The 57,671-nt window shown below is 37.1% G+C and carries 58 protein-coding genes, 1 other RNA gene and 1 riboswitch (1 of these 60 running past the window's edge); of the genes, 52 read left to right on the top strand and 7 right to left on the bottom strand.

The genetic code is table 11. From position 1 onward, the window contains the following. From glmM to IV81_RS01840, 3 genes are all read left to right on the top strand, one after another. A protein-coding gene (gene glmM / locus IV81_RS01850; RefSeq protein WP_057801714.1) for a phosphoglucosamine mutase crosses the window boundary here: on the top strand, positions 1-1,234 show its 3' portion. The gene continues 128 nt to the left of window position 1, outside the view; the window shows 1,234 of its 1,362 coding nt (coding positions 129-1,362); its start codon lies beyond the left edge, outside the window; it ends in the stop codon at positions 1,232-1,234. A gap of 243 nt (positions 1,235-1,477) precedes the next feature. Then, positions 1,478-3,295 carry a glutamine--fructose-6-phosphate transaminase (isomerizing) gene (glmS, locus tag IV81_RS01845; RefSeq protein WP_057801712.1) on the top strand — a complete coding sequence of 606 codons (1,818 nt, stop codon included), beginning with the start codon at positions 1,478-1,480 and terminating at the stop codon, positions 3,293-3,295. 226 nt (positions 3,296-3,521) lie between these two features. Then, on the top strand, positions 3,522-3,830 hold the full coding sequence (locus IV81_RS01840; protein WP_057801710.1) for a hypothetical protein: 309 nt from the start codon (positions 3,522-3,524) through the stop codon (positions 3,828-3,830). Between the two features lie 142 nt (positions 3,831-3,972). On the opposite strand, the gene IV81_RS01835 is transcribed toward IV81_RS01840, so the two are convergent. After that, the gene (locus IV81_RS01835) at positions 3,973-5,805 is read right to left on the bottom strand and encodes a heavy metal translocating P-type ATPase (protein WP_057801708.1); all 1,833 of its coding nucleotides are present in this window, start codon (positions 5,803-5,805) and stop codon (positions 3,973-3,975) included. A 135-nt stretch (positions 5,806-5,940) separates the two neighbouring features. Here IV81_RS01835 and IV81_RS01830 point away from each other — a divergent pair, with 135 nt between their 5' ends. Both IV81_RS01830 and IV81_RS01825 read left to right on the top strand, forming a co-directional pair. Continuing rightward, a complete protein-coding gene (locus tag IV81_RS01830) occupies positions 5,941-7,656 on the top strand; it encodes an oleate hydratase (protein WP_083484667.1) in 1,716 nt (571 codons plus the stop codon). Positions 7,657-7,726: 70 nt separating this feature from the next. Then, entirely contained in the window at positions 7,727-8,434 is a 708-nt protein-coding gene (locus tag IV81_RS01825; protein WP_057801705.1) for an EAL domain-containing protein, read from the top strand. A gap of 118 nt (positions 8,435-8,552) precedes the next feature. On the opposite strand, the gene IV81_RS01820 is transcribed toward IV81_RS01825, so the two are convergent. Further along, positions 8,553-9,089, bottom strand: coding sequence for a hypothetical protein (locus IV81_RS01820; protein WP_057801703.1), 537 nt, complete (start codon positions 9,087-9,089; stop codon positions 8,553-8,555). Between the two features lie 213 nt (positions 9,090-9,302). Between IV81_RS01820 and IV81_RS01815 the strand changes: the two genes are divergently transcribed. The 15 genes from IV81_RS01815 to IV81_RS01750 all read left to right on the top strand — a co-directional run bounded on the left by IV81_RS01815 (position 9,303) and on the right by IV81_RS01750 (position 25,363). Then, positions 9,303-9,698, top strand: a complete 396-nt coding sequence (locus IV81_RS01815; protein WP_057801701.1) for an iron-sulfur cluster biosynthesis family protein — start codon at positions 9,303-9,305, stop codon at positions 9,696-9,698. A gap of 323 nt (positions 9,699-10,021) precedes the next feature. After that, on the top strand, positions 10,022-10,624 hold the full coding sequence (locus IV81_RS01810) for an EAL domain-containing protein (RefSeq protein ID WP_057801699.1): 603 nt from the start codon (positions 10,022-10,024) through the stop codon (positions 10,622-10,624). A 98-nt stretch (positions 10,625-10,722) separates the two neighbouring features. Next, entirely contained in the window at positions 10,723-12,594 is a 1,872-nt protein-coding gene (locus IV81_RS01805; RefSeq protein ID WP_057801697.1) for a bifunctional diguanylate cyclase/phosphodiesterase, read from the top strand. Positions 12,595-12,626: 32 nt separating this feature from the next. Beyond that, on the top strand, positions 12,627-13,310 hold the full coding sequence (locus IV81_RS01800) for a YjjG family noncanonical pyrimidine nucleotidase (RefSeq protein ID WP_057801695.1): 684 nt from the start codon (positions 12,627-12,629) through the stop codon (positions 13,308-13,310). Between the two features lie 146 nt (positions 13,311-13,456). Then, positions 13,457-13,753, top strand: coding sequence for a TMEM175 family protein (locus IV81_RS09480; protein ID WP_236696810.1), 297 nt, complete (start codon positions 13,457-13,459; stop codon positions 13,751-13,753). Further along, a complete protein-coding gene (locus tag IV81_RS09475; RefSeq protein WP_236696809.1) occupies positions 13,708-14,049 on the top strand; it encodes a hypothetical protein in 342 nt (113 codons plus the stop codon). The genes IV81_RS09480 and IV81_RS09475 overlap by 46 nt, the downstream gene beginning before the upstream one ends. 427 nt (positions 14,050-14,476) lie before the next feature. Further along, positions 14,477-16,645, top strand: a complete 2,169-nt coding sequence (gene nrdD / locus IV81_RS01790; RefSeq protein ID WP_057801693.1) for an anaerobic ribonucleoside-triphosphate reductase — start codon at positions 14,477-14,479, stop codon at positions 16,643-16,645. Further along, complete coding sequence (gene nrdG, locus IV81_RS01785) at positions 16,638-17,216, top strand: anaerobic ribonucleoside-triphosphate reductase activating protein (RefSeq protein ID WP_057801692.1); 579 nt, start codon at positions 16,638-16,640, stop codon at positions 17,214-17,216. Before nrdD ends, nrdG begins: the two co-directional genes overlap by 8 nt. Before the next feature lie 11 nt (positions 17,217-17,227). After that, positions 17,228-17,962 carry a Fe-S cluster assembly ATPase SufC gene (sufC, locus tag IV81_RS01780; protein WP_057801690.1) on the top strand — a complete coding sequence of 245 codons (735 nt, stop codon included), beginning with the start codon at positions 17,228-17,230 and terminating at the stop codon, positions 17,960-17,962. Between the two features lie 17 nt (positions 17,963-17,979). Next, positions 17,980-19,011, top strand: a complete 1,032-nt coding sequence (locus IV81_RS01775; protein WP_057801688.1) for a SufD family Fe-S cluster assembly protein — start codon at positions 17,980-17,982, stop codon at positions 19,009-19,011. An 18-nt stretch (positions 19,012-19,029) separates the two neighbouring features. Next, positions 19,030-20,205: an aminotransferase class V-fold PLP-dependent enzyme gene (locus IV81_RS01770; protein WP_057801686.1), complete on the top strand. Its 1,176-nt coding sequence runs from the start codon at positions 19,030-19,032 to the stop codon at positions 20,203-20,205. After that, on the top strand, positions 20,202-20,630 hold the full coding sequence (gene sufU / locus IV81_RS01765) for a Fe-S cluster assembly sulfur transfer protein SufU (protein ID WP_057801685.1): 429 nt from the start codon (positions 20,202-20,204) through the stop codon (positions 20,628-20,630). Before IV81_RS01770 ends, sufU begins: the two co-directional genes overlap by 4 nt. Further along, positions 20,623-22,020 (top strand): Fe-S cluster assembly protein SufB, encoded by a 1,398-nt coding sequence (gene sufB, locus IV81_RS01760; RefSeq protein WP_057801683.1) that lies wholly within the window; start codon positions 20,623-20,625, stop codon positions 22,018-22,020. The genes sufU and sufB overlap by 8 nt, the downstream gene beginning before the upstream one ends. 148 nt (positions 22,021-22,168) lie before the next feature. Next, complete coding sequence (locus tag IV81_RS01755) at positions 22,169-23,032, top strand: 2-hydroxyacid dehydrogenase (RefSeq protein WP_269083929.1); 864 nt, start codon at positions 22,169-22,171, stop codon at positions 23,030-23,032. Between the two features lie 180 nt (positions 23,033-23,212). Continuing rightward, complete coding sequence (locus IV81_RS01750) at positions 23,213-25,363, top strand: DUF3329 domain-containing protein (protein ID WP_057801681.1); 2,151 nt, start codon at positions 23,213-23,215, stop codon at positions 25,361-25,363. An 88-nt stretch (positions 25,364-25,451) separates the two neighbouring features. Here the strand turns inward: IV81_RS01750 and IV81_RS01745 are convergent, their stop codons facing one another. Continuing rightward, complete coding sequence (locus IV81_RS01745; protein WP_057801680.1) at positions 25,452-26,264, bottom strand: LicD family protein; 813 nt, start codon at positions 26,262-26,264, stop codon at positions 25,452-25,454. Positions 26,265-26,387: 123 nt separating this feature from the next. On the opposite strand from IV81_RS01745, the gene IV81_RS09375 reads away from it, so the two are divergent. From IV81_RS09375 to arsC, 5 genes are all read left to right on the top strand, one after another. Further along, the gene (locus IV81_RS09375; RefSeq protein WP_164488200.1) at positions 26,388-26,537 is read left to right on the top strand and encodes a hypothetical protein; all 150 of its coding nucleotides are present in this window, start codon (positions 26,388-26,390) and stop codon (positions 26,535-26,537) included. A gap of 42 nt (positions 26,538-26,579) precedes the next feature. Beyond that, positions 26,580-26,948: a transfer-messenger RNA gene (ssrA, locus tag IV81_RS09195) on the top strand. Between the two features lie 398 nt (positions 26,949-27,346). After that, positions 27,347-28,768, top strand: a complete 1,422-nt coding sequence (locus tag IV81_RS01740) for an NAD-dependent succinate-semialdehyde dehydrogenase (protein WP_057801678.1) — start codon at positions 27,347-27,349, stop codon at positions 28,766-28,768. A gap of 252 nt (positions 28,769-29,020) precedes the next feature. Further along, positions 29,021-29,563 carry a Crp/Fnr family transcriptional regulator gene (locus IV81_RS01735; RefSeq protein ID WP_057801676.1) on the top strand — a complete coding sequence of 181 codons (543 nt, stop codon included), beginning with the start codon at positions 29,021-29,023 and terminating at the stop codon, positions 29,561-29,563. Positions 29,564-29,774: 211 nt separating this feature from the next. Continuing rightward, the gene (arsC, locus tag IV81_RS01730; protein ID WP_057801844.1) at positions 29,775-30,179 is read left to right on the top strand and encodes an arsenate reductase (thioredoxin); all 405 of its coding nucleotides are present in this window, start codon (positions 29,775-29,777) and stop codon (positions 30,177-30,179) included. A gap of 212 nt (positions 30,180-30,391) precedes the next feature. Here the strand turns inward: arsC and IV81_RS01725 are convergent, their stop codons facing one another. Together IV81_RS01725 and IV81_RS01720 are read right to left on the bottom strand one after the other, a co-directional pair. Further along, a complete protein-coding gene (locus IV81_RS01725; RefSeq protein WP_057801675.1) occupies positions 30,392-30,715 on the bottom strand; it encodes a putative quinol monooxygenase in 324 nt (107 codons plus the stop codon). 15 nt (positions 30,716-30,730) lie between these two features. After that, complete coding sequence (locus IV81_RS01720) at positions 30,731-31,099, bottom strand: nuclear transport factor 2 family protein (protein WP_057801673.1); 369 nt, start codon at positions 31,097-31,099, stop codon at positions 30,731-30,733. A 248-nt stretch (positions 31,100-31,347) separates the two neighbouring features. Here IV81_RS01720 and IV81_RS01715 point away from each other — a divergent pair, with 248 nt between their 5' ends. The 7 genes from IV81_RS01715 to ndk all read left to right on the top strand — a co-directional run bounded on the left by IV81_RS01715 (position 31,348) and on the right by ndk (position 36,555). Continuing rightward, positions 31,348-31,659 carry a rhodanese-like domain-containing protein gene (locus tag IV81_RS01715; protein ID WP_057801671.1) on the top strand — a complete coding sequence of 104 codons (312 nt, stop codon included), beginning with the start codon at positions 31,348-31,350 and terminating at the stop codon, positions 31,657-31,659. 1 nt (position 31,660) lies between these two features. Beyond that, positions 31,661-33,325, top strand: a complete 1,665-nt coding sequence (locus IV81_RS01710; protein WP_057801669.1) for an FAD-dependent oxidoreductase — start codon at positions 31,661-31,663, stop codon at positions 33,323-33,325. Next, positions 33,309-33,605 (top strand): rhodanese-like domain-containing protein, encoded by a 297-nt coding sequence (locus tag IV81_RS01705; RefSeq protein WP_057801667.1) that lies wholly within the window; start codon positions 33,309-33,311, stop codon positions 33,603-33,605. The genes IV81_RS01710 and IV81_RS01705 overlap by 17 nt, the downstream gene beginning before the upstream one ends. Further along, complete coding sequence (locus tag IV81_RS01700) at positions 33,606-33,863, top strand: metal-sensitive transcriptional regulator (RefSeq protein ID WP_057801665.1); 258 nt, start codon at positions 33,606-33,608, stop codon at positions 33,861-33,863. Between the two features lie 258 nt (positions 33,864-34,121). Continuing rightward, positions 34,122-34,604 carry a GNAT family N-acetyltransferase gene (locus tag IV81_RS01695; protein ID WP_236696813.1) on the top strand — a complete coding sequence of 161 codons (483 nt, stop codon included), beginning with the start codon at positions 34,122-34,124 and terminating at the stop codon, positions 34,602-34,604. Between the two features lie 135 nt (positions 34,605-34,739). Then, the gene (locus IV81_RS01690; protein ID WP_057801663.1) at positions 34,740-35,936 is read left to right on the top strand and encodes a chloride channel protein; all 1,197 of its coding nucleotides are present in this window, start codon (positions 34,740-34,742) and stop codon (positions 35,934-35,936) included. Positions 35,937-36,129: 193 nt separating this feature from the next. After that, the gene (gene ndk / locus IV81_RS01685) at positions 36,130-36,555 is read left to right on the top strand and encodes a nucleoside-diphosphate kinase (protein WP_057801661.1); all 426 of its coding nucleotides are present in this window, start codon (positions 36,130-36,132) and stop codon (positions 36,553-36,555) included. A gap of 4 nt (positions 36,556-36,559) precedes the next feature. Here ndk and IV81_RS01680 read toward each other — a convergent pair whose 3' ends face one another. Together IV81_RS01680 and IV81_RS01675 are read right to left on the bottom strand one after the other, a co-directional pair. After that, positions 36,560-37,282 (bottom strand): TatD family hydrolase, encoded by a 723-nt coding sequence (locus tag IV81_RS01680; RefSeq protein WP_057801660.1) that lies wholly within the window; start codon positions 37,280-37,282, stop codon positions 36,560-36,562. A gap of 129 nt (positions 37,283-37,411) precedes the next feature. After that, positions 37,412-37,627, bottom strand: a complete 216-nt coding sequence (locus tag IV81_RS01675; protein ID WP_057801658.1) for a CsbD family protein — start codon at positions 37,625-37,627, stop codon at positions 37,412-37,414. Positions 37,628-37,760: 133 nt separating this feature from the next. Continuing rightward, positions 37,761-37,866, top strand: a riboswitch (TPP riboswitch). Between the two features lie 73 nt (positions 37,867-37,939). On the opposite strand from IV81_RS01675, the gene thiM reads away from it, so the two are divergent. The 20 genes from thiM (at position 37,940) to IV81_RS01575 (ending at position 57,327) form a co-directional block, all read left to right on the top strand. After that, entirely contained in the window at positions 37,940-38,737 is a 798-nt protein-coding gene (gene thiM / locus IV81_RS01670; protein WP_057801656.1) for a hydroxyethylthiazole kinase, read from the top strand. Positions 38,738-38,741: 4 nt separating this feature from the next. Continuing rightward, positions 38,742-39,560, top strand: coding sequence for a bifunctional hydroxymethylpyrimidine kinase/phosphomethylpyrimidine kinase (thiD, locus tag IV81_RS01665; RefSeq protein WP_057801653.1), 819 nt, complete (start codon positions 38,742-38,744; stop codon positions 39,558-39,560). Then, positions 39,557-40,204 (top strand): thiamine phosphate synthase, encoded by a 648-nt coding sequence (gene thiE, locus IV81_RS01660; RefSeq protein WP_057801651.1) that lies wholly within the window; start codon positions 39,557-39,559, stop codon positions 40,202-40,204. Before thiD ends, thiE begins: the two co-directional genes overlap by 4 nt. 15 nt (positions 40,205-40,219) lie before the next feature. Next, positions 40,220-40,900 carry a thiaminase II gene (gene tenA, locus IV81_RS01655; RefSeq protein WP_057801649.1) on the top strand — a complete coding sequence of 227 codons (681 nt, stop codon included), beginning with the start codon at positions 40,220-40,222 and terminating at the stop codon, positions 40,898-40,900. A gap of 64 nt (positions 40,901-40,964) precedes the next feature. After that, complete coding sequence (locus IV81_RS01650) at positions 40,965-41,363, top strand: hypothetical protein (RefSeq protein ID WP_057801647.1); 399 nt, start codon at positions 40,965-40,967, stop codon at positions 41,361-41,363. A 123-nt stretch (positions 41,364-41,486) separates the two neighbouring features. After that, complete coding sequence (recQ, locus tag IV81_RS01645; protein WP_057801646.1) at positions 41,487-43,241, top strand: DNA helicase RecQ; 1,755 nt, start codon at positions 41,487-41,489, stop codon at positions 43,239-43,241. Between the two features lie 95 nt (positions 43,242-43,336). Beyond that, complete coding sequence (locus IV81_RS01640; protein ID WP_236696808.1) at positions 43,337-44,041, top strand: matrixin family metalloprotease; 705 nt, start codon at positions 43,337-43,339, stop codon at positions 44,039-44,041. Between the two features lie 175 nt (positions 44,042-44,216). Further along, a complete protein-coding gene (locus IV81_RS01635; protein ID WP_057801642.1) occupies positions 44,217-45,353 on the top strand; it encodes a serine hydrolase domain-containing protein in 1,137 nt (378 codons plus the stop codon). A 15-nt stretch (positions 45,354-45,368) separates the two neighbouring features. Continuing rightward, positions 45,369-46,151 carry a YveK family protein gene (locus tag IV81_RS01630; RefSeq protein ID WP_057801640.1) on the top strand — a complete coding sequence of 261 codons (783 nt, stop codon included), beginning with the start codon at positions 45,369-45,371 and terminating at the stop codon, positions 46,149-46,151. Positions 46,152-46,159: 8 nt separating this feature from the next. After that, positions 46,160-46,903, top strand: coding sequence for a CpsD/CapB family tyrosine-protein kinase (locus IV81_RS01625; RefSeq protein ID WP_057801639.1), 744 nt, complete (start codon positions 46,160-46,162; stop codon positions 46,901-46,903). After that, positions 46,903-47,691, top strand: a complete 789-nt coding sequence (locus IV81_RS01620; RefSeq protein ID WP_057801637.1) for a tyrosine-protein phosphatase — start codon at positions 46,903-46,905, stop codon at positions 47,689-47,691. The genes IV81_RS01625 and IV81_RS01620 overlap by 1 nt, the downstream gene beginning before the upstream one ends. A gap of 11 nt (positions 47,692-47,702) precedes the next feature. Next, on the top strand, positions 47,703-48,359 hold the full coding sequence (locus IV81_RS01615) for a sugar transferase (RefSeq protein ID WP_420848337.1): 657 nt from the start codon (positions 47,703-47,705) through the stop codon (positions 48,357-48,359). 22 nt (positions 48,360-48,381) lie between these two features. Continuing rightward, complete coding sequence (locus IV81_RS01610; RefSeq protein ID WP_236696812.1) at positions 48,382-49,491, top strand: glycosyltransferase; 1,110 nt, start codon at positions 48,382-48,384, stop codon at positions 49,489-49,491. Continuing rightward, on the top strand, positions 49,484-50,488 hold the full coding sequence (locus IV81_RS01605; RefSeq protein ID WP_162257317.1) for a glycosyltransferase family 2 protein: 1,005 nt from the start codon (positions 49,484-49,486) through the stop codon (positions 50,486-50,488). The genes IV81_RS01610 and IV81_RS01605 overlap by 8 nt, the downstream gene beginning before the upstream one ends. Before the next feature lie 8 nt (positions 50,489-50,496). Next, positions 50,497-51,507, top strand: coding sequence for a stealth family protein (locus IV81_RS01600; RefSeq protein ID WP_057801630.1), 1,011 nt, complete (start codon positions 50,497-50,499; stop codon positions 51,505-51,507). A 64-nt stretch (positions 51,508-51,571) separates the two neighbouring features. Further along, the gene (locus IV81_RS01595) at positions 51,572-52,573 is read left to right on the top strand and encodes a sugar transferase (RefSeq protein WP_057801627.1); all 1,002 of its coding nucleotides are present in this window, start codon (positions 51,572-51,574) and stop codon (positions 52,571-52,573) included. Between the two features lie 21 nt (positions 52,574-52,594). Further along, positions 52,595-53,746 (top strand): hypothetical protein, encoded by a 1,152-nt coding sequence (locus tag IV81_RS01590; RefSeq protein WP_057801625.1) that lies wholly within the window; start codon positions 52,595-52,597, stop codon positions 53,744-53,746. Beyond that, on the top strand, positions 53,731-54,852 hold the full coding sequence (gene glf, locus IV81_RS01585; RefSeq protein WP_057801623.1) for a UDP-galactopyranose mutase: 1,122 nt from the start codon (positions 53,731-53,733) through the stop codon (positions 54,850-54,852). Before IV81_RS01590 ends, glf begins: the two co-directional genes overlap by 16 nt. A 3-nt stretch (positions 54,853-54,855) precedes the next feature. Then, complete coding sequence (locus tag IV81_RS01580) at positions 54,856-56,271, top strand: oligosaccharide flippase family protein (RefSeq protein WP_057801622.1); 1,416 nt, start codon at positions 54,856-54,858, stop codon at positions 56,269-56,271. An 18-nt stretch (positions 56,272-56,289) separates the two neighbouring features. Beyond that, entirely contained in the window at positions 56,290-57,327 is a 1,038-nt protein-coding gene (locus IV81_RS01575; protein ID WP_057801620.1) for an acyltransferase family protein, read from the top strand. The last annotated feature ends 344 nt before the right edge of the window (positions 57,328-57,671 follow it).

The following is a 57,671-nucleotide window of genomic DNA, read 5'->3' as shown; positions in this document are numbered from 1 at the left end:
CCAACAACCCCGTGTTTTAGTTTCAAGAGATACGCGAATTTCAGGACAATTGCTTAAACACGCTTTAATTGCTGGACTGCTTTCAGTTGGAATTAAAGTAATGGATATGGGAGTAGTTACAACTCCGGGTGTGGCCTATTTGGTACGTAAACAAGATGCTGATGCGGGCGTTATGATTACTGCCTCACATAATCCAGTTCAGGATAATGGGATTAAATTTTTTGGTTCCGATGGTTATAAACTTTCCGATGAACTAGAAGCCGAAATCGAAGTACTACTGGATGCTGATAAGGATAATTTGCCACGACCATCGGCAGAAGGGTTAGGTTCCGTAACGGATTATCCCGAAGGCGGGCTCAGCTATACCGCATTCTTGGAACAAACGATTCCTGATGATCTCGAAGGATTGCATATTGCGGTGGACGCAGCTAATGGAGCAACGAGTAACTATGTTTCCCAGATTTTTGCTGATTTAAATACGGAATTCGATACAATGGCAACTAATCCAAATGGGTTAAACATCAATGCCGGAGTCGGCTCAACGCATCCAGAAGGACTTGCAGAGTTCGTTGTTGAAAAGGGCGCTGACATGGGCGTTGCCTTTGATGGCGATGGAGATCGCTGTATTGCGGTGGATGAGTTGGGTAATATCATCGATGGCGATAAGATTATGTACATCTGTGGAAAATTTTTGAGCGAACGGGGACGTTTGAAACAAGACACCGTTGTCACGACCGTTATGAGTAATTTAGGATTGTATAAGGCGTTAGAGGCTAATAATATGCACTCCGTGAAGACACAAGTTGGTGACCGTTATGTGGTTGAAGAAATGCTAAAGAGCGGCTATAACCTTGGTGGGGAACAATCTGGACATATTATTTTTCTTGACCATAACACGACTGGTGACGGAATGTTAACTGCAATTCAGCTAATGTATGTAGTGAAGCAGACAGGTAAGAAATTATCCGAATTGGCTGCCGAAGTAAAAACTTATCCACAAAAACTAGTTAATGTAAAAGTTCAAGACAAGAAATTAGCGCTTGAAAATCAAGCGATTAAAGACATTATTGAAAAGGTAGAAGACGAAATGGCCGGCGACGGTCGGGTACTTGTTCGTCCTTCTGGTACAGAGGATCTTTTGAGGATCATGGCTGAGGCTCCGACTGAAGAAATGGTTAATCAGTATGTTGATCGAATTGTGGCTGTAGTTCAAAGTGAAGTTGGAGTTGAATAGCATAACATCGATCTTTAGATGACCGCTCACATCTTAGAAATAAATTTTGAGTAATAGGATTATGACAAAACATTTTTTGTCATAATCCTATTTTTTTAGTTCTTCTATACCTATTTTATATTTTGATATATACCAATCATGAAATATTAGTGTTGACATCTTCTTAATTAGGTTATATATTAATCTTTGTTAATTATACCAATTTAAAATTAATAAATATATGAATTTAGAGGTGCGATTAAAATGTGTGGAATTGTAGGAGTTACAGGAAGAATGGATACGACTCAAGTTTTGGTCAGCGGACTGAAAAAGTTAGAGTATCGAGGATATGATTCGGCTGGAATCTATGTTAACGAGGGCAATGGCCGGGATCACTTGGTTAAAGCACAAGGAAAAATTAAAAACTTGGAAGAAAAAATTGATGGGGATGTCACAGGCATAACAGGAATTGGACACACTCGTTGGGCTACTCATGGAATTCCAAGTATCGAAAATGCACACCCACATTTTTCATCGGATGAACGTTTTTATTTAGTTCATAACGGCGTTATTCAAAATTTTGGATCTTTAAAAAAAGAATATTTATCTGATGTAAACTTTCAAAGTGATACGGATACGGAAGTGGTTGTTCAGCTAGTTGATTTATTTGCTAAACAAGGGATGGATACCATGACGGCCTTTAAAAAGGCAATTTCACTTTTAAAAGATTCATCATATGCGTTCGTTTTGATGGATCGTCAAATGCCTGAAACACTATTTGTTGCAAAGAATAAAAGTCCATTGCTGATTGGGGTTGGGGATGATTTTAATGTCGTTTGTAGCGATGCTTTGGCGATGATTAATGTAACCAATAAATTCATTGAATTGCGTGATGGCGAAGTCGTGGCGATTACACCAGATGCAATTGAAATCACCGATGAAAATAATCGGAGCATCCAGCGCGATCCGTTTGAGGTTGATATCGATCAATCGGATACAGATAAAGGAACCTATCCATATTACATGCTAAAGGAAATTGACGAGCAACCAGCAGTAATTAGACGAATTGAGTCGAAATACATTAGTCAGGAAGGAAACGTGCATTTTGATGAAAAGCTCCTTGAACAGGTAAGTAAAGCATCAAGAATTTACATTGTTGGTGCGGGTACCAGCTATCATGCAGGGTTGGTTGGTAAAAAGATATTTGAAAAAATGACGGGAATACCAACTGAAGTAGTATTAGCCTCTGAATTTGCCTATGATGATCCACTTATCGAAAAAGATGCTTTCTTTATCTTTTTGAGCCAGAGTGGAGAGACTGCGGACAGTCGTCAAGTATTAGTTCGAGTAAATGAGGAGTGGCAAAAGAACAGTTTAACAATTACAAATGTTGCCAATTCAACGCTTGCCCGTGAAGCCCAGTTTGCCGTTACCCTTGAGGCGGGGCCCGAAATTGCTGTGGCATCAACTAAAGCCTACGTGGCTCAAATTGCGCTTGAGACCCTGCTGGCAGTTGCCATTGGTCGCTACAATCAAAGGGACTCAGCACTCCATTTTGATGTTGCTGGCCAGTTAAGTCGGGTGGCAAATGCAATTCAAACCGTGGTTGATGAAAAATCACAGATTGAAAAAATTGCTGAAAGTAATCTAACTAATACTCGAAATGCGTTTTATATTGGTCGAGGATTAGACTACGATGTGGCTTTAGAAGCGGCTCTAAAACTAAAAGAAATTTCATACGTTCAAGCGGAAGGATTTGCTTCTGGCGAACTAAAGCACGGAACGATCGCACTAATTGAAAATGGAACACCGGTCCTAGGCCTCATTACGCAAACTAAGACGGCGGACCACACTAGAAGTAACTTGGAGGAAGTTATTTCTCGTGGAGCCAATGTGATCACAATTACGAGTGAAAAATTGCAACGAGACGGTGATAATATTATATTGCCGGAAGTTGATGAGATATTAACACCGCTGGTCAGCGTAGTTGCCACCCAGTTGCTCGCCTACTATACAACTCTGCAAAAAGGGTACAACGTTGATCAACCGCGTAATTTAGCTAAAAGCGTAACTGTTGAATAAAAATGAAAAGAATTTGATTTTTTCATTGACATGAGCATGTGTAAGCGCTATCATTGTCCTTGTAAGGTAGTAGCGCATCTCCTACCTATACAATCAATTCTCTTTCTCTCTTATGCTGGATCCGACTATTTAGGTCAGGATCCTTTTTTATTTGTATAACATCGCAGTCATGGCATCTAGACACTGACCAGGCTCCACTTTATACTAAGAAGATGGAGGCGGGAAAATGAAAAGTAACGAAACTTTTACACTAATTCAAGAAATAACCCGATTAGATGGAACTAAGTATATCGAAATCGGAAATATGATGATGAATGGCCGCGCGGAATTAGCGGCCGAACGGGGATATATTAAATCTGTTCGGATTATTCAATTGAATATTTCGCATTCACAACATGTGATTAATTATGAAAAATATATTGGTGAGCGGTACGAAATTCCTGATGAGTCAATGACGACTTGGGAGGAGTGGCAAAAAGACGATCGAATAATGAAGGAGTTTAATGCCATTTTGCACGAAAACCACATTAGTTAAAGGCGAAAATGCCGTAGTGGTGGAATCTTTGATGAATTAATGGGAGCAACATCTAGGATCAGTTGGTGGCGCACGCAATAATAAAAATTTGAAAAGTAAAAGGGCCTAACGAAAGTTGTTAGGCCCTTTTACAGTGCTTAGATTAAATTTGATTCAACTGTAAGGATTCTGTTTTTTTCAGTTGACGGTGAGCTCTTAGTGCCCAAAGAATGCTGACGGTGTCGACAACTTCTTGTAGCATCGCACCATAAATGGCGGGAATAATACCGCTGGATGCAATTAACATTAAAAAGGTACAAATGAAGATTCCGATTAAAACGGATTGCTTAGCGATTTTCATGGTATTTCTTGATATTGCCAATGCCTCCGGAATTTTAGCAATGTTATTTTTTAAAATAACAATATCGGCGGCCTCGCTTGCTGCATTTTCACCTTCAGCACCAAGGGCAATCCCCACGTCAGCAGTCGCTAGAGAAGGGGCGTCATTAACACCATCACCAACCATGACGACCGGTCGAAGATTTTTATCTTTAGAAATTTTTTGAATCAGTTCAATTTTCTGGGCTGGTAAACAGTCACCGTATTTTTGATCAATTCCAATTTGCGCACCAATCTCATCAACGGTTTTTTGACGATCACCACTAATCATCCACACGTTGCGGATTCCTTGTTGATGAAGTGAGCTAATTACTTTAGGTGATTCAGGCCGAATTCGGTCCTTAAACGTAATAATTCCTGCCGGAGCATCATTAACACTCAAGTAAATAGCCGTAGTGTCAATATTAGAATCCAATTGGGTATCCCAGTTGATAAACTTTTTTTGTCCAACTTTAATCGTTTTTTGATTAACAATTGCACTAATTCCCAACCCGGTTTCTTCTTGAATATTACTTGCGTCTAAGAGATCCGAATGATTTACTGATTGGACTAAGGAACGGGCTAGAATATGATTTGAAAACTGTTCTGCTGATGCCGCGTATTGTAAAATTTCTTTCTTGGAAAATGGTTCAACTGGAATGACTTCTTCAACGCTTAGATTTCCAGTTGTTAGTGTTCCGGTCTTGTCAAACGCAATTGATTTTGCTTCGGAAAACTTTTCAATGGTCGTTCCATTCTTAATAAGAACACCGTTTCGGTTTGCATTACTCATCCCAGAAACTAAGGCAATGGGTGCCGCTAATATCAGGGGACAAGGTGAAGCAACAACAAGCACCTGTGCAAATCGGACGGGATCTTTGGAGTAAAACCAAGCAATTCCAGCGATTACGTAGGCGATTAAGGTAAAGGGAACGGCATAGCGATCAGCTAAGCGAACAAATTTTGCCGGATGTGCTCGTGCCACCTTAACTAAGTTGACAATGGTTTGATATTGGCTATTGCTAGCAGTTTTTATAGCTCGGATAGTAATACTATTGCCACCATTTAATGAACCCGACAAAACAGTGTCATTAACTGATTTTTGAACAAGGACGGATTCACCAGTTAATGATGATTCATCAAATTCTGAAAATCCTTCTAAAATTTGGCCATCAACCGGAACAATTTCTCCCGGTTTTACGATTAAAACATCGTCAACTTGAACATCTTTCACGGATGTATCAATAATTTTAGATCCTTGCTTTAAATGTGCAGTAGACGGATTATTCTTTAATAATTCGGTTAACTCACGACTTGCGATGTTTGCAGCATAGTCTTCCAGTGAGTCACCACCGGTCAACATAATTAGAACAATCATCGCTGCCCAATATTCGCCAGTTGCCAATGTGGCAACAACGGCCGTAATAGCCAGCAGATCGACACCGTATTTACCGCTTTTGAGGGTTTTAACCATTTCAAGAAACATTGAAATAGTTAAAATTACCCCAATCGCAGTGATTACGATTTGAGCTCCGAGTGCTAAATGAAGGCCAAATTGTAGAAAAAGGGCAATACCTGAAACGACTAGAACGGTTAAAAGTTTATTCTTATGGTTCATAATTTCCTCCTACTTTAGAATCGTTATAATTATCATACCAAATTTTGTCTAATAATTAAACCAAGAAAATTTAAATGAAAACGGTCGCAACATCCGTGGAAAAGTGTTATTATATTTATAGATTTAAATGTATGAATGCTATGTATTTTAAATAAGAATGAGGAGGAGCATACTATGGAAAAAGCATATATGATTGGGACAGGAATTGCTAATCTTGCCGCAGGAATTTATTTGATTCGTGATGGCGGTTGGACCGGTGATCAAATTACGATGTTCGGTCTTGAAAAACACGGAGCTAACGATGGTGCACCCGTCTCCGACTACGAAAGTGAATATGGAAATCAACGTCTATCTGATAATCGAGGATTTCTGGCTAAAGGTGGTCGAATGTTAAATGAAGAAACATACGAAAATCTTTGGGATCTTTTCCGTAGTGTGCCTTCATTGGATAATCCGGGACAATCGGTTACCGATGATATCTTAAACTTTGATCATGCTCATCCGACACATGATGTTGCGCGTTTAATGGACAAGAAAAATGGAATTCGCAATAACGGTGGTGCGGATGATTATTATCATATGCAGTTTAACAATAAAGATCGTCTTTTACTATCAAAATTAATGATGATGCCTGAAAGTAAGGAAGAAAAACTTAATGACATTAGCATTGAAGAATGGTTTAAAGACAGTCCGCATATTTTTAAAACTAATTTTTGGTATATGTGGGAAACAACTTTTGCTTTCAAAAAGGAAAGTTCTGCCATGGAACTTCGGCGTTACATGAATCGAATGATTCTCGAATTTAGCAGAATTAACACGCTTGAAGGAGTTACCAGAACGCCGTATAATCAGTACGAAAGTCTTATCTTACCGATGCGCAAGTATTTGGAAGATCAGGGAGTTAAGTTTATCAATAATCGTAAAATTACTGCCTTTGAATTTAAAGATACAGCGCTTCGGGATGACATTATTGTGACTGGTCTTCAATACGAAGACGTTGATGGTAGCGATGAAAAGGGAACGATCCCGGTTAATGAAAATGACTTAGTATTTGATATCAATGGAGCAATTACCGATAGTTCATCCTTTGGTGATTTTAATACACCAATCAAAGAAAATATGGAATACGCTCCAAGTGCGGCATTGTGGAAGCAAGCAACTGAACATTTTTATAGTTTAGGTAATCCGGACAAATTCTTTAACGATCGAGCTCAAAGTGAGTGGATGAGCTTCACGGTAACAACTAATAATCATTTTCTAGTAAATGAAATTAGTCGAATCACACAACAAGAACCTGGTAATGCTTTGAATACTTGGGTTGATAGTAATAATTTATTATCAATTGTTGTGCATCATCAACCACATTTTCATGCACAAAAGGAAAATGAGACCGTATTTTGGGGATACTTTATGTTCCCACGTAAACATGGCGACTATGTTGATAAACCCGTGATCGAGATGACCGGAAAAGAGATTTTACAAGAACTTTTGGGTCATCTTGCGGAAGTTGATACTGCAACCGATAATATTCGAAATCATGAGTCTGAAATCATGGATAGCATTATTAACGTCATTCCAGTTTATATGCCATATGCGAGTGCCTTGTTCAACCGTCGTGCAGTGGGTGATCGCCCAGACGTTGTTCCTAAGAATTCTAAAAATTTGGCTTTTGTCAGTCAATTTGCTGAGATGCCATTTGATATGGTATTTACTGAACAGTATTCAATTCGAGCAGCTCAAAAGGCCGTTTATCACTTTATGGGAATTCCAGAAGATGAGATGACACCCGTCCATCACTATGAAAAGGATCCAAAAGTGATGTTAAGAGCTACTAAAACAATGTTTAGATAAATCAATGGAGAAAATTAAGCGTATGTAGATATTACTGATTAAAAATTTAAAAAGCATAGGAGGGATTATTTTGAATCTAAAAGAAAAGTTATTTTTCGTCGGACAAAAAATTATTAGTTCTGATAATTGCAATCAGATTGAATATGAACTATTGCTTCGGTATGGTGATCCCCAAAATGCACATTTTCCAGCTGAACTGTATGAACACTTTGTCGAAAGTGAAGAAGCATATCGAGAATATGCCGGATTTTTGAACGAAAGTATACCCAGTATTTTACATGCTAATCCTGGGGCACTTTTCTCTTTCAATATCGATCAACAGGAATTGGAATATCCAGAGCTTTTTGAATTTTTAGATAACTTATCCGAAACTCAGAGGCAGCGTTTGACAATCGAATTGACAGAAAATGCACCAATCGATCATGCTGGAAGCTACTATGCCAGCTATAACATCGAAGCGATAAAGAAAATCTCTGATATGGGATATAAGGTGGCATTTGATGATATCGGATCGGGAATCAATACGTTTGGAAATCTATGTTTATCAAGGGACTATATTTCAAGGGTAAAATGGTCCTATATTAATTTATCCAAGTATGTCAGCTGGGATCAAAGCAGTGGATTGATTAAATTTTTGAGCGAATTTGCTGACTCAAATCAATTTGACTTTGTGGTTGAAGGAATTGAAAATAAAAAAACGGCTGATGAGTTATGTGGATTAGGAATTAAGTTTTTTCAAGGATATTTGTATTCTAAGCCGGAAGTAATTGCCAGCTAGCAAAGATGAGTTTCGGAATTAGCAGTAAGAATAATTTAATCTAGGTGCACATGTAAAAACAAGTCGGAATGAAGTTTCATTGCGGCTTGTTTTTTTGAATCATTTTTTCTGAGGCGACCTATTTGATAATCAACGGGGATAAATATTGTTTATAGTAATTCTCATAAGTTTCCTTAGTGATGTTTGACGTGATTTCGCCAACATTAAATTCTTGAATTTTAGACTTGCTAAAGTTGGCTTTTTTAATGGCGGCTAACGAAAAAATTTCGGTATTATCGCCAACGGACAACTTAATGTTCTTGAGCGAATTTGGTAGTTTAGCATTCTTAACGGTGCGTAAGATATCCAGTGTGTAAGGGATATAATTACGAGTGAAGCTAAAAATATCAACTTTAGGAATTTTGATAACAATATTAGAATCGGTAAAACTTACCTGACAAGGCATCCGACCGTTAAAATTATCGGCAATTTGATTTTCAATGATGGTTGCTTTGTCGGAAGCACTTTCACCAGAGACGTCAGAGTTTGACTCAATCGTGGACTGACTATTATTAAAATTAGGGTAAGCTTGTAATCCAAGCGCGGCCAGAATGACCACGGTTAAATTGGATTTAGAAAAGACTTTTGGTCTTTTGAATTTTTTTGATTTTGACATAGTTCGATTCCATTTCATCTTGACAGACAGCAGTTCATAGTTTGAATGATAAATCCTAAAATTATATTACACATACAATTATATTAGATTTGATCGTATTTTACTATTATTTTACAAACATTTGTTTGCCAAATGATCGGGAATTAGTTTAAAATTTAATTGAGGTAGTTTAACCAAACGCTACGCTAAAATTATTAAAGGGGAGACGTTTAGATGCAATCAATAAAAATTACTAATGCAATGGTCGAATTGTTAAAGAAAAAGAAAATAAATGACAAAATTTTACTGTTGGTCACTGATGATGGTGGTGGAAAGTATTCTCTACAAGGTGGGGCATGTAGTATTGGATCTAAGTTTTCGATTGTTGTTGTCGATCAAATGGATGATGGATATCAGGTGAAAGTTGAAAATAATGCTGACCTAAATTTGTATACTTCGGAATATGACTTACATTTCTTGAATAAGGGTCTAACGATGGATTTTAAGAACTACTTGATTAGCCTAAAAGACGATACCGGAATGCTCGATGGAGCGGTTTTAATTGCTAACGGGCAAGAAATTTTAGATGCGTTTGAACAGGGAACGATTGCTAGCGGCGAAAGTTGTTAGACTAGACGGGGGATGCATTTTAAACTTGGTGAAAATGTAACTGGGCATTAAAAAGGTCAGTCTAGTGGAATTCTCTTGAGTATAAGAAAAATTAAAAATAGTTTTAAAAAATCCACTTTTGATTTTTTAAAACTATTTTTTTAATTCAAAGCGTGGACCGTGGATTTCAGAATATCCTTGTTAGTTGATTAACGATTATTTCTCAAAGCTTTATCAGTTCAAAGATCCATTAAAATATGATGGTGTAATAATTATTAATATTGAAGGCTTTATAAATAGTGTAAAATAGTTTTATAGTTTAATTCTGGAATTGGAGTGACTTTATGATCAGTTACGAGGGGACTGAGTATGCGTATTTTACTCAGCCAATTGTGGATATTAGCAAAAATAAAACAGTTGTACATGAATTATTATTAAGAATTTTTGATAAAAAAGAAGGTCGGTGGAAACTACCGGCCTCCTTTCAGGTGCCAGTTGGATTGCAAATCGATTTAGCAAACGAAGCGTTGGAGAATTTAAATTCGAAAAATATTAGTATTAATTTAACCCAGAAGCAATTTGAAGATGAGGTTGTTTGCGATAAAATTATTGATTTCTATCAGAAAAGTGCGGTTAATAATCTAACGATTGAAATGGTAAAAGTTTCGTCATATGCAATCTTTAAACGAATGCAAGAAAAGTACCACAAAGAAGGAATTATTCTGGGAGTTGACGATGTCGGATCGGATAACAAGCTTCAAGACGTCATGCCATTATTGGATGATGTTGATACTATTAAGTTTGCGTCACAAAATATCCGTCATTTAAGTCAAATTAAAGTGCTGAATCAATTGAATTATTGGTTTGAACAGGCCGAAAAAAGACACCTTCTATTCACGTTTGAAGGGGTAGAAGGCTTAAAAGATATTAGAATGGCAAAAAACTAGGAATCACAAGGTGTCAAGGTTACTTTTTTAGTAAACCTGTTTTACCTGCAGATCTTCCTGATAGTTTACGCTAAGTTTGAATTAGAAGGGATACAAAAATGGACACTTTGTATGCGAATGGTTCGAATCTGATTGGAACAACAATCATGAATTTGATCATTTCTTGTTTTTTTAGTACGGGATATATTGGCTATTTTCATCGACTATGGACGGAAGTTTTTAGTGGATTTGATGGTAGTCAAAAGCATCGTAGATGGCAAAGAATACAGTTAGTTGTTTTGGGGTGCGGAGTTGGACTTTATTTACATCTAACTACGATGTTTTATTTTACGGGATCAATTGCAATGGTTTTTCACGATATTGCACTTTTCTTGTTAATTGTTCCCTTTATGTATAAAGGAGGATTTAACTTACTTGAACGTTGCATACAAATTGCGGCATTCATTTATGTTTGGGTCGCCCATCATGAGGGTAATATGTCTGAACCACATGTGATAATTGCGTTAATTTTAACACTGGTAATCATTGGGCTAGGACAAGTTTATCACGATCAGGTTATTTATAACTGGAAATTTGGGATACCGTTTGTTTTCTTGTTATCCTTTCTTTTTTGGAAAACATTGCCACATGTTTCAATGAACATCGTGGTCACTAACACTGTGGCCTGGGAGGCAATTGTTATTTTTGTCTCAATGAATATTACGATTATGTTCTTTTGGTTAAGAAATTTTCGAAACAATCGACAAAATAAAAGAATGGAGCAAATGGCGGACTACGATGGACTTACGGGTGCCAAGTCGTTTACATATTTTCAAAGTGAATCTAAAAAGATTTTTGAAAATACCAAACGACAAAAAAGTGATTTGGCTTTAGTTGAATTGGATATCGACCGTTTTAAACAAATTAATGATTTTTATGGGCATTCTGCTGGGAATCAGGTCCTAACTGAAGTGACATCTACGATAAAAAATATTTTAGAGCGTCTGGGACAAAATGCTCAGCTATATCGAACAGGTGGCGAGGAATTTACCATTATTTTTCCGGACCAAACGATTGAACAAGCATTACCAAGTCTTCGAGAATGTTGGTCAATTATCCATAAGTCTGATTATTTTTATAAAGGTGAACCGATCGATGTATCAGTTTCAATGGGAGGTACCAGTTTGCATCAAAGTGATCAAAGCTTTGATGATCTCTATAATCGAGCGGATGAGTATCTTTATATGAGTAAGAGAAATGGGCGAAATCAAATTACAATCGAAGGGAAAGTCCGTTTTTGGGAGAATAAGCGTCAAAAATTACTGATGTTAGGTGCATTTTTTACGCAACCGGTGGTGGATATTGAAAGCAATCAAAGAAAAATTCAAACTGAGTTGTTATTTAAAGCCTACGACTACTGTAAGAGCAAGTGGACGGTTCCAAATGACATTCATGTTTCAATTGCGACACAATTACGATTAATTAATGATTTAATCGATAAAAAGCATCTGGGTTACGTCGGTTTAACAGTCAGTGCGACTAGCTTTTTAGAACAAAATACGTTAAATGAGTTAAAGAAATATTTAGAACATAATTCTGAAATTATCGGATTATCAATTGAAATTACAAACTTTGAAAACATTCATGATGAAGCGCAAATGAAGAGGATGAGTGATCTTTATCACCAAAACGGCATTAGAATTATCATTAGCGATGTTAGTGATCGAAAGTTAGATAATCAGTTGCAAAATATGCTTTCTTACGTCGATGGAATCCGTTATGCGATGCAGAATATTCGGGTACGTGAGACTAACGAAGAAGTGGTTAAAAATATTAAGGCATGGTCAAATATTGCAAAGGGATGCAATTTAGATTTTATTCTGGACGGAATTGAGACTAGTGAGGATGTTGAGTTCGCTAGAAAGCAAGTTAATGCACGATATTTGCAAGGCTATTATTTCGGCATTCCAGATCTTCCGGTTTTGACCTAGACGGCTAAATTTGATTAACGAAGGGAATATTGATGATTAAATATGCGATTTTTGATTTAGATGATACATTACTGGATTTTAAAAAAGGAGAACGTGAAGGACTCACAAAAATACTACGTAAATATGGAGTTCATGATATTGATCAGGGAATTAAGACTTATTTAAAGGTCAATAAAGTGGTTTGGAACAAAATTGAACAGGGCCAGCCTCGAGAAGAACTGTTACACAAACGTTTTACGGATACTTTTAATTTGCTAGGAATGAATATTGATGGAACTTTAGCTGAAAGAGAATATCGCACGGGACTTGACCAAAATTTTTATAAGATTGGTGGTGCAGAACGACTGCTGGCTAATTTAAAAAATGCTGGAGTACATTTGATGGTGGGAACAAATGGGATTAAGCAAACCCAAATCAGTCGACTGAAGGGCTCGAATCTTGATCAATATTTTGAGGACTTTTTCATTTCGGAAGACATTGGCTATACCAAACCTGACAAACGTTTCTTTACTCCAATTCAGCATAAATATTTGGATATGGACGGGAAAAATACCGTAATGATTGGTGACCGGATTCAGGCTGATGTTCTGGGAGCTAAACGAGCAGCACTAAGTAGTATTTGGTTTAACCCAAATCATTCGATTAATTCAGAAGATTATCAGCCAACCTATATCGCTCAAACATACGATCAAATTGAAAAAATTATCCTAAATTAAAATAATCAATCTAAAAGTTTTGACAATGGATTATTACTTGTTTGCCACTAGATTTATTGCTCATCGGCGAGGAAGTAAACCAAAATTGCCAGGACTTTTTTTCTTTATGATAAAATTTGTTTATTAAAGATAAGGGGATAATGTCAATGAATAAAAGTCGTGTAGAGGCGTTTACGGATGCCGTAGTTGCAATCATTATGACAATTATGATTTTAGAATTCAAGACTCCTGAGACGGATCGCTGGTCCGGAATTATTGCGGAGGTGCCGTATCTTTTTGCCTATATTGTTAGTTTTATTTTTATCGCAGTTGCTTGGTACAATCATCATTATATGTTTTCAATTGCGAAGAGAATTACCAAAAAATATATTGGGTCAATAACTTTTGGATTTTTACGATGTCGCTGTTACCAGTTTCAACTGCGTGGGCGGGGCGTTATTTAAATAGTCGAGCTCCTGAATATTTTTATTTAGTTGTATTTTTACTTTGGGGATTTGCATACCAATGGCTTAGCAAGGCGATTATTGATGAACATGCGACCAAAGATGCCAATCATGTCGCTGATCTAGTTCGCCGGATGGCTCCTTACCGGGTTATGCATAGCTGGATGTATCCAATAATGGTTATTTTTATCGGAATTGCAGTCCTTAGTGTACCAATTTTAGGGATTATTTCTTCGCTTATTTGGTTAATTATGATGGGAATTTTAACGACGAAGGATAGTGACCAATTATTTTGATTAAAATAGTACTTTAATTCTTTAATAAGCAACGAGTTGTCGAGTGATCGTCGATTCGTTGCTTTTTATTATGGCATTATTGGTTTTTACTATAAACACGCTTACTAAAAGTTATGGTAAGAATTAACAATCACTTTTAATAAGTAAGAAATAAAATAGGTGATTTTCAATTTTTAGTTAAATAGTTATTGACTTTACTTACTCGATGTATACAACATATATTAATTTTATTTTAAAAGCACATATATATTGTGTTTTCAACTCTTATTTTTTTAAAAAAAGGGGAGTATCCTAAAAGATATAGAAGTCACATATATGAATTTTTTTGCCATGATCGGATTAAACAGTCAATACATACCATTAAATTTATCCAATGGTTAATATTAATTTTTAATAGCGAGCTTTACTATGGAAAGGATGAAGATTGATGATCGAAAAAGGTTTTTTAAAAAAATTAGATTTAGCCACTTTTAGTGTCAAAAAAGTGATTAAGGCAGATGGTGAAACGACCAAATTTTATCCTTATAAAATTAAACTAGTGGTCGATAATATAATTTCTTCAGAAAATAAGCGAACGGAAGTTAAAAATAGGATTCTGAATAGCATTAACGAATCGAACCTCGAAATAACTGTGCAGCAGATTAGAACAATTTTTGAAGATGTTTTAAATGATCTTGGTGAATTTGAAGCATTAGCAAAATATCAAAAGTATCAAATGGATGATGTTAAAAGGTGGGAAAACGCAATTGATCCACAACGAAAGTTAAATCAACTTTTTAGTGGAAATGATACTGTTGTTCACGAAAATGCTAATAAAGATAGTAATATTTTTAGCACGAGACGTGATTTGACAGCCGGAATGGTTGGTAAATCGATTGGATTAACGATGATGCCTGAGACGGTTGCGAAGGGACATTTACGTGGTGATATCCATTTTCATGATTTGGATTATTCGCCATTAACTTCAATGACAAACTGTTGTTTGATTGATTTCAAAGGGATGCTTTCCAATGGATTTCAAATTGGAAATGCGGAAGTGGAGCCTCCTCGTTCAATTCAAACTGCTACAGCACAAATGTCGCAAATTATTGCAAATGTTGCTTCTAGTCAATACGGTGGTTGCTCTTCCGATCGAACAGATGAAGTGTTGGCACCATTTGCCGAATTAAATTATAAAAAGCATTTAGATGAGGCCCAAAAGTGGGTTTCTCCAGATCAACGAGAACAATTTGCCAAAGAAAAAACCAAAAAAGATATCTATGATGCGATGCAGGCGTTGGAATACGAAGTGAATACTTTGTTTTCATCTAACGGACAGACACCATTTACGACCGTGGGATTTGGATTAGGGACCACTTGGATTGAGCGTGAAATTCAAAAGGCAATTTTGAAAGTACGAATAAAGGGATTGGGAAAACAGCATCGAACCGCAATTTTCCCTAAGTTAGTTTTCACAATTAAACGTGGACTTAATCTAAATGTAGATGATCCTAACTATGATATCAAACAATTAGCCGTGGAATGTGCGACAAAGAGAATGTATCCGGATGTGTTGATGTATGACAAAATTATCGAACTGACGGGTAGTTTTAAGGCGCCGATGGGATGCCGTAGCTTTTTACAAGGATGGAAAAATCAAAATGGTGAAGAAGTTAACAGTGGGCGCATGAACTTGGGCGTGGTTACGTTAAATCTGCCACGTATTGCCATTGAATCCAAAGGAGATTTAAAAACTTTTTGGGAAATTATGCAAGACCGGACGGCTTTGGTTAAGAAAGCCTTGCTTTTTCGAATTGAGCGCTGTAAGGAAACGGATCCTCAAAACGCGCCAATTCTGTATAAAAATGGTGCGTTTGGTGAACGCCTAAAAGATGGAGACAACGTTGATCAATTGTTTAACAATCGACGAGCCACCATTTCACTTGGATACATTGGACTATATGAAGTTGGCACGGCATTTTTTGGACCAAATTGGGAACAGAATGCAGACGCACACGCATTCACGGTTTCAATTGTTAAATATTTGCATGACCAATGTTTGGAGTGGGAGAAAGAATCTGGCTATCATTTTAGCGTATATTCAACGCCGGCCGAGTCGCTAACGGATACTTTCTGCGAAGATGATCTGGCTAAATTTGGTTCAATCAAGGATATTACTGATAAAGAATATTACACAAATAGTTTTCATTATGACGTGCGGAAAAATCCAACGCCTTTTGAAAAGTTAACCTTTGAAGAAGAATATCCTAAATATGCGGCGGGGGGATTTATTCATTATTGTGAATACCCTAATTTAAAACAAAATCCAGCGGCGCTTGAAGCAGTTTGGACGTGGGCTTATGACCATGTTGGCTATTTAGGAACAAATGCCTCAATTGACCATTGTTACGAATGTGGATTTGACGGAGATTTCAAGCCAACCTTCCGCGGATTTGAATGTCCGCAATGTGGAAATCGAGATTCCAAAACATGTGATGTAGTTAAAAGAACTTGTGGATATTTGGGTAATCCGATGATCCGTCCAATGGTTCATGGACGACACAAGGAAATCTCTTCTAGGGTTAAAAATATGAAATTGGGTGATCTAAATGAATAGGGTTAGGAAACCACGCAATCCTGAACCACGGGAATGGTTAGCTCGCGATCGAAGTTTAGATTATATTGCAGATTACAAACCATTTAATATGGTCGACGGTGAGGGGATTCGATGCAGTTTGTATGTTTCAGGGTGTCTATTTAACTGCCCCGGATGTTACAACAAGGTAGCACAAAACTTTCATTACGGTAAACCTTATTCGGCTGAACTAGAAGATCAAATAATCAAGGATATGTCGAATAGTTATGTTCAAGGATTGACGCTGCTTGGTGGAGAACCGTTTCTCAATACCAAAGTATGTCTAAAATTAGTTCGTAGAATTCGAGCAGAGTTTGGTCATGAAAAGGATCTTTGGTCGTGGACAGGATATACATGGGACGAATTAATGCAAGAGTCGTACGATAAATTACAGTTATTAAGTTATTTAGATATTTTAGTTGATGGAAGATTCCTCGAAGAACAGAAGGATTTAACGCTACAGTTTCGGGGGAGCGCAAATCAGCGAATTATTGACGTGCCTAAATCGTTAGAAAATAACAAGGTAGTTATTTGGGATAAGTTGATTCGTTAAGGGGAAGAGATATGGCAAAATTAGTAATAAAAAACTTAAGGGTTGCTGTTGCTGGCGACCTTATTTTAAATGGCGTCGATTTGGAGATCAATGATGGAGAAATCCACGCGCTGATGGGACCGAATGGAACTGGAAAATCCACCTTGTCAGAAACGATTATGGGGAATCCGCGATATCAAATTTGTGATGGACAAATTATTTTAAATGATATGGACATTACGGAATTAATGGTTGATGAGCGCGCCCGAGCTGGTATATTTTTAGCAATGCAATATCCAACTGAGGTTGCCGGGATTTCAAATGCTGATTTTATCCACGCTGCCTTAAATGCTCAAAACGATGGTAAATCAGTCCCGGTTTTGCCGTTTTTAAAAGAGTTAGAAGAGAAAATGTCTTTTTTAGAAATTGCAGAAGATTATGCCGATCGAGGACTCAATGCTGATTTTTCAGGCGGGGAGAAGAAACGTAATGAAATTTTACAAATGATGATGTTGAAACCCAAATTGGCAATTTTGGATGAAATCGATTCGGGCCTTGATATTGATGCATTAAAAATTGTGGCGAAGGGAATCAATGCGATGCGTGGTCGTAATTTTAGTTGCTTAATGGTCACCCATTATCAACGACTACTTAATTATGTGATTCCCGATGTCGTTCATGTCATGATGGACGGAAAAATTATTAAAACGGGCGGAGCCGAATTGGCCAAGCAATTGGAAAAAACAGGTTATGGAAATCTAAATTAAATGGCGGAAGGATAAAAATGGTAAAAAAATGGAATAACAGTCAAGTTCAGTTTCCAAGTTATCTGGGTTTTAATTATGACAGTGAAAAATTTGTCTGGCAATTTTCACAAAGTAACCAATCTTGGTCCTGGAAAATCAACGAGCAAATGGTTGATAAAATTAATGCAGCAGGCGGATATGTTCGTGAGCTTGAAGGCGAGATGGGAGATAAGGGTAAACCGTTCAAGACGAACGGATGGACACAAAACCATTTTCGAACAGAACTGATGGGACTAGAAATTTTAATTCCTGATAATACCGAGATTGATGAACAATTAGAAATTAATATTGATCTGTGCGCAACAAAACCGATTGCTCTGACAATTCTAATTCATCTGGGAGAAAACAGTCACTTAAATTTTAAAAATAAAATTCACTTTAATGGAAAATTTTCGAATTTAAGTTTATGCGTCAATGGCGCTCTTGCAACGGGAAGCGGATTGGATTATACGTTGGTAGAAGACAGCCCTAACTTGGTGAAGCAGACTTTGATTGGCGATATTCAATGCCAACGGGATGCGCACTGCAATTTGAATTTATTTCCTGAAGTTCATGGAGATTTACTAGGTGATCTGCGAATTTATCTGGCAAAAACCGGAAGCGGTGGTGAAATCAACTTTGGTTGCTACGGACAACCGAACGATTGGGTTGGGGTTCAAGGAATGATTGAACATGATGCACCGGATACGTTCAGCCGGATCAATATGCGAAGCGTTTTGTACAAAAATTCAAAAGTAAACTTTACGAGTATTGGGAAAATTAATCACGGTGCTCACGGTGCAAATGCTGACCAAGAAAGTAGAATAATGACAATTGAGGAAGCAAAAGGGAGCGTTAATCCCGCCCTGATTATTGACGAAAATGATGTTAAAGCAGGGCATGCCGCAAGTGTTAGTCAGTACGACGAAGATGAGTTATATTACTTACTCAGTCGAGGGTTGTCGACGGTGGTTGCTAAGCAGATTCTAATTGATAATTTTATGAATCCGATATTAAAAAAGATGAATTAAATTTTGGGAGGAAAATCGGTGACAAAATATAAAAAAATTGCATATTTAGACAACGCCGCAACAACCCCTGTTCCCAAAAGTGTGATCGAAACCATTAATAACTATTATGGATGCCGAAAAGTCAGCGTTCATCGTGGAATGTACGATTTAGCTGGGGAAGTAACCAGAGATTATGAACATGTTCGTGAACAGGTGGCCCAGTGGATCGGCGCTTCCAAAAGTACTGAAGTGATTTTTACTAGCGGAACAACTGACGGACTTAATTTGGTTGCGAATAGTTATGGGACAACTAATTTAACTGATCAAGATCAAATTATTGTGAGTATTTTTGAACATCACTCTAATTTTGTTCCGTGGCAACAAATTGCCAAGAAAACGGGTGCAACGTTAAAAGTGGTTGGAACGACACCCGATGGGCAGCTTGATTTAAATGAATTAGAGCACTTAATAAGTTCTAAAACTAAAATAGTCGCATTATCCATGATGTCGAACGTATTGGGAAATTTAGTCCCAGTTAAAGAAGTAGCCGATCTGATTCACCGTCAAAATGGTATTTTAGTTGTTGATGCTGCGCAATCCGTCGCCCATGTTCCGATTAATGTGCAAAGTTTGGGTGCCGACTTTTTAGCGTTCTCAGCTCATAAGATGTTCGGACCCACAGGAGTGGGAGTTTTGTTTGGTAAAGAACAACTGCTAAAAGGAATGCCACCGATTCAGTATGGTGGAGAGATGGTTGATCAAGTTGATTTAAAACATACGAGTTTTCAAAATGCCCCGATAAAGTTTGAGGCAGGAACCCCTAATATTGCGGGCGTTTTGGGATTGGGTACCGCGATTGATTATATCCAAGATGTTGGGTATCAAACGATTGAGCAACGTGAACAAGTTTTAATGGATCGACTTTTATCAGGATTAAGGGCAATTAAGTCAGTTAAAATCTATGGACCGCAAGTTGACAATCAACATTTTGGCGTTGTGAGCTTCAACGTTGGTGACTATCATGCGCATGATGTAGCAACCATTTTAAATAGTGAAGGTGTTGCCGTTCGCGCAGGACATTTGTGTGCGGAGCCATTGATGAATCAACTGGGAGTCAGCAGCGTGGTTAGAGCAAGCGTTACGTTTGAAACCACATTAAGTGAAATTAAATGTTTGATTGATGCAGTTAGGAAGGTGGAGGATATTTTGAAATGAATAATGTACAACAGCTGTACCAGAAGATAATTCTTGAGCATGCCAACCACCCAAATGGGTTTGGAGTGCTGGAAAGCTATACCCACCAGGTTGAACTCCGCAATGTGGAATGTGGCGACAGTTTTCAAGTTTTCGCATTGGTTGAAGAACGGCAAATTAAAAAAATTAGCTTCGTTGGTGAAGGTTGTATTATTAGCAAGGCGTCGGCTAGCATGATGATTGATTCAATTCACGGGACTAAAATTGAAAATATCCAAAAGCAAGTCGAAAATTTTCAAAATATGATTTTAAATAAACCGTTTGACGAAAATAGTTTGGGAGATTTAGTCGCCTTCAAAAGCCTAAATCAATTTCCAACTCGAGTGCGCTGCGGAATGCTGCCATGGCACGCTTTAATCCAAATTCTGGAGGAAATCAATGAATAATCAAACGAAGGATAGTTTAAGTGATGAACGTGGAGGGGTTGACGATATTACGCCCGTTTTTTCGACTGGCGTTGGGATTGATGTGGCAACCATTATCCAAATATCAAAGTCAAAAGATGAACCGGAGTGGATGCTTAAATTACGATTAAAAGCCTACCAAGTTTATCTAGAAAAAGAGATGCCCGACTACGGCCCAGATTTATCGGGAATTGATTTAAGCCAGATTAAATACTTTCAAAGGGCCACGGATCGGATTGCCCGAACTTGGGAAGAGGTACCTGACGAAATTAAAACTACTTTTGAAAGGATTGGTGTTCCAGAGGCCGAACGACAATATTTGGCGGGCTCCGCGGCGCAATATGAATCCGAAGCGGTGTATAGTAATTTGAAACGTGATTTAGAGGATCAAGGAATTATTTTCATGGACACTGATTCGGCCTTAAAGAAGCACCCAGAGTTGGTAAAAGAATATTTTGGTACGCTAGTAACGATGGAGGACAACAAATTTGCCGCACTGAATACCGCCGTTTGGTCAGGTGGAACATTTTTGTATGTTCCTAAAAATGTGCATGCTGATGTTCCAATTCAAAGCTACTTTAGAATTAACGCCGGTCGAACGGGGCAGTTTGAACGAACTTTGATTATTGTGGAAGAAGGGGCTAGTGTTAATTACGTTGAGGGATGTACAGCACCGAATTATTCGGAGGATAGTTTGCACGCGGCGGTTGTTGAGGTCTTTGTTAAAAAAGATGGTTATTGTCGTTACACAACAATTCAAAATTGGTCAACTAATGTGTATAGTCTAGAAACGAAGCGCGCTCAGGCCGCTAAAAATGCAACAATGGAATGGGTAGATGGGAATTTAGGATCGAAAGTTACAATGAAATATCCTAGCATTTATTTGGTTGGAGAAGGTGCGACCGGATCAATGCTATCAATTGCTGCGGCTGGTGCGAACATGCATCAGGATACAGGTGCTAAGATGATTCATATGGCACCGAGAACACACAGTACAATCGTTTCAAAGTCAATTTGTCATAACGGCGGGAGAGCCGATTACCGTGGTTTGATCAAGTACACAAAAGAAGCGGTTAAAGCAAAATCGCACATTGAATGTGACACCATTTTAATGGACAATAATAGCGCCAGCGATACTTTTCCGATTAACGATATTGAGACTAGTGATGGAACCATCGAACATGAAGCACATGTTTCCAAAATCTCAGAAGGTCAGTTGTACTATTTAAAAAGTCGTGGCTTAGATGAAAGTACGGCTTCGCAATTGATTATTATGGGATTTTTGGAGCCATTCACGAAACAGTTACCAATGGAGTATGCCGTTGAATTAGATCGTCTGATTAAATTTCAGATGGAAGGCAGCATTGGATAGGCGCTTTTCACATGAATCCGTTCTTAATATGGTAAGGTAAGCTTAAACATGTGGAGGTGGAATTATGAGTAAAATTGTTGTTTTAAATGCAGGATTGATTAATTATGACCAAAAAATTGATTTTTCAAATTTAGGTGATGACGTCTAAATTTATGAAAGCACTGACGAAGACCAAATTTTGGAACGAGTGAACGACGCAACGGTGGTCGTCACAAAGGAAATGAAAGTTAGTGGTGCTGTTATCCGGAAGTTTCCAGAAAGTGTGAAGATGATTTGTGAAGCGGGAACTGGATATAATAACATTGACGCCGAGGCGGTGAAGGAAAAGGGAATCATTTTAACCAACATTCCGGAATACAGTACCAAACGGGTGGCCGATACAGCGATCATGTTAATGCTGGGGTTGGCAAGCTCATTACAGCAACAGATTCGGATGATTTCTGACGGGAACCATGATAATTTTAGTAAACACCTCATGGTTAGTCATGAAGAAATTAATGGTAAAACTCTCGGAGTCTTCGGATTTGGGCATATTGGGAAAGAGGTTATTAAGGTTGCGCAGGCTTTGGGGATGAAGATACTGGTTTCAACCCGCACGGCTCGAACCGATTTTGACGGTATTCATTTTACTACCAAAACGGATGTACTTAAAAATAGTGACTTTATCTCGTTGAATTTACCACTGACACCAGAAACAAAACACTTAATCAATGCCGAAACGTTATCTTTAATGAAACCCACTGCATATTTAATTAATACTGCCCGTGGTGGTTTGGTGGATGAAAGTGCATTAATTGAAGCACTTCAAGAAAGAAAGATTGCAGGTGCCGGCTTGGATGTCCAAGAAAAGGAACCGTTAGCCGATGATAGTCCGTTATTTACTTTAGATAACGTAATCGTGACACCTCACATCGGATGGCGCGGATTGGAAACAAGACAGCGACTGGTCAACATGATCGGTGAAAATATCCAAGCGTTTATGGCTGGAAAACCAATTAATCGAGTAATTTAAAAGTTAAAATCATCTGAATAATTTTACCAAAATGGAAAGCGGGGGTTACTTGCTTCCATTTTTTTATTTAAACCCGCCTTTTATACAAAATCAACTCTGATATAATTGTTAGTATTTGATAAATGGGAAAGAGTAGAGTTTGTCAGAAAACTTTTTAAAAGTTTTAAGGGGATCAATTGGATGAAGAAAAAGTCTTTAAACGTGTTTAAAATTGCTAGTACTACATTGGCTAGCTTGTTAGTTTTGGGCATCGTGTTTATTTATATTTTAAATATCAACAAATTTGCGGGGCTAACGGGTGATGATTTCTTGTATCACTTTGTCTATACCGGAGAATGGCCGGCAAAGAATGGGGCACGAACTTATCAGAATTTGTGGGATTGGGTACAAGCAATCTATATTCATATGACGCAGTGGAACGCGCGGCTAACGTCTATTATTTTTGAAATTGCTGCGATGCAGATCCCCAAAAGCTTGTTTAATATTATTAATGCAATCGTGTATTTAATTCTTGGGCTTGAAATTAATATATTAGCGAGCGGTAAAAAATTTATTTTTCAACCAATTAAATTGCTAATTACGTACTTACTAATGTGGTTCTTTTTATCAGGGTTTGGAAGCACAGTATTATGGGTCAGTGGCGCTGCAAACTATCTTTGGCCAACGACAATAATTCTGGCGTTCTTTATTCCATATCGATTTAATTATCGCATAAAGGTATATTATTCGATTGCAGCATGGATTGCGTTAATTTTCGGCATCCTAGTGGGTATGTCAAATGAAGTTGGCGGTGCTACTGCAATCGTTATTGTTGGAATGTTTACCTTTTTCGACCGTTCAAGTGGTGATTTTAATGATCTTTGGTGGAAAATAATCGGAGTTTTATCGAATGCAATAGCGTTCGTTGTCATGTTGAAATTATCTTCAAAATCCGCCGAAACTCAGAATTATGGTGTGCACGATCGTTTTGCTGTTCATGTTGTAAAAGTGGTCGAAGGTACGTGGACTTATTCTGGACCGTTATTGATTATGACACTTTTTTTAGCGGTTGGATTGATCATCGTTCAGAGAAAATTTTGGAAGAGAATTTTTTCTGAGGTTGCTCGTTCTGAACTAGAAAGAACAATGTTGAGTGGGATGATCTTTTTGCTTGGTGGACTAGCGGGCGTGGGAGCCATGATTTTTTCGCCGGTCTTATTTCCGCGCTTGTGGTTTGCGGTAAACGTGTTGCTGATCATTGCACTAGTAAATTTTTTTGGAGCTTACGAAATGTATTCCGAAAAAAGTCTTTTGTCCCGAATAATTTTAATGGGATCGGCTTTAGGTCTACTATATTTAATGATTCCAAGTTATCAGACGCATATGAATAATTTGAAGAAATCGTATAACGTTTTCTATACGCACGAAAAACTAACTGCGCAAGCTCGAAAGAATGGAGAAAAAACCGTCTATCTTCCTGGAATGCCGGTTACGACGGATTTATATAATCCGTACAATGGGACGCCCTACATTATGCCAGGAAATTCTAAAAAGCTTTGGTCGAATGTCTGGATGGCGGAATTTTGGCACGTGGATCGAATTATTTTGGATAATGACGTTGCATTTCAAAATAGTGGACAGAAGGATTTTAATTTAATTACTAGTGTTAATACGTTCTATCAAAAACATTTCCGACCAATGGAATCTAATTCTAAATTAAACCAGACTGATGCTTCTGGAATTTCAGTTAAGGATGGTCGGGTGCAGGACATCGTGACAAATCGAATTGACAATGGGAATCTTCCGGCTGATAAACCGTGGTTACGAAATGCGTTAATCCGATATGTTAACGCTGAGAATGGACAAGTGGTTGGAACGGAAAAAATAACTTCGCCAATTAACGAAGAATACGACATTTCAAACGCCTCGTTCGCCGGATATCAGACGCTAAAGAAGAATCCACAAAAATATATTTTTTCAGAAAGCAAGAATCAGTTAATTGATATTAAAGTTAAACCTAAAAGCAAACGGGTCACCATTTATTTTAATCAGTCCACTAAAGGGGAAAAGAAGATAACGCTCGTTGAAACAAGAGATGTTGATGCTAAGGTTGGACAAGTTGTGACAGTTGGAGCGCCAGTTGGGTTTAAGTTTTTAAGAAATGATACAACTCAAACGTTCACGATTCGTGACCAAAGTAATGAACAGTCCTTTAATGTAATAAAACTACCGCTGATCGAAAGAATTCAGTCCGAAATTTGGATATATTATGCGATAGCAATAATTATGGTGCTGATTGTATTGGATTTAGGAATTGCTTTTTTTAAGAAAAGTCGTAAAAATATTAAATAAGAGTTAAACAGTAAAAAAGGCCGTGACGGGAATATGTCATGGCCTTTACTTGTTCAGTTGATGATCCTCATTTAGATTATTAATACAGTTAGTTGATTACTTTTCCATTAATAATAACGATGTCAATGTGCTTAGAGATTCGATCTTTCTCAGGTGGAAGTTGCATATAATCCCCGTACATCCGCGTTAAGATTCGATCATAATGTTTAGGGATGGAAACTTCTAGATTTTCAAAACGATGCGTAGTTAACTCGGTTAATTCAGCTTGGCTTAGAACTTCTTTATCGTACGCATATTGGGAGGCGTAGTTTTTATAGTGATGGAAAGGTTCATTATCATATAAGCGCATGATTTTTTCACGACGTTCTTTTAACTTTGCGACGCTCAAGAAGAGGTCCAATGATTTTTCACGAGCGTCTCTTCGAAATGGAGTTTTGATAACGTTATAACCAAGACGAAGTAAAATTGCCGTGTCATTGATTTTGAACCGATTGTATACGGCCGACCGAATTTCAGGTTGTCTAGGAACTAGGTCAAATGGAAAAATATCGATAAAAATTCCTTTTCGGGCATCATTAACATTGTTTTTTTCTTCAATATAGGTATTTGTGTCGAGAATTTTCATGTAACTAAAGGCAAAGTTTGGATCGGTATCCGCCGTTTGCATGAAATAATGTGAGCGTTGAAACTCTAGTGGGGCAATTCTGGCAAACTTATCATAGTTTTCACGCGTCATGCCTAAATCGACGTCGTCATCCCATGGGATAAATCCGTTATGGCGGATGGCACCCAGTAATGTTCCGCCAATGAGCATATACTTAATTTGATGCCGATTGCAAATGTCGATAATCACCTTCAGAGTTTCTAGTTCAATTCGGTGTAGTTCATCAATTTGACTCATGATTTTCCCCCTTGTTTGATACTTAAATTGTGACATTTAAGGAATAGTTAAGCAATAGGCAAAATGGTTTGACTTTTCTCTATCATGTATTATGATATTGCATAAATAGGGGAGGAAATTCACATGAAAAAAACGAAAAATGCATTATTAAGCTATCTTTTAAAGAATCTCCAAAACTCTGAGTTAGTTGATAGGCTTTTAAATAATTTACAGGGCCAAAATCAACTTGCTTATCAGCCAATTCCAATTGAAAATCGTAAAAATCGCCGTTAATTGAGCGTCCTATGGTATACTAAATATTGTAGGATTTATTTTGGGGTCGTTATGGATTCGACAGGTATGGGTCGAACTATGACTGCATTTCGTAGGTTGCGGCTACGTAAAAACGCTCAGTTTGTTATAACTGCAAAAAATAATAACAATTCTTACGCTTTAGCTGCTTAATAGTAGCTTAACGTAGATCCGCCTAGTCTCGTCCATGGGCTAGTTACGGGTCCTAAATGAAGTGGACTTGCGCTCAAATATTGGCCTGGATATTTGAGAAGAGGATTCACAGACTAGCGCTTTAATGAAGCTCCGACATACGGCGTCTTAATCCGCGAATTTTAAGTAGTATGAATATGAATGTAGACGTTATAGTGGCGACATGCTTGGACGCGGGTTCGACTCCCGCCGACTCCATATAGTAGCAAAAGCCTGTTATGATTAGTGCTGAAAGCACTGATATAACAGGATTTTTATTTTTCATAAAATCGATACAAACTGATTTTTTAGTTAAAAGGGCATTCAAAAAAGCAAAGTTTTAGAATCCAAACAATGCAATATAAATTAATAACGATACATACCGTTCATATATTAATTTATACTCAGAAGTTAAAATATAAAATTAACTTTTGAGAATATGACTCACTTCAGCAAAAAAATTAAAAAATATAATCACCAGAAGCATGCCACAACCTAATTCTTACTTTTTTGTGCATTACTTACAAAAAAGTACGGTCTTTTTTTATGACGCGATAGGTCTATTATATTCAGTAAGCGCTTAATAAGTGTTTCAAACCAATTTTAGGGGGAAATTAAACATGGCCTATCAAACTATTAATCCATATACAAACAAGTTGGTAAAGACTTATCCAGATGCAACTACTGAAGAAGTTGAGACTGCAATCTCCACTGGAAACGCTCTTTATAATAAATGGCGTGCCGAATCAGTTAACAGTCGCGCAGCCACATTGCACAAAATTGCTGATTTACTACGTGAAAACGAAGATGAATTAGCTCGAATTGCAACTACGGACATGGGGAAATTGTATGCAGAATCTAAAGACGAAGTTGAATTATCGGCAAGCATTGCTGATTATTACGCTGATCATGGTTCGGAAATGCTGAAGCCAACACCAATTAGTAGCCGTAATACCGGCGACGCTGAGATTTTCCATCAATCAACGGGTGTTCTAATGCTGGTTGAGCCTTGGAACTTTCCATACTATCAAATTATGCGAGTCTTTGCTCCTAATTTTATGGTTGGAAATCCAATGTTATTGAAGCATGCTTCCAATACACCTGGTTCTGCAGCAGCTTTTGAAAAAATTGTACGTGATGCTGGTGCTCCTGATGGTTCATTAACAAACCTATTTGTCAGCTATGACCAGGTTGCCAGCATTATTGCTGATTCACGTGTCCAAGGTGTGGCCCTAACTGGTTCTAAACGTGGCGGTCAGTCAGTGGCCGAAATTGCTGGCAAGAACTTAAAGAAGAATTCAATGGAATTAGGTGGTTCTGACGCGTTCATTGTTTTATCAGATGCTGATATTGATACGGCCGTTGATCTAGCATGGCGGGTCCGTATCTACAACGCCGGTCAGGTCTGCACGTCTGCCAAACGGTTTATTGTCGCTGATAATTTATACGATGAATTCTTGAAGAAATTAAAGGCTAACTTTGAAAAATTAGTTCCCGGTGATCCAATGGATCCTAAGACTACCATTGCCCCAATGAATTCAAAGCGTGCAAAAGAAAAGTTACAAGGCCAAATTGATAAAGCTGTAACAGGTGGTGCTAAAATTTATTACGGTAACGAGCCAATCGATTTACCTGGTCAATTTTTACAACCAACCATTTTAACGGATATTGATAAAGATAATCCTGAATTTTACGATGAAATGTTTGGACCAGTCGCTCAGGTCTTTAAAGTGTCGTCAGATGAAGAAGCAATTGAATTAGCTAATGATTCCGAATTAGGTTTGGGTGGAATTGTCGTTTCAGAGGACGTACAACATGGGAAGCACATTGCGGAACAAATTGAAACTGGTATGGTTTTTGTTAACTCGTTCTTGGTAAGTTTGCCAGAATTGCCATTTGGTGGCGTTAAAGGTTCTGGTTATGGACGCGAGATGAGTCAATTAGGATTAACTGCCTTTACAAATGACAAGTTAATCGTTACCGCTCAAGCACCAGACTGGAATAATTCAGCCGGCGGTCTTGCCGTTTTTAAAAAAGACTAACGAAAACGGGCACGAGTCCTTACACATTATGACTTATACTCCAGAAGCTAAAGTAATAAATTAACTTTTGAGGTATTAGATCAAGGAAACCTCCTTTTTTAATAATAGCCGAAAGAAGAGCAATCGAAAAATGGAAAAGAGATTCAACGTTTTAGTGGGGAACGCGATTTTGACGATGTTTGTGATTTCTTGGATGATTCATTAAAATAAGATTCAAGAGTGATAATGGATGATTGATAGTGGGGGTAGCAAATGAGAAATGAAGATTTTGTAGAGAACTTATTCAAGTATCCGCCTGTATCAGCGCATCAAAAAACTATTAAATATCCCAAAAATACAACAATTAAAATGGGCAGGGATAAAATTAATAATATCGGAATCGTTGACAGAGGTTGCTTGAAGGCTGTTAATTATTCTAAAAATGGTGAAGCAATTTGTAGCACTATTTTTATGGAGAAGGGTGTGGTTCTCGAATATTTATATTTGGCAGGTAGTACTCTTTGCACCTATAATCTAGTTTCGTTGTCTGATGTGACAATTTGCTGGATCCCAATCGAAATCTTTTCCACCGCTATCAATGAAAACCTCCAATTATCAAAACTCTATATTGATCACCTGATTCAACGTGGCTTAGAAAACCAACGTTTGATTACGTGTTTAAGTTATAAAACAATCCGCGAGCGAATTGCATACTGGATTCTTAGTAAAGATAACTTAGAAGTTAATCAAGAAAAAATTCCAAACGAATTGTATTTTCCAATTTCTCCACGTTTCAAGAGCATCTTTAAGTCATGAATTGCATAAAATGCAAGAAGAAGATTATTTTAAAGTTAAGCGGAAAAGATTCATTGCAATTAACAAAGAAAAAATGTTAGAGGAAATTTAAGAATACAATTCATCTTAAGAACTAATTATGAAAGATAATTGTATTTGTAAAATGTTAGTTGTTAGGATTTAGGTTTTATAATAAAAAGGAACGTTGATCGAAACGATACTGGAGGATGTAATAATGCAAGTATACTTTTTGTGTACCGGAAACTCATGTAGAAGTCAGATAGCAGAAGGATTGGCTCAAAAATATTTTCCCGACTGGAAAATTGCTAGCGCAGGCGTTGAAGCACATGGATTGAATCAGTACGCGGTCAAAGTTATGGCCGAAAAGGGAATCGATATTTCTAAAAATAAGTCAAAATTAATTGATTTGGATTATTTGAACACGTGTGATCTGGTGGTTACACTATGTGGGGATGCAAGGGATCGCTGTCCAGTAACTCCTAACCATGTAAAAAGGGAACACTGGGGATTTATCGATCCGGCTTTAATTCAAGGCACAGAGGAAGATAAGTTAAGAGCATTCAGAGCCGTGAGAGATGGCATAGAAGAAGCCATTACCAAAATGGAAGTTGAATGATCGTTAACTTACAAATTAGAACACGTTATTTTAATTCGTAATGTCCATGCTAGTTTCGAATCTAAACTTAAATCTGGATTTCCAAAATTTAATTTAATCTAACTGAAGCCATTTTGCTGATTAGTCCCGCTAATAGTTGGGATTACGAGCAAAATGGCTTTTATTTGTTATTGAATATTTAAATGAAATAGTAGAGTCAGACATCGTAACAATTAGCGTCGTAAAAATTGGTCATCAGTTGAGGAGTGATCGTCAGTGTATCTTTCAACTCGCATGTGTAAGTCGTATTTTTCCCTCAAACTAGCAATTTGAACCATCATTTTAGAAGCGTGATGTTTGTCGAGGGCGGCTTGATTAGTCCAGCTGTCGATTAATAAAATAGTTTCAGGATCCTCTAATGGAATAAAGTAATCATACTTTAAGTTTCCTGGTTCTGCTTGAATCTTTTTAACGATTCCTTGATTAATCATTTCATTTGCAAATGCTCTGGCGGCCCCGTTCTCACCTGTGTAATATAAATTAACCGTAAAACTCATGAAAAAACCTCCGTTTCATTTATATGGTCGATAATGTTTGTATTTGCTTTCGAATTCCTTAATTTCTGCAATTTTTCCGTTTTTAAATGTGATTAATGAAATGCCGTCGAATTTAAAAGATTTGTCACGATCGACGCAGGCAAATGTCCATTCAACGGTATAAATGTTATCATCATGATAAATATTTTTGATAAGCCATTGGGTGACAGTTTGATGCTTGAATTTATGATTCATCCACTGTTTAAGCTCGTTAATTCCGTAGTACTCTGCCCCGTAGCATTCAACGTAATGGGCAGTAGAAGTGAAAATATCATCGATATCCACCCGATTTTTGGTTAACCACATGTTAAAGTAATGCTCAATTATCATTCTTGATTTATCCATCGTACCTCCTAAATTTTTAGAACGAATTAGTACTCCACCTAAATGATAACGCTTTATCTTGAATATAAATAGACGTAAAAATATCTTTACCCTAAGTGAATATTTTATATCATTATTTTTAAATACACATAAGGGTATTATAAAGACTACTAAATAAAGGTTGTTTTCTAATTATTAGAATAAAAAATAATTTTCAATTGACAATTTATCAGTAATTAAGTTTAATATACCCATGGAGGTATTTTTGGATGAACTTATTATTTTGGAATAATAACAGTGTGAAAATCGATGAAGTAACAAAACGTAAAGAAAAGACGGAATTAATTGATGTGAGGACGCCTAATGAATTTAGAAGCGGCCACATTGGTTACGCTAAGAATGTGCCGTTAAACAAGATAGCACGATTTACGACCAATAAAGAGCATGAAATCTACGTGATTTGTCAATCGGGGATGCGTAGCAAACAGGCAGCTAAAATTTTACGGTCCAACGGCTATGATGCAAAAAGTGTTCGCGGTGGAATGAATCGTTGGAATGGACCAGTCCGGAAAGGAAAATAAAATGAGTAAATTTGTTATTATCGGTGGGGTCGCCGGCGGAATGTCAGCAGCGACTAGATTACGACGATTGATGGAAGATGCTGAAATCATTGTCTTTGAAAAGGGACCCTACGTGTCGTTTGCGAATTGTGGTCTTCCATATCATCTGTCTGGAGTCATACCAGAAAGAGAAGCATTGATGGTTCAAACTCCAGAAGCATTGTGGGAACGTTTTCGAATTAATGTGAAGGCAAATCATGAAGTTATTAAAATTCATCCGTTAGAAAAAATGGTTGAAGTTAGTCACAATGGTAAGATTTTTCAGGAAAGCTATGATGAGTTGGTTCTCGCAACTGGAGCAAGTGCAATTTTTCCTCCCATACCTGGGATCGAACAAGCTCAAAATATACATACATTAAAGAATATTCCAGATATGGATGCGATTTTAAGCCGACTAAATCAAAATATTAAAAACGTTGCGGTTGTTGGTGCCGGATTTATTGGGATTGAAGTAGTTGAGAATTTAAGGCAGCGTGGTATTCATGTTACTTTGATTGAAAAAGCACCGCATGTTTTACCTAATTTAGATGCTGAAATGTCAGCATTTGTGCAAGAAGAGCTTCAAAAACATGCGGTTGATCTTCATTTGTCTAAAGCTGTAGTTGAAATCCAAAATAACGGCGATTTACTTGTTTTGGATGATGGAACCCAAGTGCCGACTGATTTAACAATCTTATCGGTTGGAATCCGACCTAATAGTCAGCTAGCCGAACAGGTCGGGATTCGATTGGAATTGAAAAATGGAATTGTCGTTAACGAAAATTATGCGACAAGTGAGAAGCATATCTATGCCGTTGGCGATGTGGCGGTTACTAAGCAACAAATTTCAAACGATGATGCGTTAATTTCACTCGCTTCTCCGGCAAACCGCCAGGGACGTCAGGTGGCAGATGTACTCGCTGGGCTAAAGCGGATGAATCGCGGAAGCATCGGAACTGCGATTGTCAAAGTGTTTAATATAAATGCTGCATCAACGGGGTTAAATGAACGGATGGCTCGGATGAAGTATGAAAATGTCGGGGTTGTTCATGTTAGTGGAACTGATCATGCGACCTATTATCCTGATAGCGAACAAATGTGGATTAAGTTAATTTTTGATAAAAAGACTGGAAAAATTTATGGTGCTCAAGCCGTTGGGAGAAGCGGAGTTGATAAACGAATTGATGTATTAGCAACCGCAATTAAAGGAAATTTGACGGTATTTGATTTACCAGAGTTAGAATTAACATACGCACCACCGTTTGGAACGGCAAAGGATGTTGTGAACATGGTTGGTTACGTGGCGATGAATGTTGTTGAAGGGATCAGTGAAAATATTCAATGGCACGAACTAGCAGTTGAACTGGGTCGAGGTAAGCAATTGCTGGATTTGCGAAATGAACAAGAAGTTAGAAATGATGGTCAAATTAAGGGAGCCATTAATATTCCTTTGAATCAATTGCGAGATCGGATTGGTACACTAGATTCCAAACAAGAATACATCGTTTATTGTCGCAGTGGACTACGAAGCTATATTGGTGAACGCATTCTAAAACAAAATGGCTTTGAAGTAGAAAATTTAGATGGGGCATTTGATTTATATAAAACGATAATGAAAGAGGAAGTTGAACATGTTGAAAAATATTAATATGGATGAGTTTACGAAAAAGATTCAAAAAGAAGATTTAAATTTAATTGACGTTCGAGAAGTTTTTGAATATCAGATGGGACATATTGCATCCGCCAAAAATCTTCCGTTAAGTAATTTACAAGACGAAGTTCAAACTTTAGATCAGAATCAAACCTATTATGTAATTTGCCGGTCTGGAGCGCGTTCAGCTAATGCCGGTGCCTATTTGGATCAACTTGGATTTGATATAATTAACGTTCAAGGTGGAATGAACGCCTGGCGAGGAGAGATTGTATAAATGAATTGCGAACAACAAATTTTAAATCGTTTAAGACGAACGGAAGGGCAAATCCGTGGGATTCAAAAAATGATCGCAGAAGGAAAGGAATGCTCAGAAATTATTCCTCAGCTAAATGCGGTTAAATCTAGTGTCGATCGAATTAAGGGAATTATGGTTGCTGAGAATTTAAAAGATTGTCTGGAGAATCCGGCAAATAATAAGGAAATTCAGGATGATAAGATTGCTCAAGCAATTGAAATGATCATAAAGAAATAAACTTCTGGTAATACTTTAGAAGGCAAAGTACGAAATTCAAAATCGAATTTGACTTTGTCTTTTTTGATTGCACAGTATCAAGGCGATGATACAAGTCAACAAAGGATTTTTTTAGGGTGATTTTAGACACGGCACGCACTTGAAAATTTGTTAAGATTGGAAGTAAGAATATGTCGATAGCAGAATTTTAGAAAATATTTAATGGAGAATTTTAAGCGTATGCAAGTTAGAACGGTTAAGCCAGAGGACTATAGTTAAATTGATGAGTTGATTCGGGCGGCCTTTACCAATACAGAACACGGATATGGTCAAGAGTCTGAACTGGTTAATAAAATCCGAACAAGTGACGAATATGTTGATGGATTGGAACTGGTTGTGACTCAGGATAAAGCAATTTTAGGATATGGGCTATTAAGTGAAGTTCATATCAAAAATGAAGACCAGTCTTTTACAGGATTAGTTTTGGCACCGCTTGCTGTTCGGGTCGGATTTCAAAAGAAGGGCGTTGGAAGACTATTAATAAAAGAATTGGAAAAAAGAGCCACCAAGTTAAATTATAGATTCATTAGTATTTTAGGTCATCCAAGCTACTATCCTAAATTTAATTACGTGCCTGCAAGTGAGTATAATGTTCGGCCGCCCTTTAGTGTTCCGAATGAGGCATTTATGATTAAACCCTTATTTAAGGGTGCCTTGGATGGAATATCAGGAACGGTAAGATATTCAAAGGCGTTTGATTAACGAACGTCGATAAAGTGAGTTAGCGATTTGACAAAGATCCCCATTTTATATAACATTGACCACCGTTCTGTTATTCAGAAACAAGTATTTTTGGGGTGAATTATTCTGAACTATTTTAAAAAGACGTCCATTTATATGTATGGACTATTCTGTGCCTTAGTGATGGGAAGTTTATTAGGGCTGTTTTATTTATTTCAAGGTTGGTTAATTAATCAGCTATGGCCAGGAGAGACGTTTCGGGTCGTTTTTAACGCCGTTCTAATTCTGATTGTTGGAATAGTTATTTTCGTAACTAAAGAAAAGATCGGCGATATGCCGAAAAAATTAAGTGAAATTAAGTTAGAACTTTATCAAACTGGGACGGCAAATTTTCGGTATCTACCGTTGCAGTTGTTGATTCCACCAATCATTTTATGCAGTGGAACAAGTCTCGGACCAGAGGCAACGTTAGTTAGTTCAACGGTCTTATTTGGCGTTTGGATTTCAGAAAAGCAACGGTATCTTAGCGCAAATTGGCGGGATAATCGACCACTTGACCGCTTGAAAATTATGGTTACGCCACATCGCTATTTAAAATCACGGTCACAGGACGAACGCCAGTTACCGTGGTGGACGCCCAAAATGATTAGCTATCTTGGGATTGGAATTGGTGCTTTTTATTTAACCTGTAAGTGGGGCGGAGAACAATCTGTAATTGTGTACCTAGGATCCTCAAACTGGAAATTAATTGATCTACTGTGGTTGGTTCCGATAGCGGTTGTGGCATTTTTAGTTGGGCAAATTTGTTTAAGAGCGATGATTCTGATTCAAAAGGGAGTTTTAGAAAGATTTATTACGGTCCGAAGTTCAATTATTTTCGGCGGAGTGATGATATATTTAGCAACTTTATTTGTCCCCAATATTAATTTTTCAGGAATGGTAAACTTTGAATTGTTGGCATCGACTTGGCAAAGCAAGTCCGCTATTTTTCTAATTGTAAATGCCTTCCTGAAGTTGGTGTTGTTGACGATTTGTTTAAATACTGGGTGGCTGGGCGGAGAAATATTCCCGGTTTTGTTTTCAGCGACGATTCAAGGGATTGTATTTAGTCGGTTACTGCCACAGGTTGATCCAATCTTTTTTATTGGAGTATTTGCGATTACGGAGGGAGCGGTAATTCTAGAATCCCCGTGGATTGCTGGTGGAGTGATGTCAGTGATGTTTTTACCACCTAATTTATTGCCGGTAAGTATTAGTTTAACGGCAATACTGATCGGATTACGAAAAATCCATTTGAAACGAATCCATCAAAAGTCAATGCAACAAGAATTAAATACCGTCGATGAGGGATGAAACAAAAAATCTTCCAAAACTAGATTTCAAGTCTAGTTTTGGAAGTTTTTTAATTGTATGATGGTCTTTCTAAAAAAGTGATTTTAATTCTAACTTCTAAATATAAACGATCTTTGAAGAAAAAGGCTACCCACTAGATGTGTTAGCGCTTTCTTAGTAGAATAAGTATATACCAAGAAAGCGAGGAATTCTTATGGCACAAGAACGAATTTTAATTCTAGTAAAACCTGACGGCGTTAGTTTAGGACATATTGGCGAGGTGATTACTCGCTTGGAGCGTAAAGGATATCAGATTGACGCACTCAAGGTAACCAAAGCTACTGATAAAATATTGCAAGAACACTACGCAAAATTAATTGATAAGCCATTTTTTGGCGAAATTGAAACCTATATGAAAGAGGGACCAATCGTGGCAATGATTGCCAGTGGTCCCAGAATTATTGAAGTCTTCCATCGAATGGCGGGAGCCACAAACCCTTCTGATGCTGCCTTTGGAACAATCCGGGGAGATTTGGGCCGCGAATGGGAAGACGGATTGATGCGGAATATCGTTCATAGTTCAGACAGTGTGGAGAGTGCTGAACGGGAAATTAAGATCTGGTTCCCGGACCAAGATTAAGTATTTATTGAATCCCCCAAAATGAATGTAAATTTTGAATTAATTGCTGTTCCATTTTTAATACGGGTACGTGATGAACTTGAGCTAGACGTTCGACCATCGACTCCATAAAAGGAGCGTATGATTTTATTTTAAACGGACGATTAAGTGCCCAAGCAATGCTTTCAAGTCCATCGGATTCAATTAGAACACGGTCGAAGGGAATCATATAAAGAAGTTTTTGAACGCTAGCTTCGGTTTCAAAGGAAGGACCGATACTGAAGTAGCAGCCCAGATTTAAAAAATCCTGAACGTATCTTTCACTGGAATACCAATGAATTAGATAGCGGTTAGGATATGTTTTTAAAATTTTGAGGGTCTCTAGTTCTTGGCCTTTTGCGTGAATGATGACCGGTTTTTGACTTTGGAGAGCATACGAAAGGTGTTTTTTTAAAATAACTTTTTGGAGTTCGACTGGATTCGTGGTCCAGACATTATCCAGGCCAATTTCACCAATAATGGGGACTTGATCAAAGATTGGTTGCATTTCGTTCCATTGGATTTGGTTAACCTTCCAAGGGTGAATTCCGGCACTTAGTAGTAGACGTTTAGAGTCACCGATGGCTTTGAAATGATCGTTAAATTCACGTGGCGATGCGCAATTAATGGTGGCATAAACCTGATCGACTTGAAGCATTTGAATAAAATCAGAATTATCAGCATGTGTGTGAGCGTCAATGATTTGCAAAAGAGGGGCCTCCATTTTGAATATTTTAATAGAGGTATCATATGCCAAAAACGAGATAATGTATAGAATAATAAAAAGGACGTCACCATGACAGAATTGGCTTCAATCATGGTGAACGTCCTTTAATAATTATTTATCTTTTTTATCAAATTTATCTTTTAATTCTTCGACGGCACCTTCCGCCGAGTCCTTAAGATCTTCAAACTTTTCTTTTACTTTTCCAGATAAGTTTTGAACTTTACCCTTTGACTCTTCTTTTTTATCCCCAGTAACTTTACCAGCAGTTTCACGGACCTTACCTGCTACCTTATCTTTAGTATTTTCTAGTTTCTCTTTATCAGACATAAATAATACCTCCTATAAGTTATTTGGTTCACTTTCAGTATAACAAGAAAACATGTGCGATTAAAACTAATATGCTTATCTTGAGAATAATTATTAAAAGATGTATGATGAAAACGAATTCAAATTTAATAAATATCTGCACTAGGGGTGTTCTTAGAAGAACTGAGATACGCTTGTTCAGCGTGATCCCTTTGAACCTGTGAGTTAGTACTTGCGAAGGAAAGTGTTTAATATCGAAAGCCATCCTTCATGAAAAGAGGGGTGGCTTTTGTGATCAACGGGGCAGTGATAGGTATTGGTAGGGAGCAGACAATGAATCTTAATGATGTTGAAAAAATCCGGACGGAAAATCCGGTAGTGGTAAATTACGCTAATTTTGTAACTCCTTTTTTAGTTGCCAATGGGCTAAATGCGGTAGGTGCTTCACCAATTATGAGTGATGAAGCCAGTGAAGCCGATGAATTAGTAAAATTGGCTTCAGCGGTGGTAATCAATGCCGGTGCGGCTCGCCGAGATGGGTGGCCGGTTATCGAGCAGTTATGTCAATCCGCAAATAAATATCATAAACCCTTGATACTAGATCCGGTCGCGGTAGGTGCAACGGAGTACCGTCGGGAGCTGAATTTTGGTTTATTAGAAAGGCATCAATTCGATATTATTCGTGGTAACATCGGTGAAATTGCGGTTTTAGCAGGTATTGAGTGGCAAACACGCGGAATTGATGCAGGTGATGGCGATCGGGATGCTAGCGACATCGTTCGAGAATGTGCCAGGAAATTTAACAATGTTGTGATTGCGAGTGGGAAAGTCGACTACATTAGTGACGGAAACCGGGTAACAAGCATTCTGAATAACACGAGACTGTTACCAGCAATTGTCGGTTCAGGAGATCTACTATCAAGTATCTCGGCAGCATTCGCAGCGATTTCTGACAATAACTTTGATGCCGCAGTTACAGCTAGCTTAGTTTTATCGTGTTCGGGTGAACTAGTTGATCAAAAGCTAAACCATCAAAATCTACCGGGCAGCTTTTTAAGTCAGCTAATGGATCAATTAGCGAATATCAGTCCGGAAGAAATTAAAGCGATTATGAAAGTCGAGGAAAATTAAAATAATGGAAGAATTGGAAGTTCCACAAGTTTTAACAATTGCCGGTACGGATAGTGGCGGTGGAGCTGGAATTCAAGCCGATATGAAAACAATGCAGGAACGGCACGTTTTTTCGACCTGTGTCGTTGTGGCGGTCACGGCTCAAAATACGCTGGGCGTTCTGGACGTGGAAGTTATGCCCAAACGAATTATTGACCATCAGTTTCAAGCACTTGCTGAAGATTTCGACATTCAGGTTTCAAAAACCGGAATGTTGGCCAACACCGCAGTGGTAGAAACCGTTGTTGAAAATTATCAAAAGTACGACCTAGGACCGCTAGTGGTCGATCCGGTAATGATTGCAAAAGGCGGTGCTAAATTGCTCAGTGAGGATGCAATCGATGCCGTTCGAACGAAGTTGATTCCACTAGCCTATTTAATTACACCTAATCTCCCAGAAGCCGAGAAATTGGCAGAAATGGAGATTAAAAATAATCAGGATGTTCGATCAGCTGCTCGAAAACTAAGACAACTGGGTGCCAAAAATGTCTTAATCAAAGGCGGCCACTTTAGTGATCAACCAGAGAGTCGTGATTATGTTCTTTTTGAAAATGGAAAAGAGATGGAACTGACCGGTCCACGTTTTGAGACTGAAAATACGCATGGAACGGGTGATACAATTTCCTCCGTTATTGTTTCGGAACTAGCAAAGGGAGCTGAATTAAAGGAAGCTCTTCAAGTTGGAAAGGCGTTTATTAATGCGGCGATTAGTAATGGGATTAAGGTCGGACATGGACACGGCCCGTTAAATCATTGGGTGTATCAGAACGGAGAATCAAAATGAATTTTAAACCAAATATGTTGAAGATCTATTTTGTGGCGGGAACACAGGATGTGAATACTAAGGAAGACTTCTTACCAAAGGTCGAGGAAGTTTTGAAGAATGGCGCTACGGCGTTTCAACTCCGTGAAAAGGGATATAACAGCATTGAAAATCCGACAGAATTATTGAAACTAGCGCAGCAATGCCGCGAACTTACCCGTAAGTACAATGTTCCGTTTTTTATTGATGACGACGTGGATTTGGCAATTAAGGTTCAAGCAGATGGAATACACGTCGGCCAAAAAGACGAAGGAATTGAATCTGTTTTAAAACGAATTGATTCGTCGATGATGATTGGACTGTCATGTAATACGGAGGAACAAGTTCAAAAGGCTAATTTGATTTCAGGAATTGATTACCTCGGAACAGGTGCGGTGTTTGATACGACGTCTAAGGCGGATGCGGGCGCTGCAATCGGTACCGCAGAGCTAAAACGTTTAGTTGAACTTAGTCGCTATCCGGTTGTTGCGATTGGAGGAATTGACCTCGATAACCTGCCAGAGACAATGGCTGCCGGAGTGGAAGGCTTTGCTGCAATTAGTTTGTTTACGCGGATGAATGATGTTGAAGAACAGATGAAAAAAATTAAGGCAATTGTTGGTTAGCGAAGGAGAAAAGATATGTTTTCAGAGCAATTAAAACGAGATGCGGCGCCAATCTTAACGGATATTGAAAATCATCCATTTGTCGAAGGGATTCGTGATGGAGCTGTTTCGAGGGATGCATTAATGGTTTACGTTGAGCAAGATACGCGTTTTTTAGAGGCGTTCGTTAAGGTATATGCAGGAGCACTCGAAAAAAGTAAGACAAAAAAGCAAATGCAATTTTTTGATGAGCAAATTCGATACACACTAAATGATGAAGCTGGTGCGCATAAAATCTTATGTGGTATTGCCGATGAAGCACTTGAGGAACACCAAAATGCAGAAATTCGGCCAGCAACTTACCTATATAATGAACATCTTTTTAACGCGTTAAGAACGGGACAACTAATTGATATTGCGGCCGCAATGCTGCCCTGTCCCTGGACATATAATGAAATTAGCAAAAAAATTATTAGCGATTCAGATCCGACAAATCCATTTTTACCATGGATAGAGTTTTATCAACCAGAAGAGGGAAAAGTCGATGATAGCATGGTAAACACGTTGTTTTCGATGATTGACGAATTAGCCGAAGAAGCGAGCGCTGCCCACCTCAAACGGGTTGAAGAACGCTTTTTAAGAAGCTGTGAATTTGAGTACGATTTTTGGGATCAAGCGTACTACCAGCAAGATTGGAAGTACCATCTTCAAGCCTAATTGATTGACCAATTACTAAATGCCACCGATAATTAAACCAGATTAAATATAAGGGGTGTTTATCATGTCATTAGATTTAGGTAGTTATCAATACGTTTCAAGAGTTTACAACGAAAATATGCGGATTAAAAAATACCATTTACCACAACAACTAGCCGATGGAGAACAGACGGTTATTGATGATGGTTTGATTAAGATGACAATGAATATTGAAGGTGGACGGGTAATCAGCGTGACAATTCAAACAACGAACCCACGATCAACGGAGTATATGCAGACTTTCGAAGGCTTCGAGTTTGGGTTTAACGCCGTCAGCACTTGGATTCAAAATTACGAAGAATCAACGAGCCGTCACGGACATTCCGAGGGTATCGTTAAAGGAATGCTAGCATCCTACGATACTAATTCGGATAATGTTCTAACAGTCACTTTATCACGCGTATCCGGCGAACCAGAAGAATAGCAAGAACTAAAGATTTATGACGAATTTGATTTCGACATAAATCTTTTTTGTTTAAAGTGGTCAAAACTCATTCTAAAATAGTCTATACTGGAAAAAGAGATTTTAAAGAGAAAGAGGTATTTAATGAGGCCACAGGAAATTTTGAAGTCGAGTTTTGGATATGATGATTTTCGCCCTGGACAAGAGCGGGCGATCAATGCCGTGTTACAGCGGCAAAATGTTCTAGCCATCATGCCGACTGGTGGTGGAAAATCACTTTGTTACCAAATTCCAGCTCTAATGCAAGATGGAATCACTTTGGTGGTTTCACCGCTAATATCCTTAATGAAAGACCAGGTTGATGCGTTAAATGCAAATGGGATTGATGCAACGTTTATCAACAGTTCATTGGATTACACCGAAATAAATGAACGTTTTGGTCAAGCGCGCCGACGTGAGGTCAAATTACTTTATATTTCACCAGAACGATTGGATTCAGAATATTTCGATCGCCTAGCGGAGTTACCAATTGATTTAATTGCAATTGATGAAGCTCATTGTATTTCGCAATGGGGACACGATTTTCGTCCAAGCTACCTTAAAATAACGGATATCATTCAGCATCTACCGACTAATCCGACCATTATCGCATTGACGGCGACGGCAACACCGCGGGTTGCGGAAGATATCAAGGATCGTTTAAAAATTAGCTCTGAGGTTCAAACTGGATTTGCGCGTCCCAATCTTTCGTTCAAAGTGGTTAAAGATCAGGATAGTGACCGCTTCTTAGTGGATTATTTAAAAGTAAATTCGGAACAATCTGGAATTATTTATGCCAGTACGGTAAAGGAAGTAGAACGCTTATACCGTCTGCTGTCCAAAAAGCATTTTCGAGTTGCAATGTATCACGGACAGTTAAATAAGGAAGAACGTCGCCAAAATCAAGACGATTTCCTATACGATCGTGTTCCAGTAATGATTGCGACCAACGCCTTTGGAATGGGAATCGATAAAAGCAATGTCCGATTCGTTATTCATGATCAAATCCCTGGTAGTATTGAGTCATACTACCAGGAGGCGGGACGTGCGGGACGGGATGGCCTTCCTAGTGAAGCAATCCTTCTGTACAAATTAAGAGACGTTCAGATTCAGCACTATTACATTGAACAGTCTGAACGGGATGAGGCAAGTATGGCTGCGGAATATCAAAAATTGCAGGCGATGAGTCAGTATGGTAATACACAGAAATGCTTGCAACGATATATCTTAAATTATTTTAACGAGGACGCCGAAGATTGTGGTCAATGCAGTAACTGTCTGGATACGCGAGAATCGCAAGACATTACCATTGAGGCTCAGCAAGTGTTGTCTTGCATCAAACGAATGAACGAACGGTTTGGTAAAGAAATGATTGCGCTAGTTCTGACGGGATCTAAAAATCAGCGAGTTAGACAGTTTCGTTATGACGAACTATCCACGTATGGATTAATGCAAAGACGAACTAAAAAGGATGTAACAGAATTGATCGACTTTCTCGTGGCCTCCGGGTACATTGCACCAGATGGTGGTCAATTTCCAATTTTAAAAATCACCGCCACCGGACTACAGGTGTTACTGGGAAAACAACGGGTCTTCCGAAAAGTAGCGGTTAAGGTCGATAAAGCGTTGTCCGAAAACAATGAACTATTTGAAGAACTACGCGTTTTGCGACGTAATCTGGCTGAAAAGCAAAATGTTCCGCCGTTTGTTATTTTTTCAGACCAAACTTTACACGACATGTGTGCGGTAATGCCTGAGACGTTGGAAGAAATGCTGGATGTTAAGGGAATTGGCGATAGCAAGCTAGAGAAGTACGGTTCACAATTTTTTGAAATATTACGAAAACATCAAAAAGTTTAGTATTTGGTAAAGTGCTGAGCTTTTTTTGCTGGATTCTGGCACAATGGATTTAAAATAATGCTTATTAAGTAAAGTAAGGGGAAAAGTACTTGCGGATGAAATCGATTTTTGGTTGGTTAGTCGTCTTTTTAGGCGCGACCTGGATTGTTAAAAATAACGTGATAACAATCCCGTCAAACGTCCAACAAACGTTTCAAAATGGAATTAGTCAAATAACAACGGGGCTAGATTCGATTGTTGACTCAAATTGGAACTTTAATCAAAATGCGAGTTCGAATAAAGATACGGCGGTTGGAGCAAAAACGCCGTCAGAATCAATTGTCAACGATAAGAATCTATCTAAAATTTACTATTATAGTTTTGCCGATGGAACGTCGGATGCCGTTCGGTCAGTTTTTAATCAAGCGATTGCCACCTATAACGCAACTGGGATTGTTCAATTAAAACCTGGTGAAACAAAAGGTTGGTTAAATCACATCACTTTGGGGACCTATCAAAAGGCCATGCCGGCGGGAAAAGAAAATGTTCTCGAACTTGGTGTTGGCGGACCCGAAATTATGGAACAACGGGGGTTGGTTAGTCGGATTGCTAATCATGCTTCAGCAAAATTGAATATTTATTACGGCAAATCCATTTCACAATCGGTCGCAACCCACGAGATTGGACACGCGCTCGGATTAGATCATAGTACTAGTTTACGATCGATAATGTATCCTTTGGATCGCGGGCAAGTCACCTTAAGCCAGGCTGATATAAATGGTTTAAAGGCGATTTATGGAGAAGCCAATTCAGAAAGTTAACAAATGATAAAAATTCATTTGTTAACTTTTTTATTTTTGCTTCAAAACATTACAAGACAATTACAATTTAAACTAAACTTAATAATTTCATCTACGATATCGAATTATTTGGTTGAAACTTACCCCATTAAATGATAGATTGAATTGTGACTTATAAAAAATGGAGAGATACTGTATGAAAAAAACACTAACATGGTTAGGAGTTACGGTTGGATCTTTGGCAGTTTTTGCTGGGGCAGGGCTTGGTTTAACCTTGGTAAATAAAGATTCACTGGCTACGCACTTTATTGAAAAGTATACGGGATCTTCAAAAGATTCCTCGAGTAGTTCTAGAAATACATCTTCTTCGTCGACTGAAGTAGCCGACGCGGTAGCATTGAAAGTTACCAAAAGCAGTAATTTAGATTCGATTTTAAATAACGGAGAGTTTAACGGCTCCGCGGCGTTAAATACCGAAAAAAAAGTACTAGTCAGTTCACGTGGTTACGGTAATCACGATACTAAAAAATCGATGACGAGCTCAAGTAAGTTTTTAATTGGAAAAGTCCAAGATACAATCAACGGTGGGATTATCATGCACCTGATTGACAGTGGTAAGGTCAAATTAAATGATAAGTTATCCAAGTATGATAAGAACGTTGCTGGATCAGATACAGTGACGGTTAAAGAAGTGATGAATCAGGCCAGCGGAATTTCGGCGACGGATTTGGCATCGTCGGGGAGCACGGCCAGCCTGGTTAAATCGGTGAATGCTAATGCAACCTATGATCCTGCTAGTGCGGGGGTTTATGCAGATTCAAGGGTTAACACGATTTTACAGGCAGCAATCATCGAAAAAGCCACGGGAAGTAAGTACCAGACGGTCGTTCAAGATTTGATTGATCAATTAGGGTTGGAACAAACAACCTTTGGAATGAAAGAACGAACCGTGGAATATTATCAGGTTGGCGATACCGTTTCAGCAACTAAAGTCGCAACGGCGGATTTAAATACGGACGCGATTAATCGAATGGGGGATGACCAGTTGGTTAGCTCACCGGGAGATATCGCCCAACTGTATAGTTACCTATTTAATAGTGATTATGTTTCAAGTTCGACCATTGGTAAGGTTTTTAATACCTCAGGTGGTCACATTGCTGGATTTGCGGTCGACGGTGATTCATTGAGTATGGCTCAAGCAATTACTGGTGGACGTAATCGAATTGAATGGAACTTGAAAAAGAACAGTGGGACATTCTTGTTTAGCAATTACATTAACGGACAAGACAACTTATCAACAATCTCATCAAATATGTTAGATTATCTAAATTAATTCTTGGAGGATTTCATGGAATCAGCAGAAACACAACAAATTAGTATTGGTCAAATCTTGGCGATACTTCGTAAACATATGGGTCTAATTTTTGCCAGTACTTTTATTATCACCTTGCTTGCAGCGTTAATGACATTTTTCGTTATGACTCCAAAGTATAGCGCAACAACTCAAATCTTAGTAAATCGGAAGTTATCCGCTGATATGGCGGGTGCGCAGTACCAACAAGCTCAAGCTGACGTTCAAATGATCAGTACATATAAGGACATTATTACCAGTCCCACAGTTTTAAGGGACGTTAACACCAAGTTGGAAGGTCAACCGGGCTACCGGGATGGAATCGATAACTTAAAGAGTTCGATCGCCATTAATAGTCAACAAAATTCACAGGTTTTTTCAATCACAGCAAAGAGCACTAATCCAGAAACCGCCGCTAAAATCGCCAATGAGACGGCAACAACTTTTAAAAATAAAGTAGTCAAGATTATGAGTATTAATAACGTTTCGATTGTTTCAAAGGCAACGGCCGATGATCAGCCCGTTAGTCCACGTACTAAGTTAAACATCGCGGCTGGAATTGTAATTGGGTTATTGTTAGGAATCGGATTGGCCTTCTTACGCGAACTTAGCGATCGGACCGTTACGTCAGAAGAGTTCCTAACGGAAGAGCTTGGCTTGAAGGGATTAGGAATTATTAGTGAAATTGATGATCGAGATATTCGTCGTAAAATTTCACCTAAAATTACTAATCCATCAGATGATGACGATACGGAATCAAGAATGCGCAGAAGGGTTTAGGTGAGCTGATGTTTGGAAAGAAAAAACGACAAAAAAAATTAGATAACGAAAGTTTGAAAAATGGTGTTGGACTAATTACGTTTACTGAACCAACGTCTTCAATTGCTGAACAATTTCGAACGGTGCGGACTAACATTCAGTTCTCGTCCGTTGATAAACAATTAAAGTCGATTGTGTTTACTTCTTCAGCACCATCCGAAGGAAAGTCAACCATTAGTAATAACGTGGCTGTCACTTGGGCAGATCAAGGAAAGCGCGTTTTAATCGTGGACGCCGATATGCGCCGTCCAACTGTTTACCGAACTTTCCGAGTTAGTAATGCAATTGGATTAAGTAACCTTCTGGCTGGGACAGGAAACCTGGAAGGGGCCATTCATGAAACGGTCGTTAACAACTTGTCCGTTATGCCAAGTGGACCAATTCCGCCGAATCCTTCGGAGCTTTTAGGCTCAACAAAGATGGTCAGTTTACTTGAAACATTGACGAATGCATATGATTTGGTCATTATCGATGCACCGCCAGTTAATACCGTTACGGACGCCCAAGTTTTAGCGGCACATGCTGACGGAACGGTCTTGGTTGTTCCGCAGGGGATTGCTGATAAAGCAGGCGTTCGCCATGCGAAGCAATTACTTGAAGCCGTTCAAGCCAACATTCTTGGCGCAATCTTAAATCGCGCTTCGGCGGAAAAATCAACGGGTTACTATGGTGGTTACTACGGCGGATATTATGGAACGGATGATAAGAAATAATGGACTTAATTGACTTACATTGTCACATTCTGCCAGGGGTCGATGATGGTGCGAAGGATTTGCCGATGGCACTCGACATGGCTCGTGAAGCAGTTAAACAGGGGATTACACATATTCTATTAACGCCTCATCATATGGATGGAATGTACACCAATCATAAAAAAGATGTTATCCAGAAGACAACTAATTTCCAAAATGAGCTTAATGCTGCTGGAATTCCATTAACGGTTTTTCCGGGGCAGGAAGTCCATTTGACGGGTGAACTATTGCAGGCCATCGATGATGACGATATTTTATTTATGGATGAAGGTGGAAAATATTTACTTTTGGAGTTGCCACACAGTGGGATTCCGGAGTATACTGAAACGGTTGTTTTTGAATTAATTGCACGCGGGATTACTCCGGTTCTTGCACACCCGGAACGTAATCACGGATTTCAAAAAGAACCCGATCGTCTTTACGATTTTGTTGAGATGGGTTGTTTAACTCAGTTGACAAGTAGTAGTTATCTTGGGGTGTTCGGCGATCATGTCGAGCGCCTGACGCAGAAGTTTATTGATGCCAACTTAGGCTTTATCTTCGCTTCTGATGCACATAACTTTGAAGGGCGTCGCTTTTTAATGGCGGATGCCTTTAGAAAATTAACAAAAGAGACGACTGAACGTCGAGCAGAACTTTTAAATTATAATGCCCGATCAATTGTGAATGGGGACTCAATTGATACGACTGACATTATGCATGTATCTTCTTTGAAGAAGAGAAAGAAAAAGAGGTTTTGGTTATTTTAATGGAGAGTAAGATGGTTGAAAACAAAAAAGTTATAGTTGATGAGAAATATCAAAATCAGCGGTATGTTTACCGATTTATTAAGCGTTTTGTAGACATTATTACAAGTGGTCTTGGTTTAATCATATTGTCCCCAGTTTTTTTTATTGTAAGTTTAGCCATTAAGGCCGAAGATCCTAGGGGACCGATCTTTTATTCACAGACGAGATTGGGAAAAGGTCAGCGGCCTTTTAAAATGTTCAAATTCCGATCAATGATCGTTGATGCAGATAAAAAACTTGAAAAGTTATTAAAAGATAATGAAGTTGATGGTGCAATGTTTAAGATGAAAGAAGATCCACGGATTACAAGAGTGGGTAAATTTATTAGAAAACATAGCTTGGATGAACTTCCGCAGCTGTTAAACGTTTTAATTGGAGACATGGCACTAGTCGGGCCACGCCCACCGTTAGAACGTGAAGTAGCGGATTATTCAGATTATGACAAACAGCGTTTGATTGTGAAACCGGGTTGTACTGGTCTATGGCAAGTCAGCGGGCGGAACGACGTGGATTTCGAAGGCATGGTTGAACTGGACTTGAATTATATTGAAAATAGTAACATTTTTTATGATATTGGTATTTTGTTTAGAACGGTAACGATTATTTTTAGGCCGAATGGAGCATACTAAGTGAGGGTTATTTTTGAAAAAAGTGAAAGTGGCTTTAATTGCAGGAAAAATGGTTGGCGGCGGAGTAGAGTCCGTCCTAATGAATCTCAATAAATTTATTGACAAAGATAGATTTGAGGTTGACATCTTAGTGGATGAGGATTCCAAAGTAGTACCTGAAAAAGAGATAGAAGAGTCAGGAGTTAAACTTATATATGTACCACCATACCAAAGTATTATTACGTATTTGTGTGCGTTAAGGAAGCTGTTTTTAGAAAACAATTATGATATTGTACACGCTAACATTAGTACTTTAAATGTTTTTCCATTGGCAGTAGCGTATCTTTGCCGAGTGCGAGTAAGGATTTATCATAACCATAATCTAATATCACCTAACGCTGGAAAATTAAAAAACTTTACGAAATGGATCTTATCAATTTTTGCCAACGTCTTTCCAAATTATCGAGTTGCACCAACTTTTAAAACGGGGAAATGGGTTTTTAAAAACAAAAAATTTTCTGTTATAGAAAATGGAATAGAATCCAAAAAATTTATTTTTTCTGAAGAAAATAGGAAAAACATTCGCAGTAAACTAAAAGTAGACGAAGATACAATACTTTTAGGCAGTTTTGGTAGGATGGTTCAATCTAAGAATATACTTTTTATTGTAAAAGTGCTCGAATATTTGATGATTAATGATGCAAGTAAGTATAAATTACTTTTAATAGGAAGCGGACCTAATAAAGATGACTTAAAGCAATACGTTAGGTCACACCCGAGATTAACTAAAAATGTTATCTTTATTCCTAGTCAAAAAAATATTAGTAAGTACTATTCAGCATTAGATGTATATTTATTTCCGTCTACCGCAGAAGCGTTTGGCATAGCCGCAATTGAGGCACAAACAAATGGTTTAGCGACCTTGGTTTCGGATGGGGTTCCTGATGAATCGAAGGTTTCTGATGTTTTGTTTAAAAAGTTTGATTCTTATAATGTTGAAGTTTGGGGCAAATATATTTTGAAAATGAAAAATTTTAATATGAATTTTAGGAAGCAAATGAGTCTTGAGATGGAAAATATGGTTTTTAATTCCAAAGACATGGTGAATGAAATTGAGGAGTTGTATATTAAAGCATATGAGGAACGTGGTTAGTAGCAGTACGAAGCAGCCAAAAATCAGTTTAATATTTCCAGTATACAATGCTGAAAAGTATATTGAGAAAACTTTTAGTATGGTAAAAAATCAAACTTATAAAAATTTAAAAATAATAGTTGTTGACGACGGAAGCAGCGATAATTCATTGAACATTTTACAAAGAATGGCTGTTAATAATGATAACATAGTAGTTTTGGAAAAAAAGAATGGCGGCCTTTCAAGCGCTAGAAATTATGGACTTCAATATGCAGATACGGATTACGTTACCTTTGTTGATGCCGACGATTATATTGACAGTGATTATGTGGAAACGTTAATCGCCCCCTTTCTAATTAGAAATAATGTGGCAATAAGTACAGTTAAATATTTTAGGACAGATACTTATTCATCCAATTATTTCACTAAAACACGAGAAATAAAATTTTTGAAGAGAGATTCGGGTTTTAATAAATTACTACTGCAAAGTAAAGGGTACGACGTTTCTACTTGGGCTAAAATGTATAAAACAAGTTTATTTAAGAAAATTAAATTTTTAGATGGAATCACATATGAAGATTTTGAAATAATACCTAAATTATTTTCTGGAATTGAAGAAAAATATTGGATTTCCTTTATCGATGCTGTTAAATATCAGTATATAAGAACTCCTAATAGCATAATAACGGCGGATTTTAAGAAAAGGGATTTGGATATATTATCAATAGTTAGTGAAGGTCTTCCGTTTATTGATAATGCTTTGCCTGAATCTAGAGATGCGTACTTATCAAAAGCAATTGCCGGTACATTTAGCGTGTATAGAAAGGCTATTAGATCTAATGCCACTGAAACGGATATAAGGTTGATTTATGATAAACTAAGATGGCTTTTAAAGGAAATTAATATAAAAAAGGGATTAACAAAAAAGGAAATTGTAGCATATGCTACTTTACTTTTTGGAAAAAGATTATCTATACCAATTACGAGATTGCTTAGTAGATGTCTTAAAGAAGGGTAAGATATATTTTGGAAACGAATGAAAAAATAGATTTTGTTGTAACATGGGTTAACTCGAATGACGTTGAGTGGCAAAAAAAGATGAATAGCCAACTTGAATTAATGGGAAAAGAGCAACTTATGACTGGAGAAGAAAGGTACCATGATTTTGGATTTTTTAGATATTGGTTTAGAGCAGTAGAAAAGTATGCATCATGGGTTAATCATATATACCTTGTAACTGACTCTCAAATCCCTTCTTTTTTTAAAGGCAATAAAAGAGTTACTATTATCGACCATAAACAATTTATACCTCAGGAGTTTCTCCCCACATTTAGTTCAAGTACTATAGAATTATTTTTAGATAAAATACCAGGCATTGAAGAAAAATTTGTATACTTTAATGATGACATGCTGCTGAACAATTTTGTGACCCCGAAGACGTTTTTCTCTGAAAGTGGATTACCAAAAGACTCAGCAATTCCATCAGTATTGCAGCCTGTTAGTGATTTTGATGCTATACCTTTCAACAATTCATTAGTGATAAATCGTAATTTTTCCAAAGGAAAAGTGTTGAAAGAACATTTTAGCAAGTTTTTTTGTTTGAAATATGGGGTTTCAAATATTTTGAAGGCCGTGTTAACCGTGCCATTCAGTAACTGGAGTACCTTTAAAATTCAGCATATTCCGTATTCATTACGAAAAGACGATTATAGAATATTACGTAAGTATGCACAGAAGGAAATTACTAATACGGCAAAGATGCATTTTAGGTCTGAAATGGATATTAACATCTGGCTATTATTAGAATTAAGATTCATGCAAGGAGAATTTTCTCCGAGAAAAAAATCTATCGGTGGATACTATGATTTTGATAATGTTGAAGCGTTGATTCAAAGCGTAAAAAAAGGAAAAGAATCATTAATTTGTATCAATGATGATAGTCAGAGTAAAAGCTTAAGGGATAAAGTTAAAATTTCAAAAGATATAATTAATGTTTTGGAGGATAAATTTCCCACTAAATCAATGTCAGAGATATAAATAATTGAGTTACTTACGTAGTTGTGAAGATTTTAATTAAATATAAAGTGTTGAGGTTTGTAATTTGAAAAAATTTGTATTAGAAGTTTCCGAAGGTGAGAAAAATACAGCAGGAGAGAAAGCTAAAAACGATATAACTAATATCCTAAAAGGGAATGATTATAAGGTAATTAAACTTAATCTGAAGGAAAACAGATTAGGTAAACTTCTTTTTACGCGGTATGAAGTGTATAAAAAAATAAAAGATATTGACAAGGGAGATGTTTTTATAATTCAATATCCAATGTATAGCCGCTATGCAACTAAGCTATTACTAAATTATTGCAAAAAAAGAGAAATAAAAACTATTTGCATTATACACGATATAGAATCTTTACGTTTGTATAAAAATAATGATCGAAAAATTCATGATGAATTATTAATTTTACGGGGCTTTGACTTTTTAATTACGCATAATCATTCCATGAGTGATTGGTTAAGAGAAAAAGGAATAAAGGTGAAAATTTCAGAATTGCAAATTTTTGACTATTTAAATGAACAAAAGGCTAAAGAAAATGCAAAGGAAAAGAATTTGGTTTTTGCTGGGAATTTGGCTAAAGCTTCTTTTTTAAAAAAGTGGAATATTAATAAAAAAATTACAGTTTTTGGAGTTAATCCTGAAAAACAGTATCCTCAAAATGTTGATTATAAAGGTGTAAAAACTCCCGATGAGTTACCTGAATTTCTTCAAGGAAGCTTTGGGCTTGTTTGGGATGGGAATTCTATGACAACAAATAGTGGAATTTTTGGTGAATATACTAAGTATAATAATCCCCACAAAGCTTCCTTATATATTAGTTGTGGTCTTCCGATAATTGTATGGGAACAGGCTGCAATTGCGGGTTTTGTTAAAGATAATAGGGTTGGTTTGGCTGTTTCAAGCATATATAGTTTGCAAGAAGTATTATCTAAAATGTCGGAAGATGAATATTTAGAATTGGTTAAAAATACTAAAGAGATGTCTAAAAAAATTAGAAATGGTTTTTTTACTTTAAATGTTGTAAATCAAGCTCTAAAAAGCATTTAATCTTGAATATGGGGTATCTTAATGGATCTTAATGAAAAAAAAGAATCTACCTTATCTAATTTATTGTTCCTAGTTGCGTACACGATAGTTATATTTATCAGTAGTTTAACAACCACGTTGTATGCGCACATAATTCCTGCTCCCTATGTAAGTTCAATTTTGATAGTAGGGATTAGTATTTTATTTTGTAAATTCATTTTTACGGATAAGCATAGTTTTTTTGAATATACACTTTATCTCTTTATCGGAATTATTTTGCTTATTTCAATGATCAAGTCAGAAAGTAAGCAACTTATTGTTGTAGCTATCTTTATGTTAATGTCTAAGAACGTTAAGAGCAGACCATTATTGAAAATTTATTTAATTGTTTCATTGTTAGTGCTTTTATTTTCATACTTTTCTACTAAGATGGGTTGGATAATGGACCTGACATATACAAGAAATATGATTGAGCGGCACTCTTATGGAATAGTATACCCAACCGATTTTGCTTCGCATATTTTTTATGTTTGTTGTGCGTATGTATTTTTACGATTTAAAAAATTTAATCTCTTTGATGTGATTTTTTTATTGGTGACTGCCTTATTGGTGTATAGACAGACGGATGCGCGACTTAATTTTGGGATGATATTATTATTAATAGTGGTTGGATTACTAGGTAAAAAAGAAAAACTTGACTTTTTAAATACTGTTGCATGGTTAGTACCAATTTTTAGTTTCCTATTTACATATTTAGCATCGAGATTTTATAATCCTACAAGCTTTATCTTTGATCTCTTGAATAAATTGTTTTCAGGTAGATTGGGTATTGTTCAGGAAATTTTAAACGAAAGTGGTGTTAAGTTTTGGGGACAAAAAATCATTGAACACGGTTGGGGAGGAAGCGGATTTTATTTAAACACAAATATTTACGAGTACAGTTATATTGATTCCGCATTTATGAGATTGTTAATAATTTATGGATTAATGGCATGTTTACTGTTTTTATTAATAATAATTTTCTTTTTATATAAAAGTAAAAATTCAAGAACAATATTAATTGTAATATTAATATTGCTTTCGGGAATTGTTGAACAACATTTTATAGATATAGCTTACAACCCGTTTTTTATTCTTTTGGCGTCAGAGTATTTTAATAAGAAAGGATTATTACAAGCATGCAAGAATATTTAATAGTAGGATCAGGACTTTTTGGTTCAGTTTTCGCCCATGAGGCAGCAAAACGAGGTCATAAAGTTAAAGTGATTGAAAAACGCGACCATGTCGCAGGAAATATCTATACAAAAGAAGTCGAGGGAATTCAGGTTCACCAGTATGGGGCACATATTTTTCATACGAGCATGAAGAACATATGGGATTATGTTAACCAATTTGCCGAATTTAATAATTATATTAATACGGTTATTGCAAACTATAATGGTGAAATTTATAGCATGCCTTTTAATATGTATACTTTCAACAAGCTTTGGGGTGTGATTACGCCAGATGAGGCAAAGGCCAAAATAGAAGAGCAAAAGCAAAGTATTCAGTTAGATGGTAAGCCAGGTAATCTGGAAGAACAAGCTATTTCACTTGTCGGACCAGACGTTTATCAAAAGCTAGTTAAGGGCTATACAGAAAAACAATGGGGACAATCAGCAACCGATTTACCTGCGTTCATTATTCGTCGTCTTCCGGTTCGATTTACATATGATAATAATTACTTTAATGATCCATATCAAGGGATTCCAGTTGGTGGATATACGCAAATTATTGAAAAAATGCTTGATCATGAACTGATAGAGGTTGAAACAGGAGTTGATTTCTTCGACCATAAAGACGAATATCTAAATTCTGGTGCGAAAATTATCTTTACCGGTATGATTGACCAATTCTTTGATTATGAACTTGGCGAGCTTGAATACCGGAGTTTACGTTTTGAGACAGAAGTGAAAGATGTTGATAATTATCAAGGAAATGCAGTTGTTAACTACACGGATGCTGATACACCATACACTCGTGTAATTGAACACAAGCATTTTGAATTTGGTAAGGGTAATAAAGGAAAAACGGTTATTACACATGAATATCCTAAGTCATGGCACCGTGGAGATGAACCATATTATCCAATTAATAATAAACGAAATAAAGAACTTTACACTAAATATGTTAAGCTTGCTAATGAAAAGGCATCAAATGTATTATTTGGCGGGCGTCTAGGGCAATACCGCTACTATAATATGGATCAAACAATTATGGCAGCTTTACAAACAGTTCAACACGAGTTTGAGGAAAAATAGTTTATGCAAGTCGTTAAAAATTATCTTTATAATGCTTCATACCAAGTTTTTATTTTACTAGTTCCACTGATAACGACGCCATATTTGGCTCGGGTGTTAGGTCCAACTGGAGTAGGGATTAATGCATACACAAATTCTATTATTCAGTACTTTATTCTATTTGGTAGTATCGGGGTTAATCTATATGGTAATCGACAGATTGCATTCGTGCGTGATAATAAAGATGAATTAACGAAAACATTTTACGAAATATTTTTAATGCGGATAATGACAATTATATTGGCTTATGCCGCATTTTTAATTTTCTTGGTGTTCATCGGTAATTATCATGTTTACTACCTGGCGCAATCACTTTCTATTATTGCAGCTGCCTTTGATATTTCTTGGTTTTTTATGGGAGTAGAAAATTTTAAGGTAACGGTTGTTCGGAATTTTATCGTTAAAATACTAACGCTTGTAAGTATTTTTACTTTTGTTAAATCGTATAGTGATTTATATCTATACATTATGATTTTATCCTTATCATTGTTAATTGGAAATTTAACACTATTCCCAAATTTAAAGAAATATATTGGCAACTTGAATATAGGACAATTGCATATTTGGCATCATTTAAAACCATCATTAGTTTTATTTGTGCCACAAATTGCTACTCAAATTTATTTAGTTGTAAATAAAACAATGCTGGGGTCAATGACATCCGTTCAAGCAGCTGGTTATTTTGATCAATCCGATAAAATGATTAAAATGATTTTAGCAATTGTAACGGCGACTGGAACGGTGATGCTACCACATGTTGCTAATGCATTTATGCGAGGCGAAGTTGAAAAAACAAAGCAGTTCTTGTACAACAGTTTTTCTTTTGTAACAGCTGTATCAGTTCCGATGATGTTTGGAATTGCGGCTGTCGCACAGAAGTTTGTTCCACTATTCTTTACGGATAAATTTTTAGCAGTTACTCCGTTAATGATGATCGAGTCGGTGGTGATTCTTTTGATTGCATGGAGTAATGCATTGGGAACGCAATATCTATTACCGACGAACCAAAACGCAGCATTTACCACATCCGTGATCATTGGAGCTGTCGTAAATATTATAGTTAACATTCCGCTAATTTTACTTTGGGGAGCTATGGGAGCCACGATTGCTACTGTTCTATCGGAAATTTCAGTTACTGGTTACCAATTGTATGTACTAAGAAATCAGGTTGACTATAAAAAACTGTTTAAAGATACGTGGAAATATTTAATTTCGGGAGTAGTTATGTTTATCGTAATTTATTTCCTGGATGGAATATTATCTAACAGCTGGTTAATGTTAATTGTTGAAGTATTTGTTGGTGCTGTAATTTACGTATTTTTATTAATGTTAATGAAAGTTAAGATTATCAAAGATGCTAAATTAATATTGAAAAGATAGCAACGGAGGAATAGTTAAATGAAACGAGTCAAACAAAATGACACATTTGATGTTATTAAGGCTGTTATGGCAGTGATGATCACAATAATTCATATCGTTTCGCTTGATGAATTGGGCATAATTGGAACTTACATTTTTCCAATACTAAGAATAGCAGTCCCGTTGTTTTTTATGATAAGTAGTTACCTGTTTTTCTCAAGAATTAATATGCTGAAGACGTATGAGGAACGAAAAAGGTATTTATGTAAAGCAATTAGGAGAAACTTACAATTATATTTACTTTGGTTCGTTATTCTATCACCAATAACCCTTTATATTAGAGGCTATTTTGAAAAAGGATTATTGATAGGGTTATTAACCTTAGTGTGGAATTTTTTTGTCGGGTCAACATTTATAGCTTCTTGGTATATAATGGCTCTGATAATTGGGCTGACCGTCGTTTTTTATTTAACGACTAGATTTAGTAATTTGGTTGTATTCTCTATAGGTATTCTAACTTATGCCTTTTGTGTATTAACAAGCAATTATGGAAAGTTAGCTATAATGACTACATTTCATGATTTATTGTTATATTGGACTCCCTATAATAGTTTTACAGCAGGAATTATTTGGATAATAGCTGGAAAGATATTTGCCGAGAATAAGAATGCATTTTATTTTGGAATTAAAAAACAAAAAATTATAATAAGTGGTATGGTATTATTGCTTTATTTAGAACAGATCCTGATAGTACGTTTAAATTCTAGTCATACCACTGATTTTTATTTTATGTTGGTTCCACTGTGTCTCTCGCTGTTTGCTCTCCTATTAAATACTAATTTACACAACAGTAGAGCAAAACAGTTAAGAGCCTTTTCAACAGTAACATATTGTTTACACGCATCTTTCGCGAAGATACCATCTCTCTTTTTTTTAATGTTGGGATTATCAAATGATACTTTTTTAATTTCGTTAGTAAAATGGATCATGACTATTATTGTATGTGCTTGTATAACTCTTTTAATTATTAAACTTGAAAAGTTTAAATTTTTTCAATGGATGAAGCTTTTGCATTAGTAGAAAGGCCGTGGGCTTCCATTTACTGGTTGAAAGTAGTTCGTAAGAGTCGGGTATCTTTGTTTAAAAATGAGCACTTAACAATTTTTTATCAAGGATAGATTCAACTCATTTGCGCACTTGAAAAAGTGATGAGGGACTGCGTTTCAGGCACCTTTAATAGGGTTGTTTATATGAATGGATTTAAAATACAGAGACCACCATTTAAAATGCGTACATTAAAAAATAGGATGTCCGTCAAATGTAAGTAAGCAACCAGTACAGACCGACTATAACCGAATCGCTTTACGCGATGCAATTACCTTATCAGTAAGAAATAGTGTGATGGAAATATTTAAGCTTCG

Source organism: Pediococcus stilesii (genome assembly GCF_001437075.1).
GTDB classification, from domain to species: Bacteria; Bacillota; Bacilli; order Lactobacillales; family Lactobacillaceae; genus Pediococcus; species Pediococcus stilesii.
This window is presented reverse-complemented; position numbering and strand designations above follow the sequence as displayed.

Excerpts from the sequence above, each read along its gene's own strand:
- glmS (WP_057801712.1), top strand. The coding sequence starts at position 1,478 with ATGTGTGGAATTGTAGGAGTTACAGGAAGAATGGATACGACTCAAGTT.
- IV81_RS01840 (WP_057801710.1), top strand. The coding sequence starts at position 3,522 with ATGAAAAGTAACGAAACTTTTACACTAATTCAAGAAATAACCCGATTA.
- IV81_RS01835 (WP_057801708.1), bottom strand. The coding sequence starts at position 5,805 with ATGAACCATAAGAATAAACTTTTAACCGTTCTAGTCGTTTCAGGTATT.
- IV81_RS01830 (WP_083484667.1), top strand. The coding sequence starts at position 5,941 with ATGCTATGTATTTTAAATAAGAATGAGGAGGAGCATACTATGGAAAAA.
- IV81_RS01820 (WP_057801703.1), bottom strand. The coding sequence starts at position 9,089 with ATGTCAAAATCAAAAAAATTCAAAAGACCAAAAGTCTTTTCTAAATCC.
- IV81_RS01815 (WP_057801701.1), top strand. The coding sequence starts at position 9,303 with ATGCAATCAATAAAAATTACTAATGCAATGGTCGAATTGTTAAAGAAA.
- IV81_RS01810 (WP_057801699.1), top strand. The coding sequence starts at position 10,022 with ATGATCAGTTACGAGGGGACTGAGTATGCGTATTTTACTCAGCCAATT.
- IV81_RS01805 (WP_057801697.1), top strand. The coding sequence starts at position 10,723 with ATGGACACTTTGTATGCGAATGGTTCGAATCTGATTGGAACAACAATC.
- IV81_RS01800 (WP_057801695.1), top strand. The coding sequence starts at position 12,627 with ATGATTAAATATGCGATTTTTGATTTAGATGATACATTACTGGATTTT.
- IV81_RS09480 (WP_236696810.1), top strand. The coding sequence starts at position 13,457 with ATGAATAAAAGTCGTGTAGAGGCGTTTACGGATGCCGTAGTTGCAATC.
- IV81_RS09475 (WP_236696809.1), top strand. The coding sequence starts at position 13,708 with ATGTCGCTGTTACCAGTTTCAACTGCGTGGGCGGGGCGTTATTTAAAT.
- nrdD (WP_057801693.1), top strand. The coding sequence starts at position 14,477 with ATGATCGAAAAAGGTTTTTTAAAAAAATTAGATTTAGCCACTTTTAGT.
- nrdG (WP_057801692.1), top strand. The coding sequence starts at position 16,638 with ATGAATAGGGTTAGGAAACCACGCAATCCTGAACCACGGGAATGGTTA.
- sufC (WP_057801690.1), top strand. The coding sequence starts at position 17,228 with ATGGCAAAATTAGTAATAAAAAACTTAAGGGTTGCTGTTGCTGGCGAC.
- IV81_RS01775 (WP_057801688.1), top strand. The coding sequence starts at position 17,980 with ATGGTAAAAAAATGGAATAACAGTCAAGTTCAGTTTCCAAGTTATCTG.
- sufU (WP_057801685.1), top strand. The coding sequence starts at position 20,202 with ATGAATAATGTACAACAGCTGTACCAGAAGATAATTCTTGAGCATGCC.
- sufB (WP_057801683.1), top strand. The coding sequence starts at position 20,623 with ATGAATAATCAAACGAAGGATAGTTTAAGTGATGAACGTGGAGGGGTT.
- IV81_RS01750 (WP_057801681.1), top strand. The coding sequence starts at position 23,213 with ATGAAGAAAAAGTCTTTAAACGTGTTTAAAATTGCTAGTACTACATTG.
- IV81_RS01745 (WP_057801680.1), bottom strand. The coding sequence starts at position 26,264 with ATGAGTCAAATTGATGAACTACACCGAATTGAACTAGAAACTCTGAAG.
- IV81_RS09375 (WP_164488200.1), top strand. The coding sequence starts at position 26,388 with ATGAAAAAAACGAAAAATGCATTATTAAGCTATCTTTTAAAGAATCTC.
- IV81_RS01740 (WP_057801678.1), top strand. The coding sequence starts at position 27,347 with ATGGCCTATCAAACTATTAATCCATATACAAACAAGTTGGTAAAGACT.
- IV81_RS01735 (WP_057801676.1), top strand. The coding sequence starts at position 29,021 with ATGAGAAATGAAGATTTTGTAGAGAACTTATTCAAGTATCCGCCTGTA.
- IV81_RS01725 (WP_057801675.1), bottom strand. The coding sequence starts at position 30,715 with ATGAGTTTTACGGTTAATTTATATTACACAGGTGAGAACGGGGCCGCC.
- IV81_RS01720 (WP_057801673.1), bottom strand. The coding sequence starts at position 31,099 with ATGGATAAATCAAGAATGATAATTGAGCATTACTTTAACATGTGGTTA.
- IV81_RS01715 (WP_057801671.1), top strand. The coding sequence starts at position 31,348 with ATGAACTTATTATTTTGGAATAATAACAGTGTGAAAATCGATGAAGTA.
- IV81_RS01710 (WP_057801669.1), top strand. The coding sequence starts at position 31,661 with ATGAGTAAATTTGTTATTATCGGTGGGGTCGCCGGCGGAATGTCAGCA.
- IV81_RS01705 (WP_057801667.1), top strand. The coding sequence starts at position 33,309 with ATGTTGAAAAATATTAATATGGATGAGTTTACGAAAAAGATTCAAAAA.
- IV81_RS01700 (WP_057801665.1), top strand. The coding sequence starts at position 33,606 with ATGAATTGCGAACAACAAATTTTAAATCGTTTAAGACGAACGGAAGGG.
- IV81_RS01690 (WP_057801663.1), top strand. The coding sequence starts at position 34,740 with ATGTATGGACTATTCTGTGCCTTAGTGATGGGAAGTTTATTAGGGCTG.
- ndk (WP_057801661.1), top strand. The coding sequence starts at position 36,130 with ATGGCACAAGAACGAATTTTAATTCTAGTAAAACCTGACGGCGTTAGT.
- IV81_RS01675 (WP_057801658.1), bottom strand. The coding sequence starts at position 37,627 with ATGTCTGATAAAGAGAAACTAGAAAATACTAAAGATAAGGTAGCAGGT.
- thiM (WP_057801656.1), top strand. The coding sequence starts at position 37,940 with ATGAATCTTAATGATGTTGAAAAAATCCGGACGGAAAATCCGGTAGTG.
- thiD (WP_057801653.1), top strand. The coding sequence starts at position 38,742 with ATGGAAGAATTGGAAGTTCCACAAGTTTTAACAATTGCCGGTACGGAT.
- thiE (WP_057801651.1), top strand. The coding sequence starts at position 39,557 with ATGAATTTTAAACCAAATATGTTGAAGATCTATTTTGTGGCGGGAACA.
- tenA (WP_057801649.1), top strand. The coding sequence starts at position 40,220 with ATGTTTTCAGAGCAATTAAAACGAGATGCGGCGCCAATCTTAACGGAT.
- IV81_RS01650 (WP_057801647.1), top strand. The coding sequence starts at position 40,965 with ATGTCATTAGATTTAGGTAGTTATCAATACGTTTCAAGAGTTTACAAC.
- recQ (WP_057801646.1), top strand. The coding sequence starts at position 41,487 with ATGAGGCCACAGGAAATTTTGAAGTCGAGTTTTGGATATGATGATTTT.
- IV81_RS01640 (WP_236696808.1), top strand. The coding sequence starts at position 43,337 with ATGAAATCGATTTTTGGTTGGTTAGTCGTCTTTTTAGGCGCGACCTGG.
- IV81_RS01635 (WP_057801642.1), top strand. The coding sequence starts at position 44,217 with ATGAAAAAAACACTAACATGGTTAGGAGTTACGGTTGGATCTTTGGCA.
- IV81_RS01630 (WP_057801640.1), top strand. The coding sequence starts at position 45,369 with ATGGAATCAGCAGAAACACAACAAATTAGTATTGGTCAAATCTTGGCG.
- IV81_RS01625 (WP_057801639.1), top strand. The coding sequence starts at position 46,160 with ATGTTTGGAAAGAAAAAACGACAAAAAAAATTAGATAACGAAAGTTTG.
- IV81_RS01620 (WP_057801637.1), top strand. The coding sequence starts at position 46,903 with ATGGACTTAATTGACTTACATTGTCACATTCTGCCAGGGGTCGATGAT.
- IV81_RS01615 (WP_420848337.1), top strand. The coding sequence starts at position 47,703 with ATGGTTGAAAACAAAAAAGTTATAGTTGATGAGAAATATCAAAATCAG.
- IV81_RS01590 (WP_057801625.1), top strand. The coding sequence starts at position 52,595 with ATGGATCTTAATGAAAAAAAAGAATCTACCTTATCTAATTTATTGTTC.
- glf (WP_057801623.1), top strand. The coding sequence starts at position 53,731 with ATGCAAGAATATTTAATAGTAGGATCAGGACTTTTTGGTTCAGTTTTC.
- IV81_RS01580 (WP_057801622.1), top strand. The coding sequence starts at position 54,856 with ATGCAAGTCGTTAAAAATTATCTTTATAATGCTTCATACCAAGTTTTT.
- IV81_RS01575 (WP_057801620.1), top strand. The coding sequence starts at position 56,290 with ATGAAACGAGTCAAACAAAATGACACATTTGATGTTATTAAGGCTGTT.